This is a genomic window from Streptosporangium sp. OZ121 (assembly GCF_051918885.1).
GTDB lineage: Bacteria > Actinomycetota > Actinomycetes > Streptosporangiales > Streptosporangiaceae > Streptosporangium.
The window spans coordinates 114,697-172,367 of record NZ_JBPXMC010000012.1 but is presented as its reverse complement, the minus strand read 5'-3'; the positions used below and the strand labels follow the sequence as shown (position 1 = coordinate 172,367).

At 71.6% G+C, this 57,671-nt stretch carries 41 protein-coding genes, 1 tRNA gene and 2 pseudogenes (2 of these 44 only partly in view); 29 read left to right on the top strand and 15 right to left on the bottom strand.

The features are described 5' to 3' along the window. From ACTOQ1_RS22570 to ACTOQ1_RS22560, 3 genes are all read right to left on the bottom strand, one after another. Nucleotides 1–315: the start of a PQQ-dependent sugar dehydrogenase gene (locus ACTOQ1_RS22570; RefSeq protein WP_440069996.1), read on the bottom strand. The gene continues 1,371 nt to the left of window position 1, outside the view; only the first 315 of its 1,686 coding nucleotides appear in the window; its start codon is at nt 313–315; its stop codon lies beyond the left edge, outside the window. Between the two features lie 356 nt (nt 316–671). Next, a complete protein-coding gene (locus ACTOQ1_RS22565; RefSeq protein ID WP_440069994.1) occupies nt 672–2,495 on the bottom strand; it encodes an ABC transporter ATP-binding protein in 1,824 nt (607 codons plus the stop codon). A gap of 266 nt (nt 2,496–2,761) precedes the next feature. Continuing rightward, a complete protein-coding gene (locus tag ACTOQ1_RS22560) occupies nt 2,762–4,213 on the bottom strand; it encodes a sensor histidine kinase (protein ID WP_440069992.1) in 1,452 nt (483 codons plus the stop codon). 821 nt (nt 4,214–5,034) lie between these two features. Between ACTOQ1_RS22560 and ACTOQ1_RS22555 the strand changes: the two genes are divergently transcribed. From ACTOQ1_RS22555 to ACTOQ1_RS22495, 13 genes and pseudogenes are all read left to right on the top strand, one after another. Further along, a complete protein-coding gene (locus tag ACTOQ1_RS22555; RefSeq protein ID WP_440069990.1) occupies nt 5,035–7,185 on the top strand; it encodes a BTAD domain-containing putative transcriptional regulator in 2,151 nt (716 codons plus the stop codon). Between the two features lie 199 nt (nt 7,186–7,384). Continuing rightward, nucleotides 7,385–7,600, top strand: a pseudogene (locus ACTOQ1_RS22550) (AfsR/SARP family transcriptional regulator); the annotation flags it as partial. A gap of 54 nt (nt 7,601–7,654) precedes the next feature. Continuing rightward, the gene (locus ACTOQ1_RS22545; protein WP_440070052.1) at nt 7,655–8,212 is read left to right on the top strand and encodes an AfsR/SARP family transcriptional regulator; all 558 of its coding nucleotides are present in this window, start codon (nt 7,655–7,657) and stop codon (nt 8,210–8,212) included. 491 nt (nt 8,213–8,703) lie between these two features. Continuing rightward, a complete protein-coding gene (locus ACTOQ1_RS22540) occupies nt 8,704–8,841 on the top strand; it encodes a hypothetical protein (protein WP_440069989.1) in 138 nt (45 codons plus the stop codon). After that, nucleotides 8,841–9,362: a PaaI family thioesterase gene (locus ACTOQ1_RS22535; RefSeq protein ID WP_440069988.1), complete on the top strand. Its 522-nt coding sequence runs from the start codon at nt 8,841–8,843 to the stop codon at nt 9,360–9,362. The genes ACTOQ1_RS22540 and ACTOQ1_RS22535 overlap by 1 nt, the downstream gene beginning before the upstream one ends. Before the next feature lie 26 nt (nt 9,363–9,388). Continuing rightward, the gene (locus ACTOQ1_RS22530) at nt 9,389–10,792 is read left to right on the top strand and encodes an acyltransferase domain-containing protein (RefSeq protein ID WP_440069987.1); all 1,404 of its coding nucleotides are present in this window, start codon (nt 9,389–9,391) and stop codon (nt 10,790–10,792) included. Nucleotides 10,793–10,798: 6 nt separating this feature from the next. Beyond that, nucleotides 10,799–16,744: an SDR family oxidoreductase gene (locus ACTOQ1_RS22525; RefSeq protein WP_440069985.1), complete on the top strand. Its 5,946-nt coding sequence runs from the start codon at nt 10,799–10,801 to the stop codon at nt 16,742–16,744. Next, nucleotides 16,741–18,087 carry a cytochrome P450 gene (locus ACTOQ1_RS22520; protein WP_440069983.1) on the top strand — a complete coding sequence of 449 codons (1,347 nt, stop codon included), beginning with the start codon at nt 16,741–16,743 and terminating at the stop codon, nt 18,085–18,087. Before ACTOQ1_RS22525 ends, ACTOQ1_RS22520 begins: the two co-directional genes overlap by 4 nt. After that, the gene (locus tag ACTOQ1_RS22515) at nt 18,084–20,414 is read left to right on the top strand and encodes a KR domain-containing protein (protein WP_440069981.1); all 2,331 of its coding nucleotides are present in this window, start codon (nt 18,084–18,086) and stop codon (nt 20,412–20,414) included. The genes ACTOQ1_RS22520 and ACTOQ1_RS22515 overlap by 4 nt, the downstream gene beginning before the upstream one ends. 23 nt (nt 20,415–20,437) lie before the next feature. Then, nucleotides 20,438–21,670 carry a cytochrome P450 gene (locus tag ACTOQ1_RS22510; protein ID WP_440069979.1) on the top strand — a complete coding sequence of 411 codons (1,233 nt, stop codon included), beginning with the start codon at nt 20,438–20,440 and terminating at the stop codon, nt 21,668–21,670. A 38-nt stretch (nt 21,671–21,708) separates the two neighbouring features. After that, nucleotides 21,709–23,538, top strand: a complete 1,830-nt coding sequence (gene asnB, locus ACTOQ1_RS22505; protein WP_440069977.1) for an asparagine synthase (glutamine-hydrolyzing) — start codon at nt 21,709–21,711, stop codon at nt 23,536–23,538. A 741-nt stretch (nt 23,539–24,279) separates the two neighbouring features. After that, entirely contained in the window at nt 24,280–25,383 is a 1,104-nt protein-coding gene (locus ACTOQ1_RS22500; RefSeq protein ID WP_440069975.1) for an AfsR/SARP family transcriptional regulator, read from the top strand. Next, complete coding sequence (locus tag ACTOQ1_RS22495; protein ID WP_440069973.1) at nt 25,380–26,327, top strand: hypothetical protein; 948 nt, start codon at nt 25,380–25,382, stop codon at nt 26,325–26,327. Before ACTOQ1_RS22500 ends, ACTOQ1_RS22495 begins: the two co-directional genes overlap by 4 nt. 122 nt (nt 26,328–26,449) lie before the next feature. Here ACTOQ1_RS22495 and ACTOQ1_RS22490 read toward each other — a convergent pair whose 3' ends face one another. Further along, nucleotides 26,450–27,418 carry a GlxA family transcriptional regulator gene (locus ACTOQ1_RS22490; protein WP_440069971.1) on the bottom strand — a complete coding sequence of 323 codons (969 nt, stop codon included), beginning with the start codon at nt 27,416–27,418 and terminating at the stop codon, nt 26,450–26,452. A 166-nt stretch (nt 27,419–27,584) separates the two neighbouring features. On the opposite strand from ACTOQ1_RS22490, the pseudogene tnpA reads away from it, so the two are divergent. The 8 genes and pseudogenes from tnpA (at nt 27,585) to ACTOQ1_RS22450 (ending at nt 33,455) form a co-directional block, all read left to right on the top strand. Then, nucleotides 27,585–27,976 (top strand): annotated as a pseudogene (gene tnpA, locus ACTOQ1_RS22485) (IS200/IS605 family transposase). Continuing rightward, nucleotides 27,969–29,153, top strand: a complete 1,185-nt coding sequence (locus ACTOQ1_RS22480; RefSeq protein ID WP_440069969.1) for an RNA-guided endonuclease InsQ/TnpB family protein — start codon at nt 27,969–27,971, stop codon at nt 29,151–29,153. The pseudogene tnpA and the gene ACTOQ1_RS22480 overlap by 8 nt, the downstream one beginning before the upstream one ends. A 118-nt stretch (nt 29,154–29,271) precedes the next feature. Further along, entirely contained in the window at nt 29,272–29,436 is a 165-nt protein-coding gene (locus ACTOQ1_RS22475; RefSeq protein ID WP_440069967.1) for a hypothetical protein, read from the top strand. A 117-nt stretch (nt 29,437–29,553) separates the two neighbouring features. After that, complete coding sequence (locus tag ACTOQ1_RS22470) at nt 29,554–29,940, top strand: YciI family protein (protein WP_440069966.1); 387 nt, start codon at nt 29,554–29,556, stop codon at nt 29,938–29,940. Next, nucleotides 29,940–31,154: an RNA polymerase sigma factor gene (locus ACTOQ1_RS22465; protein WP_440069965.1), complete on the top strand. Its 1,215-nt coding sequence runs from the start codon at nt 29,940–29,942 to the stop codon at nt 31,152–31,154. The genes ACTOQ1_RS22470 and ACTOQ1_RS22465 overlap by 1 nt, the downstream gene beginning before the upstream one ends. 246 nt (nt 31,155–31,400) lie before the next feature. Beyond that, nucleotides 31,401–32,297 carry an alpha/beta fold hydrolase gene (locus ACTOQ1_RS22460; protein ID WP_440069963.1) on the top strand — a complete coding sequence of 299 codons (897 nt, stop codon included), beginning with the start codon at nt 31,401–31,403 and terminating at the stop codon, nt 32,295–32,297. A 103-nt stretch (nt 32,298–32,400) separates the two neighbouring features. Continuing rightward, the gene (locus ACTOQ1_RS22455) at nt 32,401–32,736 is read left to right on the top strand and encodes an ArsR/SmtB family transcription factor (RefSeq protein ID WP_362675777.1); all 336 of its coding nucleotides are present in this window, start codon (nt 32,401–32,403) and stop codon (nt 32,734–32,736) included. Then, nucleotides 32,736–33,455, top strand: coding sequence for a cation transporter (locus tag ACTOQ1_RS22450; RefSeq protein ID WP_440069961.1), 720 nt, complete (start codon nt 32,736–32,738; stop codon nt 33,453–33,455). The genes ACTOQ1_RS22455 and ACTOQ1_RS22450 overlap by 1 nt, the downstream gene beginning before the upstream one ends. A 60-nt stretch (nt 33,456–33,515) precedes the next feature. Here the strand turns inward: ACTOQ1_RS22450 and ACTOQ1_RS22445 are convergent, their stop codons facing one another. Beyond that, nucleotides 33,516–34,412: a LysR family transcriptional regulator gene (locus ACTOQ1_RS22445; RefSeq protein WP_440069959.1), complete on the bottom strand. Its 897-nt coding sequence runs from the start codon at nt 34,410–34,412 to the stop codon at nt 33,516–33,518. Nucleotides 34,413–34,429: 17 nt separating this feature from the next. Here ACTOQ1_RS22445 and ACTOQ1_RS22440 point away from each other — a divergent pair, with 17 nt between their 5' ends. After that, nucleotides 34,430–35,380: a dihydrodipicolinate synthase family protein gene (locus tag ACTOQ1_RS22440; RefSeq protein WP_440069958.1), complete on the top strand. Its 951-nt coding sequence runs from the start codon at nt 34,430–34,432 to the stop codon at nt 35,378–35,380. A 16-nt stretch (nt 35,381–35,396) separates the two neighbouring features. Here the strand turns inward: ACTOQ1_RS22440 and ACTOQ1_RS22435 are convergent, their stop codons facing one another. Together ACTOQ1_RS22435 and ACTOQ1_RS22430 are read right to left on the bottom strand one after the other, a co-directional pair. Beyond that, nucleotides 35,397–36,299, bottom strand: a complete 903-nt coding sequence (locus ACTOQ1_RS22435; RefSeq protein ID WP_440069956.1) for an SDR family oxidoreductase — start codon at nt 36,297–36,299, stop codon at nt 35,397–35,399. 134 nt (nt 36,300–36,433) lie between these two features. Further along, nucleotides 36,434–37,702 (bottom strand): MFS transporter, encoded by a 1,269-nt coding sequence (locus ACTOQ1_RS22430; RefSeq protein WP_440069954.1) that lies wholly within the window; start codon nt 37,700–37,702, stop codon nt 36,434–36,436. 79 nt (nt 37,703–37,781) lie between these two features. On the opposite strand from ACTOQ1_RS22430, the gene ACTOQ1_RS22425 reads away from it, so the two are divergent. Beyond that, nucleotides 37,782–38,681: a LysR family transcriptional regulator gene (locus tag ACTOQ1_RS22425; RefSeq protein WP_440069952.1), complete on the top strand. Its 900-nt coding sequence runs from the start codon at nt 37,782–37,784 to the stop codon at nt 38,679–38,681. A gap of 52 nt (nt 38,682–38,733) precedes the next feature. Here ACTOQ1_RS22425 and ACTOQ1_RS22420 read toward each other — a convergent pair whose 3' ends face one another. Continuing rightward, complete coding sequence (locus ACTOQ1_RS22420) at nt 38,734–39,942, bottom strand: erythromycin esterase family protein (RefSeq protein WP_440069951.1); 1,209 nt, start codon at nt 39,940–39,942, stop codon at nt 38,734–38,736. Between the two features lie 77 nt (nt 39,943–40,019). Here ACTOQ1_RS22420 and ACTOQ1_RS22415 point away from each other — a divergent pair, with 77 nt between their 5' ends. After that, nucleotides 40,020–40,712, top strand: a complete 693-nt coding sequence (locus ACTOQ1_RS22415) for a MerR family transcriptional regulator (protein WP_440069949.1) — start codon at nt 40,020–40,022, stop codon at nt 40,710–40,712. A gap of 160 nt (nt 40,713–40,872) precedes the next feature. Here ACTOQ1_RS22415 and ACTOQ1_RS22410 read toward each other — a convergent pair whose 3' ends face one another. From ACTOQ1_RS22410 to ACTOQ1_RS22395, 4 genes are all read right to left on the bottom strand, one after another. Next, nucleotides 40,873–41,994, bottom strand: a complete 1,122-nt coding sequence (locus ACTOQ1_RS22410) for a substrate-binding domain-containing protein (protein ID WP_440069948.1) — start codon at nt 41,992–41,994, stop codon at nt 40,873–40,875. Nucleotides 41,995–42,060: 66 nt separating this feature from the next. Beyond that, nucleotides 42,061–43,359 carry a multiple monosaccharide ABC transporter permease gene (gene mmsB, locus ACTOQ1_RS22405; protein WP_440069946.1) on the bottom strand — a complete coding sequence of 433 codons (1,299 nt, stop codon included), beginning with the start codon at nt 43,357–43,359 and terminating at the stop codon, nt 42,061–42,063. Beyond that, nucleotides 43,356–44,903 carry a multiple monosaccharide ABC transporter ATP-binding protein gene (gene mmsA / locus ACTOQ1_RS22400; protein ID WP_440069945.1) on the bottom strand — a complete coding sequence of 516 codons (1,548 nt, stop codon included), beginning with the start codon at nt 44,901–44,903 and terminating at the stop codon, nt 43,356–43,358. The genes mmsB and mmsA overlap by 4 nt, the downstream gene beginning before the upstream one ends. A 702-nt stretch (nt 44,904–45,605) precedes the next feature. Beyond that, nucleotides 45,606–46,619, bottom strand: a complete 1,014-nt coding sequence (locus ACTOQ1_RS22395) for a LacI family DNA-binding transcriptional regulator (RefSeq protein WP_440069944.1) — start codon at nt 46,617–46,619, stop codon at nt 45,606–45,608. A 537-nt stretch (nt 46,620–47,156) separates the two neighbouring features. Between ACTOQ1_RS22395 and ACTOQ1_RS22390 the strand changes: the two genes are divergently transcribed. Further along, nucleotides 47,157–52,862, top strand: a complete 5,706-nt coding sequence (locus tag ACTOQ1_RS22390) for a GH92 family glycosyl hydrolase (protein ID WP_440069943.1) — start codon at nt 47,157–47,159, stop codon at nt 52,860–52,862. Between the two features lie 122 nt (nt 52,863–52,984). Then, the gene (locus ACTOQ1_RS22385; RefSeq protein WP_440069941.1) at nt 52,985–53,959 is read left to right on the top strand and encodes an NAD(P)-dependent alcohol dehydrogenase; all 975 of its coding nucleotides are present in this window, start codon (nt 52,985–52,987) and stop codon (nt 53,957–53,959) included. Between the two features lie 68 nt (nt 53,960–54,027). Here the strand turns inward: ACTOQ1_RS22385 and ACTOQ1_RS22380 are convergent. After that, nucleotides 54,028–54,099: transfer RNA gene (locus tag ACTOQ1_RS22380), tRNA-Met, on the bottom strand. 249 nt (nt 54,100–54,348) lie between these two features. Here ACTOQ1_RS22380 and ACTOQ1_RS22375 point away from each other — a divergent pair. Further along, the gene (locus ACTOQ1_RS22375; protein ID WP_440069939.1) at nt 54,349–54,690 is read left to right on the top strand and encodes a hypothetical protein; all 342 of its coding nucleotides are present in this window, start codon (nt 54,349–54,351) and stop codon (nt 54,688–54,690) included. Nucleotides 54,691–54,783: 93 nt separating this feature from the next. On the opposite strand, the gene ACTOQ1_RS22370 is transcribed toward ACTOQ1_RS22375, so the two are convergent. Next, nucleotides 54,784–55,299, bottom strand: a complete 516-nt coding sequence (locus tag ACTOQ1_RS22370) for a BP74-related protein (RefSeq protein ID WP_440069937.1) — start codon at nt 55,297–55,299, stop codon at nt 54,784–54,786. A gap of 359 nt (nt 55,300–55,658) precedes the next feature. Between ACTOQ1_RS22370 and ACTOQ1_RS22365 the strand changes: the two genes are divergently transcribed. Together ACTOQ1_RS22365 and ACTOQ1_RS22360 are read left to right on the top strand one after the other, a co-directional pair. Beyond that, nucleotides 55,659–56,339: an HNH endonuclease family protein gene (locus tag ACTOQ1_RS22365; protein ID WP_440069936.1), complete on the top strand. Its 681-nt coding sequence runs from the start codon at nt 55,659–55,661 to the stop codon at nt 56,337–56,339. Next, nucleotides 56,336–56,602, top strand: a complete 267-nt coding sequence (locus ACTOQ1_RS22360; protein ID WP_440069934.1) for a hypothetical protein — start codon at nt 56,336–56,338, stop codon at nt 56,600–56,602. Before ACTOQ1_RS22365 ends, ACTOQ1_RS22360 begins: the two co-directional genes overlap by 4 nt. Nucleotides 56,603–56,722: 120 nt before the next feature. On the opposite strand, the gene ACTOQ1_RS22355 is transcribed toward ACTOQ1_RS22360, so the two are convergent. Continuing rightward, nucleotides 56,723–57,671: the 3' end of a hypothetical protein gene (locus tag ACTOQ1_RS22355; protein ID WP_440069932.1), read on the bottom strand. The gene runs 1,301 nt beyond the window's last position; the window shows 949 of its 2,250 coding nt (coding positions 1,302–2,250); its start codon lies beyond the right edge, outside the window; it ends in the stop codon at nt 56,723–56,725.

The window sequence follows — 57,671 nt, the reverse complement described above, 5'->3', positions numbered from 1 at the left end:
GTCCTGGGCGTAGGCGGGCGACACGGCGATGCCGAGCAGGCCGCTCTCACCCGAGGCGCTCACCCCGCTGACGGTGGCGACCGCGGCCGGCGTCTGGCCCGGCCGCACCCGCAGGATGCGTCCGGTGTTGCGTTCGGACACCAGCGCGCTGCCGTCCGGCAGGAACGCCAGGCCCCAGGGCACCTGAAGGCCGGTGACGGAGACCTGCGCCCGGGAGAAGTCGAAGCCGCCCACCACCTGGGCGCGGGCCTCGGGAGCGGTGACGAACAGCGCGAGCAGCGCCAGAATCAGGGCCGGGACGACGCGGGCGCGCATGATGGGCTCCTTGGGACTCCATGGCCGGATCATTGTGCGGGTGCCAGCACCGTAGGCACGCGGGTCGTGGAACCTCAAACACCGCGGTCGGCCCGCCCTGACGATCTGGGAGGACGACCCCGCGACGATGAAAATTTCATGGACCCGTCGAAAGTTGCGGATCGACGGATGCTCGGCTCCTCGGGGACAGGCGCGACAGGGGGTCCGCGCTTCCTCGGCGGCGGGCCGGGCCGCCGGCCTCTCGTGGATCGGCCCGCCCCGGGCGGCGCGGCCACCCGGCACGATGTCCCCGTTCGTGCCGAGGTGGCGGGCCGGTTCCGCGAGATCGCCGGGGGAGGACGGGGGGCGCCCGCGCGTCAGCGGCGGACGGCCTCGGAGGTGTCGTCCTCGAGCAGGAAGCCGCCGGACTGGTGGTGCCACAGGCGGGCGTACGGCCCCTGGGCCCGCAGGAGTTCGTGGTGATCGCCCTGTTCCACGATGCGGCCCTGGTCGAGCACCACCAGGCGGTCCATGCGGACGACGGTGCTCAGCCGGTGCGCGACCACGAGGGCGGTACGGTCACGCATCAGGCCCCACAGGGCCTCCTGGACGAGGGTCTCGCTTTCGGAGTCCAGCGCGCTCGTGGCCTCGTCCAGCAGCAGGATCGGCGCGTCGCGCAACATGGCGCGGGCGAGGGCGACGCGCTGCCGCTGGCCGCCGGAGAGCTTGACGCCGCGCTCCCCGACGAGGGTGTCGAAGCCGTCCGGCAGAGCCTCGGCGAACTCCGTGACGTGCGCCGCCCGCGCGACCCGGTGGATCTCGGCGTCGGTGGCGCCCGGCCGGGCGAAGGCGATGTTGTCGCGCAACGACCGGTGGAACAGGGCGGGCTCCTGGGGGACGTAGGCGATCAGGCTGCGCAGGTCGGCCTGGCGGAGCCTGGCGATGTCCTGGCCGCCGATCAGGATCCGGCCGCCGTCGATGTCCATGAGGCGCAGCAGCAGCCGGGTGAGGGTGCTCTTGCCGCCGCCGGACCGGCCGACCAGGCCCAGCTTGGTGCCGGTGGGGATGTGCAGGTCCAAGCCGTCGAACAGGGGCGGAGTGCCGGCGTGCGCGAACCTCACCCGCTCGAACCGGACGCCGGCGTCGGCGGGGCGCAGCGGTTGCGGGTCGTCCGGGTCGGTCACTCCCCGCGGCGTGAGGAGAAGCTCGGTGAACTGGGCGGACTCGGTGAGCACGCTCTCCATGCGACGGTAGATCTGGTTGAACTCGAACATGATGCCGATCGAGGTCGTGTAGTAGCTGAACGTCACCACGATCGCCTCCACGCCCAGGCCGCCGCGAAGGGTGACGGCGAGCAGCAGGCCGACGGTGCTGGTGAGGATCGACAGCGGTGCGATGACGGTGTCCACCCGGAGGTTGCCGTAGTCCCAGGAGCGGAGTGTGAGCCTGCGCTGCTCGGCGACCCGGGCCCGGTGCTGCGCGGCCTCGCGGCCCTCGGCGGCGAACGCGCGGACCGTCTCCATGTTGGCCAGCACGTCTGCGACGTGCCCGGACACCCGTACCTTGGCGGCCTCGCGCCGGTTCACCAGCCTCTGGCGGCGGCGGATGAGCGGGGCGACGAGGAGGACGGTGACGATGATGAGACCCAGGAGGACGACGACCAGCAGCGGGTGATACCGCCACAGCACCACCGAGGCGAACGCCAGTGGCACCACCTTGGCGATGATCGAGAACGTGAGCGTGTCCACGAAGCTCTCGAACCCGCCGGAGAAGCTCAGCACCCGTTTGGTCAGCGAGCCGGCGAAGTTGTCGTGAAAGAACGCGGCGTCCTTGGCCAGCAACTCGTCCATGCCCTTCACGCCGAGATGCTCGATGCCCCGGGCATCCGTACGGTTCAGGAAATGTATGCCCGCCCGCCACAGGATCTCGCCCGCGAGCAGCACCGCCCCGAAGCCGAGCACGTACGGAACGAGCACGGCGATGGTGGCGTCCCCGCCGTCGGCCAGCCGCCCCACGATCGCGCCCACCGCCAGCGGCGCGATATAGAACAGGCAGGTGTTTCCCAACGCCGGCAGGATCAGCGCGGGCGTGGCGACCCGCCACTGGCTCAGCAGCTCCCTGTTGTAATACCGCAGCGCCAGCAGAACGGCCGACCTGCGGGCGGGCGGTTTGTCTTCGGGGGAATCGAGTAATTCCGGCACGGCCATCCGCCCCTCTGCGCACCTATGGCTATGGCCATGGTGGCGCAGGGCGGGCGGGGGAGGCGAACGATTTTCTCGGGAGCGGGATGGGGCGAGGTGCGCGGTTCCCGGGTCGGGCTCCGGGAAACTCCCTGTCGAATCACGCCGGGTATCTCGCCGGTGGACCGATCATCGTCATTACCGGGTCTGAGGTCACTCGAAAAGCACGTTTCCTATAATATCGCCATTACCGGGACTAATGTCCCTCGAATAGTGCGCGTTTCCTGTCATATTGCTTCACGCGTACCTGGTGACGCGCTCCTCAACGACAGGTCAGGGTCTCCAGGTGAGGCGAGCGCGGCGCCCTCGTGAAGCGGGAGGCGGAGCACGAAACGCGCGCCGCGGGGGCTGTCCTCGATCCGCAGGGTGCCTCCGCTCGTCTCGGCGATCTGCCGGGCGATCGGCAGGCCCAGCCCGGTGCCTCCGGCGTCCTTGTTGCGGGCGGTGTCCAGCCGGGTGAACCGCTGGAACACCGACTCGCGCTTGTCCGGATCGATGCCCGGCCCGTCGTCGATCACTTCCAGCACCGCGGTGCCGTGCGGAAAGCGCCGGTCGTCGCACTCGTCGCCCGGCGCACGCCGCACCTTGATGATGATCTTGCTGTCGGCGTGCCGGTCGGCGTTGTCGATGAGGTTGGTGAGGAGGCGGCCCATCCGCAACCGGTCGCCGATCACCACCACGCCGGGCTCAAGGGAGAATTCACAGCTGTTTCTCATGTGGTGGCGCATCCGGCACTCCGCGGCGACGAGTTCGGCCAGGTCGATCTCCTCGCGGGCGCACGGACTCCCCGCGTCCAGCCGCGCGATGGTCAGCAGGTCGTGCACGATCGCCTGAAGGCGCTCCATGCTGCCCAGAACGGTGCGCCCGAGCTTGGTCACGCTGGTCTCCTGGGGTGCGCGCAGGGCGTCCTCCACCTCGGCGCGGATGGCGGCGATGGGGCTGCGCAGGTCATGGGAGGCGTCCGAGGCGAACTGGCGCTGCTGTTCCACCGCGTTCTGCAGGCGGCTCAGCGTGTGGTTGATGCTGACGGCCAGATCATGGATCTCGTCATCGCTGGACGGCACGGGTGCCCGGCGGCTGAGGGAGGTCTCGTTGATCTCGTCGAGTTCCGCCCGGATGGCGGTCACCGGCTTGAGGGACTCGGCGGCGATCCGGCGGCCGAGGCAGGTGATGGCCGCGGTGAGCACCACCGCGGCCCCGCCGACAAGCCCGGCCAGCCGCGGATCGACCCACCAGGGGACCACAGGGGTGGCGCAGTAGACGATCCAGTTCCCGCCCTCCCGATAGGCCCACTGGGCGACCACGATCTCGCATTGGCCGGGAGGAAAGACCCCGCCGCACACGACGGATTCGGCGGTGGTCCTGTTACCGGGGGTGAATGTCGCCATGCGCGGCTTGCCCTGCATCTTCGGGGTCGAGACGACGACCCGGTTCTGTGAGTCGACGACCTGGATGTGGCGGAACGGGTTTCGCGCAAGGGGATAGGCCACCTTGCCCCGCTCCACCTGCATGGCCACCCGGCCGCTATCCGCGACGATCTCCGCGGTGAGCGCCTCCGTGCTGAAACGGTGAATGGCGATCATGAGAACTGTGGCCACCAGTGTGCACAGCAGGGCCGCCGTTGCGGCGGTGAACAGGGTGATACGCGTTATAAGTGAGATGCGGTGTCTGACGCTCATGTTTCAATCCCCCAGACGGGGAGCACCTGATGGAGGGGGCCTCAGCGTCGCGGGTCTTGACGGGCCCGGGCTGTTTCGCGAGCGCTCGTCAGGCCGAGACCGAGACCGAGGCCGAGGCCGGTACCGGCGCGGTCGCGCCCGCGGGCGGCATCCGGCCGGCTGAGACGTCCGAAACGGATGGACGGTCGTGAGAGGTCGGCATCGGGAGTACAGCGTCATCACCTCTGTCCACGGCAAGACCGGCATGTTGCCCAGGTAAATCGGCATCCTTGGTAAGCGCCAATAAGTGGCGTCTTAAGTCGATTATCTGAAGAAATGGGAAAGTCGCGACAACGGGGAGTGCGGTTTGGTGCAAAACCTTAAATGGATCTCCCTGTGGCCTACCGTCCTCAGGAGGTCCGATTACTCTCCCCAAATGGACCGCGCCGGGGACGCCGGCCGGGCCACCGCGGTCGCCCGGTCGCCCGGCGGGCGCCGGGCCGCCCGACCTCGGCGACCTCGGTGATTTCGGCGACTTCGCCGGGGGCCGCACCGGCCCGCACCGGCCCGCGCCGGCCTGGAAGGCCCGGCACCGTCGATCCCGGCCCGGCCGGCTTCGACGGCCGGGGCCGCTCGCGGGTCCGCCCCCTCGGCGGGGAGAGATCAGGACGGAGTCAGGCCGGTGTCAGCGGCGTAGGGAAATATGAGGGCAAAGCGCACCAAAAGCAATCAGCAGGGGGTTGGTCACGACACCAGGTCCGCTCACGGCGAAGATCCATGTGGGGAACCGGGTCGTGGCCCTTTGTCTGGGGGAAGCGATGCGGTTTCACATGCTAGGCCCGTTGGAGGCCGTCGACGGCGATCAGCGGCTCGCGTTGGGAGGCATCAAGCAACGAGCGACTCTGGCGTTCCTGCTGTTTCACGCGAACAGAGCCGTGCCCGTCAGCCAGCTGATGGAGGCGCTGTGGTCGCTCGAGCCTCCGGTGACGGCGCGGAAGATCCTGCAGAACGCGGTGTGGAGCCTGCGCGGGGCACTCTGCTCGCGCGCCTGCGCCGACGAGTCCGTGGAGCTGCTGACCCAGCCGCCCGGATACATGCTCCGCGTGAACACCGACGAGATCGACCTCTACCTGTTCAACCGCTGGGTGTCGGAGGGGCGGGCCGAACTGGCCGCGGGCTCGGCCGCCGCGGCGGCCGTACGGCTGCGCGAGGCCCTCTCGCTGTGGCAGGGGTCCGTGCTGGCCGACCTGGTCGAGGCGGGCATCACCTGGCCCGAGATCACCTCCGCGCAGAACGCCAGGTTGGACGCGACGGAGGACTGCTTCGAGGCGGAGCTCGCCTGCGGCCGTCACCAGTCCGTGCTGGGCGCGCTGACGGCGATGGTCCGGACGGAACCTCTGCGCGAGCGCCTGTGCGGCCAGCTCATGCTGGCCCTGTACCGGTGCGGTCGCCAGGCCGACGCGCTGAACGTCTACAGCCGCGTGCGCTCCGCCCTCGTCGAGGACCTCGGGCTCGAGCCCTGCCGGGAACTGCAGGTGCTGCAGCAGGCCATCCTCGCCCAGGACGCCGGGCTGGATCTGCCCGGCACGCAACCGCAGGCGGAACCGATCACGCTGACCACGCTGGACACATCGCCCCCGGCTCCCCCTCCACCCCCACCCGCGGTGCCGGCGACCGAGTGCCGCCAGGTGAGCGTGCTGCTGGTCCGCGCCCAGCCCGAACTCGGTGACAGGCACCGGGTGCGCGAGGGCCTCACCGATTTGATCAAGAACGTCGTCGGCTCGATGGACGGGACCACGGTCGCCTCCATCGGATCGGTGACGCTGGCGCTGTTCGGGGCCACCGGCGACCGTGCGGTGGACGTCCGGCACGCGGTGCGCGCCGCCACGGCGATCCGCGGCGGTCTCGGCGCGGCTTCCGGTGCGGACGGCGGGAACGGCCCGTCCACACCACGGGTCACCGTCCAGGCGGCGGTGGCCACGGGGGAGGCGATCGTCCGCTACGACCCGAACGGAACCGGTGTCCTGCTCTCGGCCGACGGGCCTTTGCTGGACGAGTGCGACTCCCTGCTGTCCCTCGTCCCGCCCGGTGAGATCTGGGTGTGTGACGAGACCAGACGGGCCACCGCCGCGACGACGACCTACACGGCGGTCGGCGATTCGCCCGCGCGATGGCGGCTCGAAGCGGCGGATCCGCGCCACGTGGCGCCCGCGGCGCCCGTGACGCCCGTCGCCGATCACGAGCTCGAGCTGAGCGTCCTGCTCGGCCTGCTCGAACGGGTACGGCATCGCCGGGTGCCGCACGTCGTGACGTTGCTGGGCGAGGCCAACATCGGCAAGAGCCACCTGATCATGGAGTTCGAGCGCCGGGTCATGGGGCAGCCGGAGCGGACGCAGTTCCTGATCGGCCACGCGCCGCTTTTCGCCAGGAACAACGTGCTGGCCATCCAGGAGGCGATACTGGCGTCGGTCGACGGTCTCATGCGGGGGGATCCGGCGAGGACGGCGGGAGACAAGGCCGCCAGGGCGCTGTGGCACCTCGCGGCGGGCGAGCAGAAGTCCGGCAGGCTGCTCTCCCTGCTGGGCCCGCTCGTGGCAGCGGAGACGGAGCGGGAGCCACCCTGCGCCCTCGGCGACTCGCGGGCCGCCGCGCTGCGGTTCTTCGGGGAGATCGCCCGGAACTGCCCGCTGGTGATGATCGTGGAGGATCTGCACCGGGCCGACGACGTCGTGCTCGACTTCGTTCACGACCTCGCCGACCACATGAAGCCGGTGTCTCTGCTGGTGATCGCCACCGCTCGCCCCGACCTGTTCACCCGCCGCCCCGGATGGGGCGGCGGCAAGCGACGATTCACCACGATCACCATGGACCCCGCCGTGGAGTCCGCCTCGCCGCGGGCGGAGGAGTTCCTGCAGTTCGCGACGCGGAACGACGCGATCGATTCGCGAAGCTGGCTGCGCGGCAGCCTGCTGCGCAGCGCGCCGTACAGCTGAATCGCGGCCCGTACCCGGGGAGGACCACCACGCCCGGGGTCCGGGACGGCCCGGTCCCGATCGCGGTCTCCGGCGACCGGTGAGACGGCCGGCCGATTCCGAATTCGATGCTGTTGACAATCGCGACCAACCTGGCCTCCACTTACCAAGGAGCGAACCAGGTTGGAAAGGTCGGGGTTCAGGGTATAGGGGGAGTCGAATGAAGATTGCTGTGCTCGGCACGCTTTCGGCATGTGAGGCGGGGATATCCTTCATGCCGACGGCGGCAAAACCGCGCCAGGTTCTCGCCATGTTCGCCACACACGCCGATCGTGTCATTCCGGCCGCGACTCTGGTGAAAGAACTGTGGGGGGATACGCCTCCGCCGAGCTTTCAGACAACGCTGCAGACGTATATCGCCCACATCCGCAGCCGTGTCAGGGCCGCGCTGTCGCAGTCCGGCCAGCTTCACCGTCGCAGCCCCAAGGATGTGCTGATCACCCGGCCCGGGGGTTATCTGCTGGCCCCCATGGGCGGGTCGGTGGACATGTGGGAGTTCGAGCGCCAGGCCTTCGCCGGCTACCGGGCCATGGACTCCGGGGATCACGCGGTGGCCTCGCGGAAGCTGCGGTCGGCGCTCGCCCTGTGGAGGGGGCCGGCGCTCGCCGACATCGGCGTCGGTTCGATCCTGCGACTGGAGATCGAGCGGCTGGAGGAGGCCAGACTGTGCGCCCTGGTGCGCCGCATCGAGGCGGACCTGCATCTGGGCCGGCACCAGGAGGTGCTCAGCGAGCTCACCGTTCTCGTCCGGCAGTACCCGGACAACGAGAGCCTCTGCAGGCACTTCATGATCGCTTTGTACCGCTCGGGACGCTGCGGTGACGCGCTGGCGGCCTACCGCCAGCTGCGGACCACGCTCGTCCGCGAGCTCGGCATCGAGCCCTCCGCCACGGTGCGCGAGCTGCACCAGGCGATACTCGCCGGCCTGCCCGAGCTTGACGTCACGGAGGTCAAGGCCGCGAGGCCCGGACTGGCCCGCACCGGCTGACGCCGACGGCGTCCACCGGAAGGCGCGACGACACGGAAACACCCGGCCTGGCTCGCTCGCGGCTCGTCGGCGCCCCGGATCGCGTGGGAGGGCCGGCGGCCGGCATGGGAGGTTTCGCCGCCGCCGGGTTTGGATCCGGATCCTGACCGAGCCCGTCTCTGCGCGGTCTCATCCGCGCCGGGTTTTCTTCGCCGGTCGGCTCCCGCGAGCGTGCGCGAACGATGGTCACGATGTCCTCATCCCCTCCGTTCAGTCCGTCGTGGCGTGGTCACGGCGCCGGGGGCGGTGGCGCCCCCGAGCCGGTCACGCGCGGTGACTCCCGCCGCCCGATCTCAACGGAAGAACCTCGTGGATCGCGAGGTCACCGGCCCGAGTTGACGGGCGATGAATAGCCCGTGAATCACAAATGAGTGCCAGGTTATTGGCGGCCGATATTTTCGGAATCAGCCACACAGGTTGAACTCGGATCCAATCCATAGGAGAAGCGGAAAATGGATCTGCGATTTTCCGGAAAAACGGCGGTGGCCGGCGGAACCGGCCTCCAGGCCGCAGGCACCCCGATCGCCGAAGGTGTCACCTTCCTCGGCACCGGCCTGGAGGCCGGCCACGCGCTGAGGGAGAGCGGGTGATGAGCCGGGTGGCGGGCGGTCGCGAGCACGTCATCTCCTGGGAGGATCCCGACATCCTCGCCCGCGAAGGGCTGTCGATGAGCGGCCTGGACTGCATGAACGCGCTGATCGAGGGGAAACTGCCGCCGCCGCCCGCGTGCTCGATGATGAACTTCCGCCTCACGGAAGTGGCGGAGGGGCACGCGATCGGCGTCATGAAACCCGCCGAGTACCACTACAACCCGTTCGGCGGTGTGCACGGAGGCGTGCTCGTCACGTTGATGGACACGGTCATGGGCTGCGCGGTCCACACGATGCTGGCGGCCGGGGTGCTCTACTCGACGCTCGAGGTCAAGAGCAACTTCGTCCGTCAGGTGAGCGTGCACTCCGGGACGCTCCGGTGCCTCGCCTCGGTCATCCACCTGGGCGGCAGGACGGCCACCGCCGAATGCAGGGTCACCGACGCCTCCGGTGACCTGTGCGCGCACGCCACGACCACCTGCCTGATTCTGCGACCGCCGAACAGCGGCAACCAACGGTGAGAAACAACCAGGGGAGTTGAATCACGATGAAGGGTCGCGCGGCGAAATCGGCCGGGCTTTTCCCCGGACAGGGCGCCTTCGACGGCAGGGCACTGCTCGCCGCCGCGGAGCGCTATCCGGCCATCGGTGCCGTCTTCACCGAGATCGACACGGTGACCGCCCCGGAGGGCGGTCGCAAACTGTCGGAGATCGTCCTCGGCAGTGAACCGGCGACCATGGCGGGGCTGCTGGCCGATGACCACTGGGTCTCGCAACTGGCGGTCTACGGCATGGACGTGGCGGTCTTCCGCGCCCTGTCCGAGCTGGGCTGGCGGCCCGACACGCTGGCCGGCCACAGCCTGGGCGAGATCGCGGCGCTGACGTGCGCGGACGTCTACACGGTCGCCGACGGCGCCCGGGTGATCTGGCAGCGGGTGAGGGCGGTGGAGAGCCTCGACCTGCGCGGGGGCTACATGGCGGCGCTGTCCGCGGACCCCGCCCGCGCGCGCCTGCTCATCGACCTCATCGCCGACGAGTCGCTGGCGGTGGCGGCGGAGAACCATCCGGCGCAGAGTGTGGTGTCCGGGTCGGAGACGGCGATGGACCTCCTCCGGCAGGTCGCCGGTTCGCTGAACGTCTCGTTCGGCAGGCTGGACTCCGCGGTGCCGTTCCACTCCCCGCTCCTGCGGGGGGCGGTCGCCCCCTTCGCCGCCGCGGTCAGGAGGATCCCGGCGCGCGCACCGAGCCTGCCGGTCTACTCGGCGATCTCCGGACGCTACTACGGGCGGGACGAGGACCTGGGCGGCGTGCTGGCCGCCCACCTCGTGGAGCCGGTGCGCTTCGCCGACGCGGTGCGCGCCCTGCACGCCGACGGGGTGCGCACGTTCGTGGAGTGCGGCGCGCTCGGTGTACTCGGCAAGCTCGTCAGGCGCAACCTCGCGGAAACGGACCCCGTCGTGGTGCCCGGGGTGGGTGACGCGGACCAGTCGATCGACAGCGCCGCCGCGCGGCTGCGCGGCCTGGGCCTGCTGGGCGCGGCTCCGATCATGCCCGGCGGACTGCTGCCCGACGCGGACCCCGAGCGGCTCAGCGCGTTCTGGGCGGAGCGGGGCGGCGCCATCCTCGACCGGATCCGCCAGGAGTTCGCCCAGTACGGCCCGGCCGAGCCCGCCCCGCGGGCGGACTCGACGGCCGACCTCGGCGACGAGCTCCGCGAGCTGTACGCCGACGCCCTCGAGTACCCGGTGGAGGTGTTCACCGACGACGTCCTTCTCGAGGCCGAGCTCGGCATCGACTCCGTCAAGCAGGTGGAGCTCCTCGCCAGGGTCTCGGAAAGGTACGGCCTGCCCGCCAGGCCGGGAAACTTCCGGCTGGACGAGGTCGCCACCATGGGCAAGGTCATCGACTACGTGCGCTCCATGCTGGACGAGCACGCCACGGCCGGGCGTTGAGCGGCCATGTCCATGGGAGAGCTGAACGGCAAGGTGGCACTGGTCACCGGGGGCGCCAGGAACGTCGGCAAGGCCATCGTGACCGAGCTGGCCAGGCGTGGCGCGCACGTGATCGTGAACTACTTCCACGCCCGGGAGCAGGCCGAGGCGACGAGGGCGGAACTGACCGCCGCCGGTTACCCGGTGGATCTGATCAGAGCCTCCGTGGCCAGACCCGAGCAGGTCGAGCGCATGTTCGCCACGATCGGGGAACGTCACGGCGGCCTCGACATCCTGGTGAACAACGCGGCCTCCGGAGCACTGCTGCCGCTCGCCGAGGTGACGGCGGAGCACCTCGACAAGGGCTGGAACACCAACGTCAAGGGGGCGCTGGAGTGCGCCCGCCACGCGCTGCCGCTGATGGAACGGAGGGGCCGCGGATCGATCGTGAACGTCTCGGCCCTCGGCGGTGCCCAGTTCGTCATGGCCAACTACTTCGCCTGCGCGCCGGCCAAGGCGGCGATGGAGGCGCTGACCCGGTATCTGGCGGCGGAGTACGCCCCGCGCAACGTCCGCGTGAACACGGCCTCGGCCGCCATGCTGGTCAGCGAGGTGGCCGACCGGTTCCCCGACGCGGCGCGGATGCAGGAGGCCGTCAGGCGCGCGACGCCGATGGGCCGTCTCGGCACGCCCGAGGAGTTCGCCGAGGTCGTGGCCTTCCTGGCGGGTGAGCAGTCCCGCTGGATGACCGGCCAGGTCGTCCTGGCCGACGGCGGTCTGTCCCTCGGGACGAGCATGCTCGCCGCGCCGCCGGTGGAGCCGGTCGCAGAAGGCGAGCCGGGCGGTGCTGTGCGGGATGAGCCGGGCGGTGCTGTGCGGGATGAGCCGGGCGGTGTCGTGCGGGATGAGCCGGACGGCGTCGCCATCGTCGGCATGGGCCTGGTGGTGGCGGGCGCCAACAGCCCCGAGGAGTACTGGCGGCTCCGGCTCGACGGCGAGGAGCTGTTCGTGCCGGTGCCGGCCGACCGCTGGGCCAGCGAGGAGTTCCACTCCGACGATCTCGCGGCCGAGGACAAGTCGTACCAGGACCGCTGCGTCTTCATCACCGGCTTCCAGCCCGGCCCCGGGACTTTCGACGAGACCGGTGACGCCGAGGAGCACGAGCTCACCACGGCGTGGCTGCGTCACTCGATGGTGCAGGCGATGCGGGAGGTCACCACCCGGCCGGGCGACCGGTTCTCGTGCAGCATCGGCTACACCCCCGACGGCAACCAGCACCTGGAGGAGGCCGGAGTCCTGGCCGCGGTGGCCGCGAGGGCCGAGTGGCTGCTCGCGGACCTGGATCTGGCGGACGCGGCGCGTGAGAGCCTGCTCGAGGAACTCGACGGCACGCTCGCCGGACGCTACCGCCGGGGCGCCGGAGCGGACCCGTCGCGCTTCCTGCCGTACCAGGTGGGGCGGCTGGCCGTGGAAGGGGTGCTCCCGCCGGAGACCAGGTTGCAGATGGTGGACACGGCCTGCTCCTCCTCCCTCTACGCGGTGGACATCGAAGCCAAGACGCTGCTCGCCGACGACGCCGACGTGGCGGTGTGCGGGGGAGCCTTCGCGCTGGGGCCTCGTGGCACCGTGCTCTTCTCCAAGCTGCAGGGCCTTTCCAAGCGGGGAGAGGTGCGCGCGCTGGACGCCGACGCGGACGGCGTCATCTTCGCCGACGGCGCCGCCGTGGTCGTGCTGAAGCGCCTCAGCCGGGCCCGCGCGGACGGCGACCGGATTCACGGGATCATCAGGACGATCGGCACCTCCTCCGACGGCAAGGGCAAGGCGGTCTACGCGCCCAACCCCGACGGCCAGGCCCTCGCCATGGAACGGGCGCGACCGGACCGCGTGGACTGGATCATCGCGCACGCGACCGGCACCCCGGCCGGGGACATGGCCGAGTTCACCACGCTGCGCGGCTATCACGGCGACAAGACCTGCGCGGTCACCTCCAACAAGTCCCTGGTCGGGCACACGGGGTGGGCGGCCGGTCTGGTGTCGGTGATCGAGGGCGCGCTGGGCATGCGCCACGAGACGATCGCGCCGCAGTTCCGCTTCACCGCGCCACCCGAGGACTTCAGGATCGAGGAGTCCGGCCTGTACATCCCCACCGAGGCGCGGCGCTGGCCAGCGCGCCCCGGCCGCAGGCGCGCGCTGGCCGTCTCCGGATTCGGGTTCGGCGGCACCAACGCCCACCTGGTCGTCGACGAGCCGCCCCCCGCCGCCGCGAGAACGGTCCCCACCCCGCGCGTGGACCGCGATCGCATCGCGATCGTGGGCTGGGCGGCGCACCTGCCGGGACTGCCGGACCGGGACGCGGTGGCGGCCTGGCTGCGCGGTGACGGCGCGGGTCCCGACGCGAGCTTCGGCGACGTCTACCCCGTGCCGGGATTCGAGAAGGTGCGCCTGCCCCCGCGCACGGTGCGGACCATCGACCGCTGCCAGCTCATGATCCTCGAATGCGGCCACCAGCTCCAGGCGCAGCTGGGCGGAGCCTGGACGGACCTGTCCGAGCGCACCGCGGTGTTCGTCGGGCATCTCGGGCCCACCCGCGCGGGCATGCTCTACGCCAACCGGTGCTATCTCGACAGCATCGACCGCACCCTGTCGGCCAACCCCCGCCTGGTCTCCTCCGCGTTGCTCCCGGCGCTGGTCGACGGCCTGCGCGAGGACATGAGCCGGCTCATCCCGCCCGCCAACGAGGACTCCTTTCCGGGCATGATGCCCAACATCGTCTCCGCGCGCGTGGCGAACTACTTCGGCTTCCACGGCCCCAACCTGATGATCGACTCCGGTCTGGCCTCCGCGCTGTCCTCCTTCGACGTCGCCTGCCGCTACCTCCGCACGGGAGACGTCGATCTGGCGCTGGTCGGCGGCATCAACGGCAACAACCTCCCGGAACTGCTGCCCCTGCTGGCCCGCGAGTTCGCGGGCGCGGGGGAGCCGGTGGCGGCGGAAGGGGCCTTCCTGTTCGCGATCACCCGTGAGCGGGTGGCGGCCGAGGCGGGCCTGCCGGTCCTCGGCTGGATCGACACCTCTACCGGCGGGTCCACCGGGGACCGGGCAGGCGCCGCGACCGGCGGACCCACCGAGGAACGGGCGGACATCTCGACCAGCGGGCCCGTCGACGTCCGGGCGAATGCCCGCACCGACGTGGACTGCGGCGCGGGCGCGCCGGACAACGCCCGCTACCTCGGAGCCTCCGGGGGCATGGCGATCCTGCGCGCGCTGCACTCCGCCGACGCCGCCGCCGTGCGCATCGCCTGCTCCGGCGAGCCGGGGGCGCCCGCCGTCCACCTGACGCCCGCCGTACGGGACGCGGAATCTGCGCCCGCCGTACGGGACGCGGAACCCGTGCTCGCCGCCGGGTTCTCCGACCCGGAGCGGTACGCTCCCGGCGCCGCCGTCGAGGTGCGCCGGCACGTGCCGGCGCTGGTGGCGGCGCCCGCGCCCGTGACAGGGGAGTGCGAGCCCTTCCTTCCCGACGGCGTCCTGGTGCTCGTCGACCGGCCGGAACTCGCCGAGAGCCTCTCCCGCCTGCCCGCCGGCGCGCGCGTGGTGTCCTGCGCCCCGCTCACGGCGTCCCGGCCGGGGTGGCACCACCTCGCCGAGATCACCGCCGAGGCCGTCGACGCCGTCCTGGGCGAGCGGATCCCCTCGCACGTGCGGGTGCTGGCCGACCTGACGGCCTCCGCGCCGCCCGCCGAGTGCGTCGCCGCCGGCGCGCCCGGCCTGGAGGCGCTGCACGAGCTCACCTTCCTGGTGTTGCGCCGCTGCCCGGCGGCCTCCGTCACGACGGTGCTGCTCGGCGCGGTGCCCGGCGGCGTACCGCACCCCTACACCGGCCTGTTCTCCGGGCTGACGAAGGTCGCCCATCTGGAGTCGCCGGGCTCCGCCCGCTTCATGCTCGCCACCGGCACCCGGGACGTCCGCACGGCGGAGCGGGCGGCGGAGCGCGAGTCGGGCACGGAGCGCGCGCTGCCCGTGGTCTTCGACGTCGACGGGGAACGCCGCGTGTTCACCCTGGTCGAGCGGCCGGCCGAGGTGGGCGACGAGACCGCCGTCCGGCTCACCGAGGATTCGGTCGTCCTGGCGGTCGGCGGCGCCAGGGGGATCACCGCCGAGCTGATGAAGGCGCTCGCCGAGCGGTTCAGGCCGAGGCTCTACCTGGTGGGGAGCAACCCGATCGACAGCTACCCGCCCGAGGTGTTCGAGGCGAGCGAGGAGGAGTTCGCCGCGGGAAGGAAGGCCTACCTGCGCGCCCAGCTCGGCGCCCGCCCCGGCACGCCCGTCGGGGTGCTCAGCCGGGAGTACGACCGGATGGCCGACGCCCGAGCCGCGCGCGGCAACCTCGACGCCATGATCGAGCACTGCGGGCCGGACCGGGTGCGCTACCTGACCTGCGACGTGACCGACCCCGACGCGGTCCGCGCGGCCGTCGGCACCGTCCTGGCGGACGGCGGGCACATCGACCTGCTCGTCAACGCCGCCGGGCGCAACGGGTCGGCGCTGATGCCCGACAAGGACCTCGGCACCTTCAAGGCCGTCCGCGACCTGAAGCTGGTCTCGCACCGCAACCTCAAGCGCGCCCTCGCCGGGCGGCCGCCCGGCCTGTGGTGCAGCTTCGGCTCGCTCCTGGGCTTCTTCGGCCAGCGCGGCGAGGCCGACTACGCCTCGGGGAACGACCACCTGGCCGCCGCGGCCGCCTACGCGGCGGCAGCCGAGGGCGCCGCCGAGGTCACGCTGGCCTGGACGCTGTGGGGCGGCGTCGGCATGGGCGCCTCGCCCCTGGTGAGCGACTACTACGAGCGGCGCGGCTTCTACACGCCCATGACGGCGGCCGAGGGCGTCCACCACTTCGTCCGCGAGCTGCACACCGGCACGCCGGAGGCGCACGTCGTCTATCTGGGCGAGGCGGAGCGGCGCACGGTCGGGGAGTTCTACCCCGCGTTCTTCGCCGCACCGGAGAGCCCCTCTCCCTTCTACCTGCGCCGGCTCGTGGCGCGGGAGAGCGACGAGGTGACCTACGAGTGCCGGTTCGACCTGTCGGGCGACGGCTATCTGCGGCACCACGCCGTTCACGGGCACCCCACCCTGCCCGGCACGTTCATCACCGAGATCGCCGCGGAGGCCGCGCGGTCCCTGCGGCCCGGCCTGCGGGTCATCGGCTTCACCGACCTGCGCTTCGAGAGGTTCCTGCGGATCTTCGAGAACGTGGACCCCGTCCCCAAACGGATCCACGCCCGTGTCGCGCACGCGACCGGGGACCTCGTCACGGTCGACGTGCGGCTGGTCACCGACGTCGTCGCCCCCGGCGGGGTCGTCCTGAGCACCGGCAGCGTCCACTTCAGCGCGCGCGTCCTGCTGGCGGCGACCTTCGGCGTGACGCCGCGGATCACCCCGTGGGCACCCGACGCCGCGGAGGTGGCCGTTCCCGACCCGTACCACGTCCAGAACGCTCCCGTCCTGCTCACCGGGCCGTTCGTCACCACCGCCGACACCCGGCTGCACCCCAGGGGCAAGCGCGCCAGGTTCGCGCCGTCCCTCCGGCGGGACGACCCGGTGTGGTCTCGCTTCGCGATGCCGAGCCTGCTCCTGGACGGCATGGCCCGCATGGGCGTGCTGAACCTGATCGGCGGGCACCTGGTGCCGGTGGCCGCCCCCCTGTCCATCCGCCGCATCGACCTCTACCAGGAGGCCAACGACCTGTCGCTGGCCGGCTCGGGGCCGATCGAGCTCTACGCGACGCCTGCCGGGTTCGCCCTGGAGACGGACGGCCCGGTGGAGAACCGCTTCGTGGCCGCCAGACCCGACGGAAGGGTGGTGGCGCAGATCAAGGACATCACCGCCACCGTCCTCGGCTACCTGAGCGTGGACACCGGAGAGTTCCACACCCCCGACTCGGCCCTCGCGGCCATTGCAGGAGATGGACGATGACCGCACCTCCCGCGCCAGGGCCGGAAGGTCGCCACCTGATGGGCGCGCTCAGCAGCTTCAAGCGCGACTCGCTGAGCCTGATCACCGAACTGCAGGGGTACGGGGGCATCGCCCGCGTGCGGCTCGGCCCGTACCTGGTCCACCAGCTGACCGGGCCGGAGTTCATCAAGCACGTCCTGCAGGACAACACGGACAACTACCGGCGTGGCCGCTTCTACCAGGGCTTCAACCTCTTCATGGGCCGCGGCATGCTGACCACGGACGGCGCCGAGTGGAGGGCGCGCCGCGACGTCAGCCAGCCGTTCTTCCAGCGGGCCTGGCTGCACGGCGCGTCGGGCGTGATCACCTCGTGCGCGGAGGAGCTGATCGCCCGCTGGGAGGGGCCGGCCGAGCGCGGGGAGGAGATCGAGCTCGTCGACGAGATGATGTGGCTGGCGATGGGCGTGCTCAGCCGGATGCTCTTCGGCGTCGACCTGCGTGACAGGTACGCCGAGCTGGCGCCGGCGGTCCGCTTCTCGCTCAAGGCCATGATCCTCACCGGTGAGGTCAGCCAGATGCTGCCGCGGTGGGTGCCGACGAGGTACCGCCGTGACCTGAGGCGCCACCAGGCCGTGCTCAACGGGGTGATGGACGACGTGATCGCCCTGCACCGCGCCGGCGGCGGCGATCCGGACGACCTGGTCAGCGCGCTGCTCAAGGCCACCGACGCGGAGACGGGACGGCCGTGGCCGGACCGTCAGATCAGGGCCGAGCTCAAGACCCTGTTCATGGCCGGTCACGAGACGACGGGCTGCGCCCTGGCGTGGACCCTCTACTCCGTCGCCCAGCACGCCGACGTGCGCCGCAAGCTCGAGGCCGAGCTCGACTCGGTGCTCGGAGACCGGGCGCCGACGCCCGGCGACCTGCCCGACCTGCCGTACCTGCGCCAGGTGGTCGACGAGTCGCTGCGGCTGCACCCGCCGATCTGGGTGTTCCCGCGCGACGTGGTCGAGGACGACGTCATCGGCGGTCACCACATCCCCGCGGGGACGACCCTGCTCATCCCGCCCTACGCCGCCCATCGCGACCCCGGTGCCTGGGAGAACCCCGAGGCGTTCGACCCCGAGCGGTTCTGCCCGGCCGGCCGCGGCCCGGCCAGGTACACCTACCTTCCCTTCGGGGGCGGGGCGCGGCGCTGCGTCGGCTACTACATGGCGCTGCTGGAGATCCAGTTCACCGTCGCGATGCTCGTCCGCCGCTATCACCTGAGCCTCGTCCCCGCCCAGCAGGTGACGCCGGTCGGCCTGGTGTCCCTGAGACCGGCGCGCGGCATCCGCATGCGGCTCGTCAAGAGGGGTGCGTGAGGCTCGTGACGCGGACCACACCCGTCCACCGCTACGTCTGGGAACCGGCCCCCGCCCCGCCGCTTCCGCCGTGCGGGCCGCGGCACCTGGCGGACCGCCGGATCGCGGTCATCGGCGGCCTGGACGGCACGGCCGAGCGGGTCACGGCCGGGCTCGCCGGGTTCGGCGCGATCCCCTGGCAGCCGGGCGACCCCGGCGTGCCGGACGCCGTCGTGGACCTGACGCTGGCCGACCCGTTCGTCCCCACCGACGCGGCGAGCTGGGAGAAACCGCTCACCCGCACGCTGGCGGTGCTCCGGCACTGCTACGACGACTGGGCCGGGGAGAGCGACAGCCGCCGCCTGGGCTATCTGGCCGTGACCTACCAGGGCGGTCACATGGGGTACGGCGAGACGGCCGCCCACCAGCCGCTGGGCGGGATCTGGGCGGGCCTGGCCAAGACGCTCCACCGGGAGATCCCCAACGTCAACGCGCGGGTCGTCGACGTCGCCGACCCGAAGCAGCCCGATCTTCCGGACATCGTGGCCCGGGAGCTGTACCGGTGGGGGCTCTGCGAGGTCGGCTACGTCGACGGCGTACGCCACACGCTCGCGCCGCGCGTTCGCGAGGCGCCGCCCGCCACCACGGCACCGGGCCCGCGGGACGTCGTCCTGGTCTGCGGAGGCGGGGTCGGCATCGGCTACGCGCTGGCCACCGAGCTCGCCAGGCGGCACGGCTGCGAGGTCGTGGTCACCGGGCGCCGCGCCGCGCCCGAGGGAACGGAGGAGTGGCTGCGCCTCGATCCCGCGGGATTCGACGATCACCGTCACGACCTGATGCGCCGGGCCGCGCGCGACGGCACGCTCCGCGAGACCAGGAGGCGGCTGCACCGGCTGGCCCGGCTGCGGGAGCTGGCGCGGAACCTGCGGGCGGCCGCCGAGGAGGGGCTGCGCGTCAGGTACGAGGCCTGCGACCTCGGCGACCCCGCCGCGGTGTCCGCCCTGGTGGACTCGCTGGGCCCGCGGCTGACGGGCGTGGTGTACATCGCGGGCGTGGACCGCCCCGCCAGGCTGCCCGCCAAGACCGACGGGGACTTCCTCGCGGGCGTCTCGGTGAAGATCACCGGGTTCCTCCGCGTGTTCGACGCCGTCCGCGACCGTGACCTCGCCTTCTTCTGCAACGCCGGATCCCTCACGGGCCGGCTGGGCGGCATGGTGGGCGAGCTGGACTACGCGGCGGGCAACGAGGCGCTGGCGCGCCTGGGCCTGTGGGCCCGGCGGGCCGGTGGGTTCCGGGTGCTCACCACGTGCTGGCCCCTGTGGCAGCAACTGAGCGCCTCGACGAACGTGGACGCCGCGCTGCGGTACATGACGGCGCTGGATCCCGCCCAGGGACTGGACCTGTGGTGCCGCGAGCTGCTGTCCTCCTCCGGCGAGGTGACGTTCCTGGGGCGGCTCGGCAGGGAGCTGCGCCCCGTCCAGGCCGGCCAGTTCATGATCGAGCAACCGCTCCCCGGGTTCGATCTCGCCTACGCGAGGATCTTCCATCTCGGGCGGCCGACCGGCTACCGCCCGCCCGCGCGGCTGGTCGCGCGGCTGCGGCTGGACGGCGACGCGGTGCCCGCCCTCGGCGACTTCCTGGTCGACGGCAGGCCGGCGCTCCCGGTGAGCCTGCTGATGGAGAACGCGCTGCGCTCGGCGGAGTGGACGGTGCCCGAGCAGGGACCGGTGCTCGTCCCGTGCGAGCTGCGCGACGTCCGGATCGACCTGTCGGGTCTGGCGACGGACGGCGGCGAGCTGGTCCTGGACCGGGAGTGCGCCGGTGCGGAGACCGAGGGCCGCTGGAGCACCTCGGTGGTCTTCCGCAGGCCGGGCGACGGCACGGTGGTGGCGCGGATGCTCGTGGGATACGACCCGGCGGGGTACGACGCGCGGAGCGTGCCCGCCGTGCCCGTGACCGGCCACGCGACGGCCGTGGCGGCGGGGCCCGTGGAGGGCGGGCACCCGCGGGGCCTGGACTGGCGGGGCACGCTCATCGCGGCGGGCGGGTGGCGGCGCGATCGCGACGGCACGCTGAGCGCGGAGGTACCGCCCTGCCCGCCGGCCGACCTGTGGATCGCCGACCTGGTGCCGGGGAACAGGCTGCCCGTCGCCGCGGTGGAGAACATCGTCCGGGCCGTCGTGACGGGCCCGGGGCGGCGGTTGCGGATCGGCCGCGTCGCCCTGCACGCCGACGCCTCGTCGGCCGGCCTCGTCGTCGGCCTGCCCGGCGGGCGGGAGTGGCACGCCGTCGACAGTGGCACGGCGCGGGTGGTCCTGACACTGCGCGAACCGGAACTCGGCGCCTGACGGGGAGAGAGGGCACGATCCCGATGAAGATCACGATGGCGGACATCTACCGCCAGGAGCACATAGACGACCCGTACCCGCTGTACCGGCGGGTGCGCGAGGTCGACCCGGTCTACTGGGACGACGAGATGGGCGACGACGGGGCCTGGATGGTCACCGGCTACGCCGCCGCCCAGACCGCGCTCATGGACCCCCGGCTGTCGGCCAGGCGGCCGCACTGGGGCCGGGACCGGCTCCCCGCCGACCCGGAGCTCGCCTCGGCGCAGCGCGCGATCGACCAGCAGATCGTCGTCAGCGACGCGCCGGAGCACACCCGGCTGCGGCAGCACCTCACCCGGCCCTTCCTGCGGCGCCGCGTCGACGAGATGCGCGAGGACGTGGTCAGGCTCACCCACTACCTGCTGAAGGCGGCCGTGGCCGGTGAGTCGGGCGAGCTGGACGCGATGGACCGCTTCGCCTTCGCGCTCCCGGCCGTCAGCCTCGCCGGCGTGCTGGGCATCCCCGCCTTCGACGAGCGTTACCTGTCCTGGATGCTGAGCCTGGGGCTGCTCATCGACGACGGGCCGCTGAGCCGTACGCACCACGACAAACTGCTCGGTGGGGTCGTCGAATACCTCCGCTTCTTCGCCGGGCACGTCGCGGAACGGCCGGGGAAGGGAGCGGCGGGCAGGCGCCAGGACCTGCTGCAGACCCTGGCCGACCACTACACGGACGGCGGATTCGCCGACGCGGAGGAGCTGAACGGCAACCTCGCCTTCCTGCTCACCGCCGGCCAGATCAGCACGGCGCACCAGATCGGCAACACCCTGCTCCACCTGCTGCGCGACCCCGACGTGTACGACCGGCTGCGGGCGGATCCCGGCGCGGTGCCCGCGGCCACCGCCGAGTTCATGCGCTACGACGCCTCCATCCAGCTCACCAAGCGGCGGGTGCGCGAACCCTTCGAGCTCGGCGGCCACGAGATGGGCCCGGGGCAGGAGGTCTACGTCTGGATCGGGGCGGCCCATCGCGATCCGGCGCAGTTCGCCGACCCCGACCGGCTGGATCTGGACCGGACGGGGGTCAGGCACATCGCCTTCGGTCACGGCGCCCACTACTGCCTCGGGGCACGCCTGGGGCAGCTCGTCCACGACGTGGCCGTCCAGGCGTTCATCGAGCGCGTTCCCGCGCCCCGGCTGCGGACCGACAAGATCGAACGGTCGGTCATGCCGACCTTCCGCGGGCCGTACAAGCTTCCTGTCGGTTTCGGCCGGTAGGCGCCTGCCCCAACCGCTCACCAGAAGGAGGACCCGGTATGTGTGGCATAACCGGATGGGTGGATTTCGACCGTGACCTCACGAGGGAACGAGACCTGCTGCGCGCGATGACCGAGACCATGGCCTGCCGGGGGCCGGACGACGCGGGCGTGTGGGCCGACACCCACGCGGGCATCGGGCACCGCCGGCTCGCGGTCATCGACATCGAGGGCGGCGCCCAGCCCATGAAGGCCGAGCGGGACGGCCGTGTGGTGGCCGTCCTGACCTACTCGGGCGAGGTCTACAACTACCGCGAGCTGCGCGAGGAACTGAGGGCCAGGGGACACCGCTTCCACACGGCGAGCGACACCGAGGTGGTGCTCGCCGCCTACCTGGAGTGGGGTGAGAACTGCGCCGACCACCTCAACGGCATGTTCGCCTTCGGCGTGTGGGACGCGGAGCGCCAGGAGCTCGTGCTCGTCCGCGACCGCCTGGGGATCAAGCCGCTGTACTACCACCCCACCCCGGCGGGCGTGCTCTTCGGCTCGGAACCCAAAGCCCTGCTGGCCAACCCGCTCGTGCGGCGCGGCATGGACATCGACGGGCTGCGCGAGGTGCTGACCTTCACCAGGATTCCCGGCCGGACGGTCTACCAGGGCATGCTCGAGGTGCTCCCCGGCCAGGTGGTCAAGGTCGGCAGGAACGGCATGACCTCCAGGCGCTACTGGAGGCTGGAGGCACGCCCGCACACCGACGACCTCCAGACCACCGTGGAGACCGTGCGAGGGCTGCTGGAGGACATCGTCGAGCGCCAGCTCGTCTCCGACGTCCCGCTGTGCGTCCTGCTGTCGGGCGGTCTGGACTCCAGCGTGCTGACCGCTCTGGCGGCCGGCAAGCTCGGCGCCCGAGGGGAGCTCGTGCGCTCCTTCGCGGTCGACTTCGTCGGCCAGGGGGAGGGCTTCACGGCGGACGACATGCGCGGCACGCTCGACGCGCCGTTCGTGGCCGAGGTCGCCCGCCACGTCGGCTCCGAGCACACCGACATCGAACTGGACGCCGCGCGGCTCGCCGACCCGTCGGTACGGCGGGCCGTGCTGAACTCGCGCGACGTGCCGATCGGCCTGAGCGACATGGACGCCTCGCTGTACCTGCTGTTCAAGGCGATCAGCGCGCACTCCACGGTCGCGATCTCCGGGGAGTCGGCCGACGAGCTGTTCGGCGGATACATCTGGTTCCACGACCCGAACGTGATCAACGCCCCCATCTTCCCGTGGGCCGCGTACGGGTCCATGGACCACACCGCGCTGTTCGACCTCGGGCTGCTCCAGAAGCTCGACCTGCAGAACTATCTCGCGGATCGCTACCACGAGGCCCTCGCCGAGGTGCCCCGCCTGGAGGGCGAGACCGGCCTGGAGCGCCGGATGCGCGAGATCAGCCACCTTCACCTCTCCCGCTTCCTCCAGCTCATGCTGGACCGCAAGGACCGCACCAGCATGGCCTGCGGCCTGGAGGTGCGCGTCCCGTTCTGCGACCATCGCCTCGTCGAGTACGCCTTCAACGTCCCCTGGGCGATGAAGACGCACGACGGACGGGAGAAGAGCCTGCTGCGGGCCGCCACCGCGGACCTGCTGCCGCGGTCGGTCCTCGACCGCCGCAAGAGCCCGTACCCCTCCACCCAGAACCCCGCCTACGACCAGGCCGCCAACGAGGAGCTGGGCCGGGTGCTCGCCGACCCGGACTCGCCGCTGTATCCCCTGCTCGACAAGGAGAAGGCGCGGCTCAGGGCGGACGGCAAGGGCCCCGGCGGGCGCATGGAGCGCAACCTGCTGGACAACACGCTGCAGATGAACACCTGGCTCGACTCCTACGGCGTCACCCTGGACGTGTAGGCCGGCGGACCCGATGCCGGCGCGTCGGGCGGCGTCCGTGAACGGCCGCCCCCGACGGGTTCCCGGCCCTCGCCGGGTGCGCGTGCCGTACGGGGAGCGCCCCGCCGGACGGGAATCGCCCGGGGCGTCCGGTGCCTTCGTACCGGCGAATCGCGAGCGAGGTCAGATCAAACCGGCGAGGGCCGTGAAAGACGGGGAAACCCAATCACCCCGGCCGTGGACCGATCGTTAGGGAGGTAGGGGGGATTTTCGTGAACGAGCACGCCGAAACCCCTGATCCGTCGCCCGTGGCGAGAATGCGCCGGCTCGGGACGGGCCTGGGATTCGCCGGAGCCCCGCGCGCCGGCACCCAGCTCGGCCCAGGTTTTTCCAGGCCGAGGTCGAGTTTCTCGGAAATGCTCGTCGCCGGCCTCTCCCGGTGACGGAGGGTGGCCCTTCATCCGTATCCAGAAATCCCTTGCCGATGCCTGAAACGTGGAAAGGAAAATATGGAGAAAGTGATTTCCGGTGGCAAGTGATCGTCTCCGGAACCGGCATTTTCGTCGATATTTCGGAACGCCTTCCAGGGGCCTGCTCTTACGGGATGTCAGGTCGCGAGTAAGTTTTGGCCGGTAGGATGGCGCGTGTGCTCATCTCGTCGGGTGGGCGGGTGGTGACACGGGCCCGGTAAACGTGAGCAGGCGTCGGAGATCGCGGTATCCGTCCAGCTCACGCCGATTTACCTGGAGCGGGGCTGGAGGAATGGTCATCGATCGAAGTCTCGGCGTGCAATCCAGAGCCGTGGTGACTACCGTCTTCACTGCAAGGAACGACGAAGAATCCTTCGTGCCGACCGGCACGAAAACCAACGGGGAACGTCCGAACTCTTTCAGAGAGTGGCAAGAGATGCAGTTTCGCATTTTAGGCCCGGTAGAGATCTGTGACGACAAACGACATCGCCGCTTCGTCCCGCCGGGGCGGAAGCAGCGCGCATTGCTGGCGACGCTGGTCATCAGGGCGGGACACGTTCTGCCGGTGGACCGCCTCATCAACGAACTGTGGGGCGCGAACCCGCCGGCCACCGCGGTCAACTCGCTCCAGGCGACGATCGCCCGGCTCCGCCGCCTCATGGACGTGCCGAAGACGGGGGACGGCACCGACTGGGTGATCCTCACCCAGGATTCCGGATACGTGATGCGGCCGGGGCGGCAGGCCACCGACGTGGACCGGTTCACCGAGCTCGCCGACGAAGGCAGGGCCATCGTCGCGATGAACCCCGGCCGCGCCGTCGCCCTGCTGCGCCAGTCGCTGGCCCTGTGGCGCGGTCCCGCGCTCGAGGACGCCATCTGCGGCGACATCTGCGCCACCTTCGCGATCCAGCTCGAAGAGAAGCGGCTGGCCGTACTGGAGGCACTGTACGACGCTGGCCTGCGCACCGCCCGGCACGCCGAGATCATCGGTGAGCTGGAGGCGCTCGTCGGCGAGCACCCCTTCCGCGAGCGGTTCCACGACCTGCTGATGGTCGCGCTGTACCGCAGCGGCAGGCAGCCGGAGGCGCTGGCGGTCTACGAGAGGCTGCGCGCGCGACTGTCGCGTGAGCTCGGCCTGGAGCCCAGCCCGGCCCTGCAGCAGCGGGTGCAGGAGGTGCTGAACCGGACGGCGGAACTCGACGGTGCCGCGCGCCCCGGCCGGCGGACGACGCCGGCCGGCACCCCGGAGACGGACCTGATCGTTTCCGGGCTCTTCCGGGAGGTCGGACACCTCCGGCACCGGCTGGAGCTGCTCACCCGCGAGTACAACGCGCTCCACGACCGGTTCGACGCCCTGGTCGCGCCGCTCGCCAGGCCCAAGGCGGTGGGAGAGTGAAAGCCCTGCCCAGGCCGCGCGGCTACAAGTGGCTCGACCGGCACATCGACCGGCTGGACCCGGAGACCGACTACCACGAGATCGTGCGGCTGACGGCCGTCTTCCGGCTCAACGAGTTCCTGCTCAACATCGGGTACGTGGTCAACTTCATGGACGTGACCATGCCGACCCACGGCGGTGACGCGCTCATCTTCGGCGGCAAGGTCGTCCACCAGCCGCAGCGGCGCTTCGAGGACAGCGCGTACTTCCTGTGGACGTGGTACCTGTACCCGCCGGACAGCGAGCCGGTGAAACGGTCGATGGACCTGCTCAACCGGATCCACGGGGCGGTCGCGAAAGGGATACCGGGCGCGTTCGCCCACAACGAGGACTACGTGCAAGGCCTGTGCCTGCTGGCCGTCCTGCCCCATCGCCTGCAGCAGCTGTGCGGGCTGCCCGGATACCCCGAGCACGTTCAGGTCGCCTACCACAACTGGGCCCGGGCCCTGTCCGAGCACGTCACCGTCGAGGGCGGCGCGGCGGTCAGGGACTTTCCCGAGGACTTCTACCAGATGGTGAACTTCGCCGACGAGTACGACGCCCGCCAGTGGCCCAGAACCAGGAACGGCCACACGGCGAGCGACGCCTTCATCCGGCAGTTCTGCGAACGCTGGTTCCCCCGCCCCCTGCGGGGCGTGGGCCGCACCCTCATGCTCACCGTCATCCCCGAGAACATGCGCAGGGTCCAGCAGCTGGAGGACCCCCACCCGCTGGGGCAACTGCTGGTCAAACTCGGGATGCGCGCCATGTTCACCCTCCAGGGGCTGATGCCCGATCCCCGGACCCCCGTCTACCGCCGCAAGGTCAGCAGGTCCGACAGCCCGAGCATGCGGCAGCTCAAGGAGACGGGGGAGATGCCCAGCGGACCGCCGAAGCGGCGGCCGGCGGCGACGGGAGGTTCCTAGCGCTCGGAACAGGCGTCCACCCGCGGCCGGCGGGCGAGCCCTCCGCCCCCTCCGGTGCCGTACGGACCGCCGGAGGGGATCGACCGCGGTCGAGGCGGGCCCGCCCCCTGTCCCGGGATCCCTCAGCCGGAGCCCTTGGCCCGGGCCTGGCGGTAGCGGGCGGGGGAGACACCGAACTCGGTGACGAACGACTGCCGAAGGCTCTCGGTGGAGCCGAACCCGCAGCGGGTCGCGATGTCCGCCACCGAGAGCGACGACGAGACGAGGAGCCGCTCGGCCGCCTGCGTGCGCGCGTGCCTGATGAAGCGACCGGGCGTCTTGCCCAGGTGCTCCAGGCTGAGCCGGGTCAGGTGACGCTCACTCACGCTCAGCTGGGCGGCCAGCGTCGCGGGGCTCAGATCACCGTCGAGGTTGCTGACGACGTGGTCGACCACCTGCCGGATCAGCGGATGCTCCGGCGGCGGCGCGCCCACGAACATGCTGATCTGCGCCTGGTCGCCCGGCCGCTGCAGGTAGGTCACCAGGGCGCGCGCCACGATGCGGGCCAGGCGAGGGCCGTGGTCCTCCTCGACGAAGGCGAGCGTCAGGTCCAGGGCGCTGGTGACGCCGGCCGCGGTCGACACGCGCCCCTCGCGGATGTAGAGCGGTCCCGGGTCGACGGTGACGTTGGGGTGGTGGGCGGCGAGCGTTCCCGCGTACCTCCAGTGCGTGGTGGCGCGCCGCCCGTCCAGCAGCCCGGCGGCGGCCAGCAGGGTCGCGCCCGTGCACACCGACGCCACCCGCCGGCTGACCGCGGCCAGCCGGCGTATGTGTGCCAGGAGCACGGGATTGCCCGCGGCGGCCTCGTGGCCGACCCCGCCGGAGACGACCAGGGTGTCGAGCGGGCCGGTGACGCGTTCGAGGGCTTCCTGGCTCTCCAGCGTCAAACCCGAGTCGCAGGGCAACGACCTGCCGCCCGAGGTGGCGAGGCGTATCCGGTAGGGGGGAGCCGCCCCCAGCTGGTTGGCCATGTGGAGCGGCGTGGTCACCGAGGCGATGTCCAGCAACTCCGACTGCGGATACCCGATCACGACGGTCAGCCGCTCATCCATCAGTTCCTCCCGAGGGGACCGTCGACTTTAGGCGGCGGGGGAATCGGGAGCGGGAGGGCCGCCAAATCCCGACGTGCAGTGACCCGTCTGACGTACGCATCAGAGTTCTCCGTTCGTCGCCACAGCAGATGCGCGGCACTGTTATAACAATCGTGTGACTCCTCAGGTGCGCACCTCCCCCGGCGCGGCGTACGACCTCGGATACCACGTCGTGTGGTGCCCGAAGTACCGCCGCCCGGTTCTGGACGGTCGGGTGAAGACCCGCCTGGAAGAGGTGATCCACGCCAAGATCGACGAGCACGGCCGGCAGATCGTGGCGCTTGAGGTGATGCCCGACCATGTGCACCTGTTCGTCGAGCCGCACCCGAAGAACTCACCGTCGTATGTGGCCAACCAGTTCAAGGGCTTCACCTCCCCCCCCACCTGCGCTCCCAACTGCCCACGCTGTGGTCGCGGTCGTACTTCGTGACCACGGTTGGCGCGGTGTCCGCCGAGACGGTGCAGCGCTCCATCGAGACTCAGTACGAGCCCATCCCCAAGGGACAGGGCCGTGCGTAGGTCCTACAAGTTCCTGCTCCGTCCCACCGTCAAGCAGACGGTGGCGCTCACCGCATGCCTTGAGGACCACCGGCAGTTGTACAACGCCGCGCTGGAGCACCGCCGCACCGCCTACCGCACGGCAGGCGTGAACATCCGGTACGGCGACCAGTCGGCCGACCTCAAGCACATCCGCGCCGAGGACCCCGAAGGCCAGGGCCAGTGGTCGTTCTCCTGCCAGCAGGCCACACTGCGCCGCCTGGACAAAGCGTTCGCCGCGTTCTTCGCCCGCCTCAAGGCCGGGCGCACACCGGGCTTCCCACGTTTCAAGGGGCGCGGCTGGTTCGACACGGTGACCTGGCCGAAGGACGGCGACGGCTGCCGGGGGGACTCCCAGCCCGAGCACCCCACCGTGACGTTCGTCCGCCTTCAAGGCATCGGCCACGTCCGCGTCCACCGGCACCGGCCGGTCAAGGGCCGGGCGAAGACGATCAGTGTCAAGCGGGAGGGCTCGCGTTGGTACCTCGTGCTGTCGTGCGACGACGTGCCCGCCCAGACCCTGCCCCCGGCGGGCGCGGTCGTCGGCCTGGACATGGGCGTCGCCTCGCTGGTCATCACCAGCGACGGCGAGCACCTGGCCAACCCGCGTCACCTGACCGCGTCCGCCGAGCTGCTGGCCGCCGCCCAGCAAGACCTGGCTCGTAAGAAGCGCGGGTCCAAGCGGCGAGGTAAAGCGGTGGCGCGGGTCGCCGCCCTGCATGCCAAGGTCCGGCGGCAGCGCCTGGACGGCGCGCACAAAGCCACGCTCAGGCTGGTCCGCGACTACGACGTCATCGTGCACGAGGACCTGCGGATCGCGAACATGACCCGCTCGGCGTCCGGCACGCTCGAAGCGCCCGGCACCAACGTGGCACAGAAATCCGGCCTCAACCGGAGCATCCTGGACGCGGGTTGGGGGGTGTTCTTGACGATCCTGTCGCACAAGGCTGAAAGCGCCGGTCGAGAGCTGGTCGCGGTGAACCCCGCCAACACCTCCCGCACGTGCGCCCGATGTGGGCACTGCGCGCAGGAGAACCGCGTCACCCAAGCCGAGTTCGCCTGTACGGCGTGCGGGCACACCGCGCATGCCGACGTGAACGCGGCGATCAACATCTTGAGGGCAGGGCTTGCCCTTCGCGACGCTGCGGAAGCGGCCTAGCGAGAAGCCGCTCCCTTCAGGGAGCGGAGGAGTCACGATGCCCATCCCGTCGGGGAGCCGACACGGATCCCAAGTTTACCGGCGTGGCTGATTTCGCCGATCGGAGGTGGCGTCGCAGGTGCCCGGGTCGCAGCGCGACGTCGGCGTCCCGGGCGCGGTCCTGCTGCGCATGGCCGCCGAAGACCCGTCGTGCGCGGGCATCCTGGCCGACAGCGCCACTAAGCTGATCAGCATCATCATCAGCAGGGCGTCCGCGTCGGCCATCGCTCAGGGGCCGGTCTGACGGGATCGGCCGCGTCGCGGCGAGAGATTTCTCCGGGGCCGTGTCGATCGGCGGGCCGCTCGTTCGACGTGTGGGGGCGAGGGCCGAGAGGCGGCCCCGCCGGACGAGGAGAACGCGATGCCGAAATACCTGCTGATCATGCGGGGCACCGATGAGACGAACGCGGCCATGATGGCTGACATCGACGAGATGATGGCCACGACCCGCCGGTTCATCGAGGACATGATGAAGGCCGAGGTCCTCGTCGCGGCCGAAGGGCTGGACGATCCGGGCCAGGGCGTCGTGGTCGACTTCAGCGGTGAGGCGCCGGTGGTCACGGACGGGCCGTACGGCGAGACCAGGGAACTGTTCGGCGGCTACTTCCTGCTCGATGTCGCCACGAAACAGGAGGCGGTCGAGTGGGCCAAGCGGGTCCCGGCGGTCCGCGGGTCCAAGATCGAGGTCCGGCGGGTGGCCGAGGCCGACGAGGTCCCGCAGGGCAGCGAGAGCAACGACCAGATCTGATGGGTACGGCCGACGTCGAGGCCGTCTGGCGGATCGAGTCGGCCCGGATCGTCGCCGCGCTGACGCGGTTCACCGGCGATTTCGGGCTGGCCGAGGACGCGGCCCAGGAGGCGGTGGCCGAGGCGCTGGTGTCGTGGCCGCGTGCCTCTCCGGCCAATCCGGCCGGCTGGCTGATGGCCACGGCCCGGCGGCGGGCGATCGACGCGATCCGCCGCCGGACCGCCCTCCGGGACCGATACGCCCTGCTGGCGGCCGACCCCGCGGTCGACCAGGAAATCGACCCCGACAGGGTCGACGACGACGTCCTGGCGTTGATGTTCGTCAGCTGCCACCCGGTGCTCTCCCGCGAGGCCCGGGTGGCGCTGACCTTGCGCGTGGTCGGCGGCCTGTCCAGCGAGGAGATCGCCCGCGCCTTCCTGGTACCCGTGCCGACCGTGCAGGCCCGCATCACCCGGGGCAAGAAGACGATCGCGGCGGCCGGGGTGCCGTTCGAGCTGCCGCCGGCCGGCGAGCGCCGGGAACGGCTGGGCGGCGTGCTCAGCGTCCTCTACGTGATCTTCACAGAGGGGTCGACGGCCACGTCGGGCGACCGGCTGCTGCGCCCCGACGTCGCGTACGAGGCGATCCGGCTGGCCCGCACGCTGGTCGCGCTGCAGCCGGACGAGCCGGAGTCGCACGGCCTGCTCGCGTTGTGCGAGCTGACGGCCGCGCGCTTTCCGGCCCGGACCGGCCCGGACGGCACGCCGGTCCTGCTCGAGGACCAGGACCGGCGGCTGTGGGACCTCTCGGCGATCCGCCGGGGGCTGGCCGCGCTGGCCAGGGCATCGACCCGCGGCCTCGGCCCCTACGGCCTGCAGGCCGCGATCGCCGCCGCCCACGCGTCGGCGCCCTCGGCCGAGGCGACCGACTGGGACCGGATCGTGCTGCTCTACGAGGCGCTCGGCCGGGTCGCGCCCTCGCCGGTGGTCGAGCTCAACCGGGCCGTTGCCGTGGCCATGGCCTCGGGTCCGGCGCGGGCCCTGGCCATCGTGGACGAGCTGATCGCCTCGGACCGGCTCCCCGGTTCGCATCTAGTTCCGACCGTACGCGGGGAACTGCTGGCCCGCCTCGGCCGGCGACCGGAGGCGCGCGCCGAGCTGGAGCTGGCCGCCCGGCTGTGCGCCAACCGGCGCGAACGTTCGGTGCTGCTGCGCAAGGCGGCCGCGCTGGACTGACTTTCCCGGCGCGGCCGGCCCGGATTCGGCTGGTGGCTGACGGCCTCGATGGTCTCCCGCTCGCGGTCTCCGGACACGGTGACCGATGACCGGTGACCGCGATGTTCCGCATGCTCTCGCGTACTCCACGTGCCGTAGAGGGTCCGGATCCTCGTCCCGGCGCCGTACGGGCGAAATCCCTCCCCGCAGGACGAGTAAGAGATCGATTTCTCGGTAGGTTCACGCCGTGGCGAACGTCACGGGTCGATGATCGTCGAGCTCTACCCGGGAGGCACCGAGGCGATGTTCGAAGGCTTCGAGGCAGGACCGATCCAGGTCGAGGACGCCTCCATCCACGTCCGCCACGGCGGGCAGGGACCGCCGGTGCTGTTGCTGCACGGTCATCCCCGCACCTCCGCGACATGGCATCGCGTCGCGCCTCGGCTGGTCGAGCGCGGCTTCACCGTCGTCTGCCCCGACCTGCGGGGATACGGCCGCTCGCGCGGCCCGGCGCCCACCGCCGACCACTCCGGGCACTCCAAGCGCGCCGTCGCGAACGACATGGTGGCGGTGATGCGCTCTCTGGGGCACGCCCGGTTCGCTCTCGCCGGACACGACCGGGGAGGCGCCGTGGCGTTCCGCCTCGCTCTGGACCACCACGACGCGGTGTCCCGCGTGGCGTTCATCGACTGCCTGCCCATCAGCGAGCACCTGTCCCGCATCACCGCGAAGTTCGCGACGCGGTGGTGGCACTGGTTCTTCTTCGCGCAGCCGGACGTCCCGGAACGCGTCATCAACGCCGACCCCGGCAGCTGGTACCGCGGCGACCCGGAGAGCATGGGCCGGGAGAACCACGACGAGTTCCGCGCGGCCACCGGGAATCCCGACGTGGTGCGGGCCATGCTGGAGGACTACCGGGCCGGTCTCACCGTCGACCTGCGTCACGAGGAGGCCGACCGGGCCGCCGGCGTGCGGCTGCGGTGCCCCGTTCTGGCCCTGTGGTCCCTGCGCGACGACCTCGAAGATCTGTACGGCGACCCGCTGCGAATCTGGCGGAACTGGGCCGGAGACCTGCGTGGCCACGGGATCGACTCCGGCCACCACGTGGCCGAGGAGGCCCCGGACGCGCTCGCCGCGGCCTTGGGCGACTTCTTCGGCGGCTGATCCGAAACGGGACAGGCCGGCCGCTCGCCCGAGGCGACACCGTCATCCCGCCCCTGGGTTATACAGGACTTCCTGAATTCAGGATTCTGTGTACTCTGAGGACATGCTGACGATCGCTTCCGAGATCGAGGTGCTCGCACGGTTCGGCCGGGCGCTGGCCGACCCGATCCGCTGCCGGATCCTGCTCGCGTTGCGCGAGGCTCCGGCCCACCCCGCCGACCTTGCGGAGCGGCTGGGCGTCTCCCGCACCCGGCTGTCCAACCACCTGGCCTGCCTGCGCGACTGCGGCCTGGTGGTCGCCGTGCCGGTCGGCCGCCGTACCCGTTACGAGCTGGCCGACGTGCGGCTCGGGCACGCGCTGGACGACCTGCGCACCGCGGTGGTCGCCGTCGCCGCCGACGGCACCTGCCCGGACGCGAGCGAGAAGGGCTGCTGCTGATGGTCACCGCCGCGCTCGGCCCCGGCCCGGCCCGTCGCGCCCTGCTGACCCGGCGGATCCGGCTGCTGGTGGCCGCGACCATCACCTACAACGTGATCGAGGCGGTCGTGGCCATCGCGGCCGGGACCGTCGCCTCCTCGGCCGCGCTGATCGGGTTCGGGCTGGACTCCGTCGTCGAGGTCGCCTCGGCCGCCGCGGTCGCCTGGCAGTTCAGCGCCGCCGACCCCGAGCGGCGGGAGAGGAGCGCGCTGCGCGTGATCGCGGTCTCCTTCTTCGCGCTGGCCGCCTACGTCGGCTTCGACGCCGTACGCGCCCTGCTCGGCGAAGGCGAAGCCGAGCACTCCACCCCCGGTCTCGTCCTCGCCGCCCTGTCACTGCTGATCATGCCGTTCCTGTCCTACGCGCAGCGGCGCGCGGGCCGCGAGCTCGGCTCCGCCTCCGCGGTGGCCGACTCCAAGCAGACCCTGCTGTGCACCTACCTGTCGGCGGTGCTGCTGGTCGGCCTGGTGCTCAACAGCGCCTTCGGCTGGTCCTGGGCCGACCCGATCGCCGCCCTGGTCATCGCCGCGGTGGCGGTCAGGGAAGGCCGCCAGGCCTGGCGCGGCGACGCCTGCTGCGCCCCCGCCCCGCCGGCCGCCGGCCTCACCACCTCCACCGGCCCCACCGGCCCGGCCGCGAAAGCCTGCCCTGACGGCTGCTGTCCCGCCCCGCCGGAGTAGCACGCCGCCGGCGAGGTGACCGATCGCGTTCCCCGCCGGTGACGCCGGCCACCGGGATGCTCACCGGCCGAGGTAGGCCTCGGTGGATGCGCGGAGGGCGGTGACGCACGCGGCCACGGCCGGATCGGCGGCCGAGCCCTTCCGGTAGGTGACGCGGGTTCGCCGGCGGGTGGCGAGCGGGACGAGGCGCACCCCGGCCGGCGGCCGCGCCGTGGCGAGCTGCGGTACGAGCGAGACGCCCTGGCCGGCCGCCACCAGCGCGAGCACCGCGGCGAAGTCGTCGGCGTGGTGCCGCACCAGCGGGCTGAAGCCGGCGGTGCGGCAGACCTGCAGCGCGACGGCGTGGCAGGCGGTGCCGGGGCTGCCCACGATCCAGGCGGCGTGCCGGGCGTCGCCGACCGGGTCGGCGCCGGGGTCCGTGCCGGCGGAGGGCATGGCGAGGAACACCGTCTCCTCCAGCAGCGGCACCGCGTCGAGCGTGGGGCCGGGCTCGACCGGCATGATGTCGTAGTCGTTCACCAGGGCCACGTCCAGCCGCCGTTCGCGCAGCGCCTCGGGCATGGCGACCGGGTCGAGCTCGGTCACCATCAGCTCGAGGGCGGGGTGATCGAGGCCCAGCGTGACCAGCGCGGCCGGCAGAAGGGTGCGTACGGCGGTGGGGAACGCGCCGATGCGCAGCGGACCGGCCGGCTCGCCGCGGGCCGCGGCCAGTGCGGCGCCGGCGCCTTCGAGGGCGGCCAGGACGGTCTCGGCGTGCCGCACGAGGACGGCACCGGCCGGGGTCAGGACGACCCGGCGTCCGGTCCGCTCCAGCAGCGGAACTCCCGCCTCGCGTTCCAGCGCGGCCAGCTGCTGGGAGACGGCCGAAGGCGTGTACGTGTGCGACCTGGCCACGGCGGCGATCGTGCCCAGCCGCGCCAGATCGCACAGCAGGCGCAGTCGGCGGACGTCGAGCATCAGCTCAGCTTACGGGTATGCGTAGAAAGCTGAACTGGACCTTGCCTGTCCGGGCGGCGCACCCTGGACGCATGACGCTCACCGGCCTGTACGTGCCCTTGATCACCCCGTTCGACGACGCCGGAGCCGTGGCTCTCGACGCGCTGGAGGCCCTCGCGCACCGGATCCTGGACGCCGGGGCGACCGGTGTGGTCGCGCTGGGCACCACCGCGGAGCCGTCCGCGCTCAGCGGCCCGGAGCAGCGGGCCGTGGTGGACCTCGCCGCCCGGGTCTGCGCGGAACGCGGCGCGCACCTCCTGGTGGGCGCCGCCACCCCGCAGGCGCTGGACGCGCTGCGGGACCGGCCGGAGGCGGTGGCGGCGCTGAGCCTGGTCCCGCCGTTCACGCGCCCGGGCGAGGCCGGGGTGCTTGCCCACTTCCGCCATCTCGCCGAGGTCAGCCCGGTACCGCTCGTCATCTATCACGTCCCGTACCGGACCGGGCAGCGCCTGTCGGCGGACGCGGTGCGACGGCTGGCCGCCCTGCCCGGTGTGGTGGGCGTCAAGTACGCGGTCGGCGGGATCGACGAGGACACCGTCGCGCTCATGGCCGATCTCCCGGACGGCTTCGCGGTGCTGGGGGGCGACGACCTGTTCGTCTCGCCCCTGCTCGCACTCGGCGCACACGGCGCGATCATGGCCTCGGCGCACGTGGCCACCGCGCGGTTCGTGGAGCTGGTCGAGGCGTGGCGGGCCGGCGACGTGGCCCGGGCGCGACCTCTCGGGCACCGCCTCTCGGCCCTGTCCGGAGCGCTGTTCACCGAGCCCAACCCCGCCGCGATCAAGGCGGTCCTGCACGCCCGCGGCGTCATCCCCACCGCCGCGGTCCGGCTGCCGCTCCTGCCGGCCCGGCCGGAGACCGCGCGAACCGCGCTGCGCCACGCCGACGCCCCGCACCACGCCGAGGCCCCGCACCACGTCCCGGCCTGACCGGCGGGCCGCGATCTCAGCCGTCGCCGGCCGCGGTGAACGCCGGGGCGTGGTCACGGGCGAAGCCGGCGATGTCACGCGGGGGACGGCCGAGAAGCCCGGCGAGCGTGTCGGTGGTGAAGTCTCCCCAGCCGGAGACATACGCTCGCGCGTACTCCTCGAGCATGTCGGCGATCCATTCCGGGACGCCGTGGCCGAGCAGCGTCTTGCGCCTGGCGTCGTCGCCGACCGGCAGGTACGTGACGGGCCTGCCGAGAGCGAGCCCCAGCTCGCCGGCGACCTCGTCGAACGTGAGCGAGCGCGGGCCGGTGAGGGTGTACGTCTCGCCGTGGTGGCGGTCGGGGCCGTCGAGAAGCACGCGGGCGGCGCACTCGGCGATGTCGCGTACGTCGATCATGCCGATTCGCGCCGAGGCCATGTTCAACGAGAACGTGCCGGTGGCGGCGATGTCGCCCGCCTCGTTCAGCAGGTTCTGCATGAACCAGTGGGGACGCAGGATCGTCCAGCGCATGCCGCACCGTTCGATCTCCCGGTCCGACAGCGCGTGCAGCCTGCCGCTGCGGTTCGGCGCGTCGTGTGCCGCGCCGACGACGGACAGGCGCACGACACGCTCCACGCCGGCCTGGCGCGCGGCCCACACGGCGTTCATGGCGTTCTCCGGGGCGCGCGGACCGTTCGGGGTGAGCAGCCACAGGTCCTGCACGCCCTCGAAGGCGGGCGGGAGCGACCGGGCGTCGTCGAGGTCACCGGCGAAGACCTCGGCGACCTCGGCGACCTCGGCGCCCCGCTCGCGCGAGCCGCCCGCCGCGGACTCGTCGCGGACGAGAGCACGAAGGTTCACCTCGGCCCCCCGCAGCGCGTTCATCAGCGCGGTGGACACGGTTCCGGTGGCTCCGGTGATCAGTACGGTGCGCGACACGCTCGTTCTCCTTTGTCGGTGGTGATGGGGATGCGGACCAGGCCGCGTACCGCGGCGGTCACCCGGCCGGCGCGTGGCCTCCCGCGCCTTCCGCCGTCGCGGACACGGTGACGCGCCTGGTCCGGTTGTCCGGATCAGCCGGCCGAAGTGGCCGGTGCGGCCGGTGCCGGGGCGTCGCCGTGGTGGACCGGGGACTCCGGGGACCCGCCCGCCGCCCGGCCGACGGTGACGCGCTCCAGGATCCAGAGCACGACGGTCCCGGCAGAGAGGGTGGCGCCCAGGACGCACACGCCGGTCCAGCCGCCGTGCGCCCAGACCGCCGATGTCAGCGCGGAGCCCACCGCGCCACCGAGGAACAGGGAGGTCATGAAGGCGGAGTTGATCCGGTTACGAGCCTCGGGCCGGATCGCGTAGAGGACGTTCTGGCTGCTGTTGAGCACCGCCTGGTGCGCCAGATCCAGCACGATCACGCCGGCGAGCAGCCAGACCAGCGAGTGCGCCCCCGCCGCGATCGCCGGCCAGGACGCCACCAGCAGGACCGTCCCGGCGCCGGTCACGAGCTGGACGCGCCCGCGGTCGGCCAGCCGCCCCGCCACCGTGGCGGTCAGCGCACCCGCGACACCGGCCAGGCCGAACAGGCCGACGGCCGACTCCGACCAGCCGTACGGTGACCGCACCAGCAGGAAGGTCAGCGCCGTCCACAGCACGCTGAACGAGGCGAGGCTCGACGCGCCGATACCCGCCCGCCACCGCAGCAGCGGCTCGTGGCGGAACATCGCGACCGTCGAGCGCAGCAGCCCGACGTAGGACAGGCGCCCGCCGTCCTCGCCGAGCCGGGGCAGGAAGACGCGCAGCGACACCGCCATCAGCGCCATCAGCGCCGCGTTCACCCAGTAGACCGTCCGCCAGCCGCCCAGCTCGGACAACGCTCCGGACGCGGTCCGCGCCAGCAACAGGCCGAGCATCAGCCCGGTCATCACCGTGCCGACCACCCGGCCGCGCTCGGCCGGATCCGCCAGCGTCGCCGCGAACGGCACCACCACCTGCGCTCCGACCGAGGTCAGCGCGGTCAGGGCCGTACCGGCCAGGAGCACCGTGCCGTTGGCCGCGGTGGCCGACACCAGCAGGAACACCGCGGTCGCCGCGTAGAGCGACACCGCCAGCCGCCGCCGCTCCACCAGGTCGCCGAGCGGCACCAGCAGGACCAGCCCCAGCGCGTACCCGCCCTGCGCGGCCGTCACCACCAGCGCCGCCGCCGACGGCCCGACCCCCAGCTCCCGGCCGATCAGGTCGAGCAGCGGCTGCGCGAAGTAGTTTCCCGCGACCGCCAGCCCGGTCGCCACCGACATGAGCAGCAGCAGCCCGTGCGACAGGCCGCCGCCCGTGCGAGGTCTCGTCGTCATGCGCCCAGCTTGGGCAACGAACGATCGATGAGTCCAACACATGTTTGTCATCGGATCGATCGTGCACCACGATTGATTCGTGGAACTCCAGCAGATGCGCTATGTCGTCGCCGTCGCGGAGACGAGCAACTTCACCCGCGCCGCCGAGCGGTGCCTGGTCGTCCAGTCCGCGCTGAGTCACCAGATCGCCCGCCTGGAACGCGAGCTGGGTGCCAAGCTGTTCGAGCGCACCAGCCGCCGCGTCCGGCTGACCCCCGCCGGTGAGGCGTTCCTGCCCGCCGCCCGCCAGGCTCTCGACGCCGCCGAACGGGCCCGCGCCGAGGTGGCGGCCGCCGCCGGCGAGATCCGGGGCCGGCTCGCCATCGGCGCCATTCCCACCGTCGCGGCGGTCGACCTCCCGACCGTGCTGAAGCATTTCCACCTGCGCCACCGGCAGGTGCGGATCACCCTGCGCTCGGGCGCGAGCGAGGAACTGGTCGAGCGGGTGCGGCAGGGCAGCCTGGACGCCGCTTTCCTAGGGCTGCCGGTGGGCGCACGCCCCAGCGGCGTCCGCGGCCGCGAGCTGGCGCGCGGCGACCTCGTCGCCGTGGTGGCGCCCGGCCACCCGCTGGCGGGCAGGGAACGCGTGGACCTGCGCCGGCTGTCGGACGAACCGTTCGTCGACTTCCCCCCGGGCACCGCCGCGCGGGCCCAGACGGACGAGGCGTTCGCGGCGGCCGGGGTCCGGCGCGAGGTCGCCTTCGAAGTGATGAACATGGACTTCATGGCCCGCCTGATCCGGCAGGACCTGGGCATCGGGCTGCTGCCCGCCGCCTTCGCACCCGAACTTCCCGATCTGCCCGTCCTGCGACTTCGCGACGCCCCCGCCCGCATGGAGCACCTCGTCTGGAGCCGCTTCCCGCCGTCCCCCGCCGCCGCGGCGTTCCTGGCCGCCCTCGGCATCCCGGCGGCGGAATCCTCGGGATCGCCGGACTTGTGACCGCGGGTGCCCGGTTCCGATCCTGCCCGGCGACCGGTCGGCGGTGGGCGGCTCAGATCTCCCTGACGAAGATGACGGCGTCGGTCTGGCCGGTGGTGGCCGGGTCGAGGGGAAAGTAGGTGTGGTCGGCCGGGACGCGGGGCGCCGGCTCGCGGTCGAGGGCCGCGGCGAGAAGGCCGGGATCGACGACGGCGCGGTCGTGGGGGAGGGACGAAAGGAGCCCTTCGAGGGTGTCGGGAGGGGGGACGTCGGAGCCGCGGGTGCCGAAGGCGGTGGCGGCGAAGGCGTACCGGTCGCCGAGGCGTGTGTCCACGATCGCCCCGGCGCTCCACCACTCCAGCGTCCGGCCCGCCAGGGGGCCCCAGCCCTCCGGCAGCAGCCAGCGGCTCCTGTCCCTCTGCAGGTGACGGTTGTGGGCGAAGGCGAGGGTGGGGCCGCGACGGGACTCGAAGCCGACGATGGCGTCGAGGTTGTCGGCCATCATCGCGTCGCGCAGGCGCATGAGCGAGCCGACGCGGTCGGGCGAGGTGTCGGCCACGCCGGCGTGGTAGCGCAGGAGCCCGGCGGCGGTGCGGGCGTACAGGTCGGCGCGCCACCAGGCGCCGGGGGAGGTGGCGGCCGTCAGGTGGGGGGCGTGCGCGGTGAGCAGCGCGCGCAGGTCGTCGGTGATCAGGCGCAGTTCCCCGGCCTCGGGGGTGCGGCCGACGGACTGGGCGGGATCCGTCCACAGGGCGGCCGGGTTGGTCCAGCGCTCCTCGGGGCCGAGCAGCTCGTCGAGGCTCTCGCGGCTCCAGGCCAGGTCGAGGTGGGCGGCGAGGTAGTCGTGCAGCGCGGTCAGGGCCGTGCGGGGACCGGCGGGCCCGGTCATCTCCAGAGGGCCGTCGAAGCCGTAGAAGCGGAGCCGCTCGTGCGGGGGACGCCGCTCGTTGTAGGCGCGCATCCAGCGCAGGAGCTCGCGGTTGGCGGGTGAGGCGCCGGAGCCGTGGCTGAGGCCGCGGCTCACCGCGTCGTCGAGGGTCCCTGTGCCGTCGGTGACGTACGCGTCGGCGGCCAGGGCCATCAGGCAGTCGCTCTCGATGGTGATCGAGCGGTAGCCCTCGTGCTCGACGAGGTGGCGGAAGATCTCGTTGCGCAGCTCGGGGAAGGCTTCGACGCCGTGGGTGGGCTCGCCGAGGCCGAGCAGGCGGGTGGCGGGGGACAGGAGCGCGGTGAGGGCGGCGCCGGTGAAGGGACGGGCGGCGTCCCGGATCGAGATCGTCACGTATTCGACTGTATCGTTGAACCTTCTGTGTAAACTTTGGCGGTATTCACGGCTGCTGAAGAGGAAGAACCTTCAAAATGCGGTTGCGGCCCATCGACCTGGCGCGCGAGCACGGCCTGTCCACGCAGGCGGTGCGCAACTACGAGGAGGCGGGGATCCTGCCGCCGGCCGAGCGCTCGGCGCACGGCTACCGCGCCTACGCTCCGCGCCACGCGGCGGCGTTGCGGACGTTCCTGGCGCTGATCCCCGCGCACGGCCACGCGACCGCGGGAGCGATCATGCGGGCCGTGAACGACGGCGCGGTCGAGGAGGCGCTGCGGCTGATCGACGAGAGCCACGCGCAGCTGGCCGACGACCGGCGCACGCTGGAGGCCGTGGAACGGGCGCTGCGCGACCTGGCGCCGCCGCGCGAGCCGGAACCGGAGGCGGGGGCGACGTTCATCGGGCCGCTGGCGCGCAGGCTCGGCATCCGGCCCGCGACACTGCGCAAATGGGAGCGGGCCGGGCTGATCGCGCCCCGGCGCGACCCGCACACCGGCTACCGCGTCTACACCTCCGCCGACGTGCGCGACGTGCTGCTGGCCCACCAGCTGCGGCGCGGCGGGTACGGGCTGGAGCCGATCGCGCTGGTGCTGGAGCGGGTGCGGGCGGCGGGCGGGCCGGAGCCGCTGCAGGCGACGCTGCGGGAGTGGCACGACCGGCTGACGGCGCGGGGCCTGGCGATGCTGGCGGGCGCGGCCGCGCTCGACACCTGCCTGGGGACGCCGTAGCGCCCGGCCGGTCCGGCCGCGTTCGGCACCTGCCCGGGGCCGTCATGGCGCCTGGCCGGTCCGGCCGCGTCCGGCCCTCGGCCGCCCGGAAACGACCGTGGGCCCCCGGTCGTGAAGATTCCGGGGACCCACGGGTGTGGCTGACTTCAGCCGGGCGACGCTACTTCGTGAGCGGGGCCAGCTTGGGGTCGTTGGCGTACGCCTCCACGACGTTCTCCTTGGTCACGATCAGCGGCTCGAGCAGGTACGACGGGACGACCTTCACCCCGTTGTCGTACGACTTGGTGTCGTTGACCTGGGGGGCCTTGCCGGCCTGCAGGTCCTTGGCCATCTGGATGGTCTGCTTGACCAGCTCGCGGGTGTCCTTGTTGATCGTCGAGTACTGCTCGCCGGCCACGATCGACTTGACCGACTCGACCTCGGAGTCCTGGCCGGTCACCACGGGCAGGTCCTTGCCGGCACCCTTGACCGAGGTGATGATGGCGCGGGCCAGCGTGTCGTTGGGGGAGAGCACCCCGTCCAGGGTCTTGCTGCTGTAGGTGGAGGTCAGCAGCGAGTCCATGCGACGCTGGGCGTTCTCGGCCTTCCAGCCGTCGGTGGCGGTCTGCTTGACGTCGGTCTGGCCGGAGCCGACCACCACGCTGCCGTCGTCGATCTTCGGCTTCAGCACGTCCATCGCGCCGTCGAAGAAGACCGCCGAGTTGTTGTCGTCCGACGAGCCGGAGAACAGCTCGATGGTGTAGGGGCCGTCGGCCTTCTTCGCCTTCATGCCGTCCAGCAGGGCCTGGCCCTGGAGCTGGCCGACCTTGAAGTTGTCGTAGGCGATGTAGTAGTCGACCGCGTCGGTGTTCTTGATGAGCCGGTCGTAGGCGATGACGGTCGCGCCGGCCGCCTTGGCGGCCTCCACCTGGGTGCTCAGCTGCGCGGCGTCGGTCGCGCCGATGACGATGACCTTGGCGCCCTTGGTGACCATGGCCGAGATCTGCGCCTGCTGGTCGGCGACGGTGGTGGAGGAGCCGGCGTACTGGACGTCGGACTTGAAGCCGGCCTCCTTCAGGCCGTCGGTGAACAGGCCACCGGCCAGGACCCAGTTCTCCGAGGTCTTCGACGGCAGCGCGACGCCGATCAGCGAGTCGGCGGGGAAGCCCTTCGCGGCCTCGCTGGAGCCTGCGGAGGCGCCCGTACCGCCGGCGGGGGTCTGCGAACGCTCGGAGGCGCAGGCGGTGAGGGACAGAAGCGCGATGGCCCCGGCCGCCACGCCCCTGACGAGGATATTGCGCATTTTCAGAGGTGCCCTTCTTCAAAGGATGACGGGGCGGAGGTCTCCCGCCCCGCCGACGGTGGCCGGTTAGCCGGCCACCGGACTCTTGCCGTGTTCCTGGTCCGCCTCGGCGCCGGACGCCGGGCCGGTCGGTGTCTCCCGGCGGAACGGGCGCGTCAGCGATCCGAGGACCGAGAAGCGCCCCTGCTTCTTGTTGTAGACGTCGAGCGCGACGGCGAGCAGCAGGACCAGGCCCTTGATGATCTGCACCCGGTCGGAGCCCACGCCCATCAGCTGCAGGCCGTTGTTGAGCACGGCCATGACGAGGCCGCCGACGATGGATCCGCTGATCGTGCCCAGGCCGCCGGAGACCGCCGCGCCGCCGATGAAGACGGCGGCGATCGCGTCCAGCTCCCAGCCGATGCCGTCCTGCGGCCCTGAGGCGGCCGAACGGGCAACGAAGATCATGCCGGCCAGAGCCGCCAGGACCGACATGTTCATCATCACCAGGAAGTTGACCCGCCTGAGCTTGACTCCGGACAGCTCGGCGGCCCTGGCGTTGCCGCCGACCGCGTAGATGTGCCGGCCGCCCGCCGTGTTGCGGGTGATGAACGCGTAGATCACGACCAGGACGCCGAGGATGATCCCGGAGATCGGGAAGCTGGTCCCGATCCGCCCGCCGGCGAACTGCAGGGTCGCGAAAACCACCACGACGACCGGGACGGCGACCCGGATCGCCGAGATCCACATCGGGGCGACGTCGGCCGCCATCTCCCGCCGGGTCTGGCGGGCCCTCCACTCCCGGACCGCGATCGCCACGCAGACGACCAGGCCGAGCAGGAGCGTGAGGTTGTTGTACCCGGTGTCCGGGCCGACCTCCGGCAGGAAGCCGGCACCGATGACCCTGAACCCCTCGGGCACCGGGATGGTGTCGGCGTTGCCGATGTACTGGTTGCCGCCCCGGAACAACATCATGCTGGCCAGGGTGACGATGAAGGCCGGCACCCCGACGTAGGCCACCCAGAAGCCCTGCCAGGTGCCGATGAGGACACCGACCGCCAGGCCGATCAGGATGGCGAGGAACCACGGCACCGAGTAGTCCTGCATGACCTTCGCGACCACGATGCCGACGAACGCGGCGATCGAGCCGACGGAGAGGTCGATGTGCCCGGCGACGATGACCATCAGCATCCCGATGGCCAGGATCAGGATGTACGAGTACTGGCTCACCAGCGAGATGAGGTTGCCGGAGTTCAGCGTCAGGCCGTCGGTCAGGACCTGGAACAGCAGGACGATCGCCACCAGCGTGAAGATCATCCCGAACTGCCGGGCGTTGGAGGTCGTCCCTCCGAACAGGGACTTCTGGAGTTCTTTCACACGGCTCATGGTCGGCGTGCCTTCTTCGCTGAGGTCATCTGCTTCATCAGGAGTTCGGGGTCGGCGTCTCGCCGGTCGATGTCGCCGGTGATGGTCCCCTCGAACACCGTGTAGATCCGGTCACAGAGGCCGATCAGCTCGGGGAGCTCCGAGGAGATGACGATGACGCCCTTCCCCTGGTCGGCGAGTCGCTGGATGATGCCGTAGATCTCGTACTTGGCGCCCACGTCGATGCCCCGGGTCGGCTCGTCGAGGATGAGCAGGTCGGGATCGGTGAACATCCACTTCGCCAGCACCACCTTCTGCTGGTTGCCGCCGGAGAGCTTGGTGACCCCCTCGTCGACGGTGGGGGCCTTGACCCGCAGGCTCGTCCGGTAGCCCTCGGCCGCCCGATGCTCCCGCACCGGGTCGACCACGCCGCGGGTGGAGACCTTGGACAGCTTGGCCGACACCATCGAGGTCTTGATGTCGTCGAGCAGGTTCAGGCCGATCGACTTGCGGTCCTCGCTGACGTACGCCAGGCCGTGCGCGATGGCGTCCGACACCGACTTCAACACGATCTCCCGGCCGTCCTTGAAGATCTTCCCGGAGACGTAGGTGCCGTACGAGCGTCCGAAGACGCTCATCGCCAGCTCGGTGCGCCCGGCGCCCATCAGGCCGGCGAACCCGACGATCTCGCCGCGGCGCACGGTGAAGCTGGAGTTCTTGACCACCAGGCGCTCGGCGGAGATCGGGTGCCGGACCGTCCAGTCGCGTACCTCGAAGAAGACCTCGCCGATCTCGGGAGTGTGGTCGGGGAAGCGGCTGTGCAGCTCCCTGCCGACCATGCCCCGGACGATCCGGTCCTCGTCGACGCCGTCCGCCTTGACGTCGAGGGTCTCGATCGTCCGGCCGTCCCGCAGGATGGTGATGCTGTCGGCGATCTGCGCGATCTCGTTGAGCTTGTGGGAGATGATGATCGAGGTGATGCCCCGCTGCCTGAAGTCGCGGAGGAGGTTCAGCAGGTGCTGGGAGTCGGCCTCGTTCAGGGCGGCGGTGGGCTCGTCGAGGATGAGGAGCTTCACGTCCTTGGCGAACGCCTTCGCGATCTCCACGAGCTGCTGCTTGCCCACGCCGATGTCCTTGATCAGCGTGTCCGGGTCCTCTTCCAGGCCGACCCGGGCCATCAGCTCCAGGGCCTGGCGGTTGGCGGTCTTCCAGTTGATCACGCCGCCGCGGCCCGGTTCGTTGCCGAGGAAGATGTTCTCGGTGATGGACATGCCGGGCACCAGGGCGAGCTCCTGGTGGATGATCACGATGCCGGAGTTCTCGCTGGCCCGGATGTCGGAGAACCGGCTCTCCGTGCCCTGGTAGAGGATCTCGCCGGAGTAGGTGCCGTACGGATGGACCCCGCTGAGCACCTTCATCAGGGTGGACTTGCCGGCGCCGTTCTCCCCGGCGATCGCGTGGATCTCGCCGGCCCGCACCACCAGGTTGACGTCGGAGAGCGCCTTGACCCCGGGGAACTCCTTGGTGATCGAACGCATCTCCAGCAGGACGGGTGCGTCGCTCATGACCGGCCCGCCCGGGTCCGGGCCCGTGCCGGGCACGGCCTCGGAACGGCGACGTCGCCGTCTCTGGGCCGGCAGCGGGATCCCCGCGCGTCCGGCTGCAGGGGACCGCGCCAGGTCACCACCGACATGGTTACCTCCGGGAGGTTCGTCATCAGTTCGTTTGCCGTGCTGTGGCCTGAACCACATCGTGCGGACAGGGGCTTTCCGCAGAATATAAATTAATTCGTTCTTCGCATGACTCGCCGGTGAGCGGTGGCGTGTGCCGCCGCCCGGGTCGTACGCGGTCACGTGCCGCGGTCGACCGCCGTCAGGGCGCGGGCCCGGCCGTCCCGTCGTGAGAGCCGGTGACGAGGTCCGCCGGGGGCGTCCGCCGCGGGTGCGGCCGTGCCCGAGCGCGGCTCCCGGCTAGACACGACGCCGTGGGAGGCAGAAGTCAATGATCATAACGATTCCGGTTCTCTCTGATCGGCCGTGACATCGTTGTCAGGCAGGCAGCGGGTAGAGACTCCACCCGCGTTACGGGCGTGTCAATCGACGCCCTCCCAATGTGGCCATTTTGTAACGTATTGTGACGCTAAGGGACTTTTGCCGCACATGATCCTTTGAGCGGTCCCCGGTCCGGCGGGCGCGACGCGTGCCGAGCCGCGGGCGACCGGCCGTGCCGGCGCGGTCGCTCCTCGCGGTCACCCGGCCGGGCGCGGCTCAGCGCGGCGGGAGGCCCCGCTCGACCAGCTCGGTGGGAAGCACCACGGTGCGCGGCCACGACCGGTCTCCCCCGATCCGCCGGAACAGCAGCTCGGCGGCGGTCCTGGCCAGCTCGCGGGTGTCGTAGGCGATCACCGTCAGCGGGTGCGGCACCAGGCTGGACATGTCGAAGTCGTCGAACCCGAGCACCGCGGCGTCGCTGCCGCGCCGGTGCAGCTCCTCGATCACGCCGAGGGTGATCCGGTTGTTCAGGCTGAAGAAGGCGGTCGGCGGATCCGGCCGGTCGAGCAGCTCGGAGACGACCCGGGCGGCCGCCGCCGGATCGCGGACGCCGTCACGGACCAGCCGGGTGTCGTACGGCGCGCCGGCCGGGGCCAGCGCGTCCTGCGCGCCGTCGAGCCGCTCGCGCATCGTGTAGACGCCGATCGAGTCGAGCAGGATGGCGATCCGGCGGTGGCCCGCCTCGACGAGCCGGCGCACCCCGGCCCGCGCGCCCCCGCGGTTGTCGAGCAGCACCGTGTCGGCGAGCAGCCCGCCGGCCGGCCGGTCGAGGAAGACCACCGGGGTGCCGAGCTCGACCTCGGCGCGCATGAACGAGTGGTCGTCGCCGGCCGGCACCACGAGCAGCCCGTCGACGCGGCGGGCGCACAGGTCCCGCAGCAGTTGCCGCTCGCGTGCCGGATCCTCCTCGGAACTGGCGATGATGAGCATCGTGCCGTGTTGCCGGGCGACCTCGGCGGCGGCTCCCGCGATCGTCGCGTAGAACGGGTTGGCGATCTCCTCGATCAGCAGCCCGACCGTGGCGGTCGCCTGCCCCGAGCGCAGCGAGCTGGCCAGGTGGTTGCGGCGGAAGCCCAGCTCGGCCACGGCGGCGAGCACCCGCTCGACCAGCTCGGGCTGGACGTGCGGCGCGTTGTTCACGACCCGCGAGACGGTCTTCAGGCTCACTCCGGCCCGGGTCGCCACGTCCACCATGGTTGGCCGCCTCGTACGGCCGCCGTCACTGGTCATGCCACGAACCATACCGACACGCCGTCCGCCGTGGTGACAACGTTGTCCTACCCGCGGCCCTGGTCACCGCCGGGACGACCCCGCGCGAGGCCGGGCGCGACCGGCGACCACGTACGTCGGTCATGGTGTCGCCCCGCCCGGCCGGCCCCGCGGGGCGGCCCGGGAGAACGCACGGTTTCCGGGAGGTTACCCGATCAGCTCTTGACAACGTTGTCTCACAAGGGAAACGCTGGGCCGCGATCCACACCCGGGTGCGCCCCTCCTCGCACCCAACGTCCCCTCACGCCCCTTTCATGTCCCCATGGAGCTTCCCGCATGGTCTGAGACCCATGTCCCGGCACCGATGACGGCACCGGCCCCGACGCCCGTGACGGCGTGCGGCGGGCCGTCCCGCGTGCCCGGCGGGCGCACCCGCGCTCCGCCGCGGCCGATCGGCCGCGACGGCCGCGGCGGTTGCGGCGGCTGTGGCGGCTGTGGGTCTCGCCCCCGGCGTTCGACGCTCTCGACACCCCCCCAACGAGTCAAAAGGCACCCGCCATGTCGCATCCCCCCTTCGCCCGCATCCTGTCCCTGCGGCGGTTCGCCGCGACCGCGGCACTGCTGCTGCCGGTGTGGCTGCTCGTCGCCACACCCCCGGCGAGCGCCGCGGCGCCTCCCGGCGACTTCGGCTCCTCGTTCGAGGCGGCCGACCCGCAACCCGCGGCGAGCACCGTCGAGGCCGGTGCGAACGGCGAGCCGATCCAGGCGAACCTGAGCGGATCGAGCCCGGCCGGACTGCCCGGCAGCCTGCTCGGCCAGGTCGCCGCGGTGTCCGCGAGCGCAGAGAACCCGCCGAACGAGACCGCCGCGACCCTCAAGGACGGCAGCCCGTCGACCAAGTGGCTGGCGTTCGCCCGGACCGGCTGGGTGACCTACAAGCTGGCCAAGCCCGCGGTGGTGGTGCGCTACTCGCTCACCTCCGCGGACGACGCGCCGGGCCGCGACCCCAGGGACTTCACCGTGCAGGGGTCGAACGACGGCAGCACGTGGACCGACCTGGACAGGCGGACGGGGCAGAGCTTCGGCGGGCGGTTCGCCACCAACGTCTACGACGTCACCAACACGACCGCCTACGACCACTACCGGCTGGACGTCACCGCGAACTCCGGTGACTCGATCATCCAGCTCGCCGACTGGAACATCAGCGACGGCTCGGACGTCAGGCCGCCGGTCACCCCGATGGTCAGCGTCGTCGGCAGCGGTCCGGTCAGCGGCCACACCATGAAGCCGCGGGCCGGATTCACCGGGACGGCCTCGCTGCGCTACGCGGGCGGCGCCGAGGCGGCCGGCCGCTCGTACGCGACCAACAGGCTGTTCGACGTCGACATCCCGGTCGGGCCGAAGACCCGGCTGTCCTACAAGGTCTTCCCCGAGTTCACCGGTCAGGACGCCCGGTACCCGTCCACCCACGTCGCCGTCGACCTGCACTTCACCGACGGCAGCTACCTGAGCGGCCGCTCGCCCGTCGACCAGCACGGCTACCCGCTCACGGCCTCGGGGCAGGGCGCGTCGAAGGTGCTCTACGCCGACCAGTGGAACGCGGTGCGGTCCGAGATCGGGGCGGTCGCGAACGGCAAGACGATCGACCGGATCCTGCTCGCCTACGACGACCCCCAGGCGACCGCCTCGACCCGTTTCCAGGGCTGGCTCGACGACGTCACCCTGACGGGCGTTCCGGCGACGATCGACGGCTCCCGCCTGACAAATTACGTCGACACCCGGCGCGGGACCAACTCGACGGGCGGGTTCTCGCGCGGCAACAACCTGCCGATCACCGCGGTGCCGAACGGCTTCAACTTCTTCACGCCGGTCACCAACGCCGCGTCCAACTCGTGGGAGTACGACTACCAGCGGGGCAACAACGCGGCCAACCTGCCCATGCTGGAGGGGCTCGCGATCTCGCACGAGCCCAGCCCGTGGATGGGCGACCGCAACCAGATGTCGATCATGCCGGTACCGGCCGGCGGGCCGCTCACCGGGGCTCCCAGCGGCCGGGCGCTCGCCTTCAGCCACGACGACGAGATCGCGCGGCCGGACCTCTACCGGGTCACGCTGCAGAACGGCCTGGTCGCGGACATGACCGCCACCGACCACGGCGGGATCATGCGGTTCACCTTCCCGTCCGGGCAGGCCACCGGCAGCCTCGTCTTCCACAACGGCACGTTCACCATCGGCACGGACGGCACGTTCACCGGCTGGGTCGACAACGGCAGCGGCCTGTCGGCCGGGCGCAGCCGGATGTTCGTGTCCGGCACCTTCGACCGGGCGCCCGCGGCGTCCTCCGCCACGTCCGCCACCTTCGACACCTCCGCCGGGCGGCAGGTGACGCTGCGCATCGCGACGTCGTTCCTCTCCCTCGACCAGGCGCGCCGCAATCTCGACATGGAGGTCGCCGGCAGGAGCTTCGACCAGATCCACGCCGCCGCCACCGCGGCGTGGAAGGACCGGCTCGGCCGGGTCGAGGTGCGGGGCGCGACCGAGACGCAGCTGGTGACGCTCTACTCGAACCTGTACCGGCTGAACCTGTACCCGAACTCGCAGTCGGAGAACACCGGCACCGCCGCCGCCCCGCGCTGGCAGTACGCGAGCCCGGTGTCGGCGCCGACCGGCACGTCGACCGCCACCCAGACCGGCGCGAAGATCGTCGACGGGCAGATCTACGTCAACAACGGGTTCTGGGACACCTACCGCACCGTATGGCCCGCGTACTCGCTGCTGTACCCGGACGTCGCGGCCAGGATCGCCGACGGGTTCGTCCAGCAGTACCGCGACGGCGGGTGGGTCGCCCGCTGGTCCTCACCCGGCTACGCCGACCTGATGACCGGCACCAGCGCGAACGTCTCGCTGGCCCAGGCCTACCTCAACGGCGTCAAGCTGCCCGACCCGCTCGGCGCGTACGACTCGGCGGTCAAGGACGCGACCGTCGCGTCCGGGCGCGGCGAGGTCGGCCGCAAGGGCATCGAGGCCTCGCTGTTCCTCGGCTACACGCCGACCTCCACCGGCGAGTCGGTGTCGTGGGCGCTGGAGGGCTTCATCAACGACTACGGCCTGGGCAACATGGGCGCGGCCCTGGCCAAGGACCCGGCCACCCCGAAGGCGCGGCGCGACCGGCTCAAGGAGGAGTCGCAGTACTTCCTGCAGCGGGCCCGCAACTACGTCAACCTCTTCGACCCGAGCACGAAGTTCTTCCGGGGCCGCGACGCCGCCGGCAACTTCCTCGCCGCCGACCCGCTGGACTGGGGCGGCGTCTACACCGAGACCAACGGGTGGAACTTCGCCTTCACCGCGCAGCAGGACGGCCAGGGACTGGCCAACCTGCACGGCGGGCGGGCGGCGCTGCGGCAGAGGCTCGACCAGTTCTTCGCCACCCCGGAGAACGCCGACAGGCCCGGCGGGTACGGCGGCACGATCCACGAGATGCTCGAGGCGCGCGCGGTGCGGATGGGCCAGCTCGGCATGAGCAACCAGCCGTCACACCACATCCCGTACATGTACAACTATGTCGGGGCACCGGCGAAGACTCAGGCGATCGTGCGGGAGATCCTGCGGCGCCTCTACGTCGGCGGCGAGATCGGCCAGGGCTACCTGGGCGACGAGGACAACGGCGAGATGTCGGCGTGGCACGTCCTCAGCTCGCTGGGCCTCTACCCGCTGCAGGCCGGCTCCTCCAACTGGGCCATCGGCTCGCCGCAGTTCACCCGGATGACCGTCCACCGCAAGAACGGCGACATCGTCGTCAACGCGCCGGACAACAGCGCGAAGAACGTCTACGTGCAGAGCGTGAAGGTCAACGGCAAGACGCAGCGAGAGGTGTCCATCGACGCCTCCCAGCTCGCCCGCGGCGGCACGATCGACTTCCGGATGGGCCCGAACCCGTCGTCCTGGGGCACCGGTGAGAACGACGCCCCACCGTCCCTGACCAGGGGCGGAGCGGCACCCAAGCCGTTGCAGGACACCACGGGGCCCGGCCTCGGCACCGCGACCGCGAGCGGCGGGCAGGACGCGTCGAAGCTGTTCGACGACTCGTCGACCACGCAGATGACCTTCACCTCCGGCACGCCGCAGATCGGCTGGACCTTCCGCGGCGGCAGGCAGGCACCGGTGTACTACACCCTCACCTCCGGGGCGAGCACGGGCGCCCCGGCGGCCTCGGGGAACTCCGGGGCCTCCGGGGAACGGAAGGGGGCCCCGGCCTCCGGGGACCCGGTCTCCGGGGCGACCACGGGCGACCCGGCGGACTGGCGGCTGCAGGGCTCCAACGACGGGATCACCTGGACCACGGTCGACTCCCGCAAGGACGAGGTGTTCTCCTGGCGCAACCACACCCGGCCGTTCAAGATCGACCGCCCGGGGCGGTTCGCGCAGTTCCGCCTGGCCGTGACGAAGGCCGTCGGGGGCGCGCGGACGAACCTCGCCGAGATCGAACTGCTCGCCGGCGGCGACGTCCAGCTCGGTGGCGGCGACGTCACGGTCACCCCCGCGAGCGGCGTGCACGCCACGTCCGGCGTCGAGGCGTCGGTGGCACTCGCCTCCGTCACCGGAGGCACCGCGAGCGGCTACCGGGCCACCGTCGACTGGGGCGACGGCTCACCGGTCACCGAGGGCACCCTGGCCCTGAGCTCGCGGAGCGTGTACGAGGTCAGCGGCTCGCACACCTACGCCAAGCCGGGCCACTACCAGGCGAGCGTCACGGTGACCGACGGCACCGGCCAGGGCTCGGGAACGGTCGGCGTCGAGGTGGCCTACGCGCCGGAGGCCGGTCTCGCCGCGGCGTTCGACACCGTCTGCGTCGGCGACGAGGGCGTCCTCGCGGCGAACTGCGACGCCAAGTCGTGGGCGTACTCGCGGGCGGCCCTCGAGGCGGCCGGCGTGACCCAGGGCAAACGGCACGAGGTGCCCGGAACGGCACTGCGCTTCACGCTGCCGGCGGTCCAGGCCGGGCAGCCGGACAACGCGACCGGCAACGGCAAGAAGATCGTGCTCAACCTGCCGGACGACGCGAGGAGCATCTCGTTCATCGGCGCCGGCACGCAGGGCGACCAGAGCACCACCGGCACGGCCACCTTCGACGACGGTGGCACGGCCGACATCCCGATCCAGATGAGCGACTGGACGCTGGGCGGCAACCCCGGCGGCACGCCGTCCTACGGCAACATCGTCGTCGCCAAGACCGCGTACCGGCTGCTCGGCACGAGCCGGGACAGCGCGCAGCCGTTCCTGTTCGCCACCGCGCCCTACCGGATCCCGGACGGCAGGAAGCTCGTGTCGGTGACCCTGCCTGCGCAGACCGGCGAGCCGGGCTCGGCGGGCAGGATCCACGTGTTCGCCGTCGCCGACGACGGCACGCCGGGCGCCGCACTGGTGAGCACCGCCGCCAAGGACCAGAAGGCCGTCGCCGGGCAGGCCCTGTCGGCCGACCTCGGTTCGGTGACCGGTGGCGTCACCGGCTCGGCGGGCTACCGCGCCCGCGTCCAGTGGGGCGACGGCACGGTTCCCGCCGACGCCACGGTCGGCCCGTCCGGCGCGATGAGCGGGCAGCACACGTACGAGCGTGAGGGCACCTACACGGTGCACGTCACCGCGTGGGACACGCTGTCGAGCGTCACCACGACGTTCACCGTGACCGTGACGCGGGCCGGGGCGCAGCCGTCGATCTCGGTGTCGGCGTCCGCCCCCGTCACCGCCGGCGACCCGGTCACCGTCAAGGGCAGCGGGTTCGCCGCGGGCGAGCGGGTGACCGTCAGGCTCGGAGCGGGCCCGGCGGACGGCGCGACGGTCGTGGCCTCGGCGAAGGGAGAGGTCCAGGCGTCGATAACGGCCTCCGGCGACGCGCTGCCCGGCCGGTACGCCGTCACCGCCGTCGGCGCGTCCTCGGACACGGCGGCGACGGCGACCGTCCAGGTGACCGAGGAGCCGGGGGCGCGCACGTACCGGCCGGACGTGCTGCTGTCGGCCACCTCCGGGCCGCGCGGCACGGCGATCGTCGTCGACGGTTCCGGGTTCGCGCCGAACGAGGCGGTCACGATCGGCTTCGGCGACGGCCTCGCCTCCGCCACCGTGCGCGCGAACGGCGACGGTGTCGTCTCCGGCGAGACCGTCAGCGTGCCGGGGACGGCGAAGCCGGGTTCGACCGGCATCACGCTGGCCGGCGCCGGGTCGAAGACCCGGGTCGAGCTGACCTTCACGGTCACCGGCCAGAACTGAGACACCGAGGCCGCCGGTGGGCGGGCCGTGCCCACGGCCCGCCCACCGGCGGCCGACCGGCGATGGCGGACGGTGAGTGAGAGATTTCCACCAGATCCCCACATGATCGGTACAATTCAGTTATGAAGGCTGCGGTCCGCACCAGATATGGCCCACCGGAAGTGGTTCGTTTCGAGGAGGCGGAGAAGCCGGCGGTTAAGGACGGCGAGCTCCTCGTCAAGGTCCACGCGACGACGGTCAATCGCACGGACTGCGGGTTACGCGCGGCGAAGCCCTTCATCTGGAGATTCTTCACCGGGCTCGTCAGGCCGAAGGTGAGAATTCTCGGAACCGAGTTCGCGGGAGAAGTCGAGGCGGTGGGCGCCGGCGTCACCTCCTTCAAAGTCGGCGACAGGGTGTTCGGATACAACGACACCTCGTTCGGGGCCCACGCCCAGTACATGTCGATCCCCCAGGACGGCGCGCTCGCGATCATTCCGGAGGGGCTGACCTACGCGGAGGCCGCTCCCAGCACCGAGGGCTCGCACTACGCCCTCACGCTCATCAGGACGGCGAGGATCCGCAGCGGGCAGGACGTCCTCGTCTACGGGGCGACCGGGGCGATCGGCTCGGCGGCGGTCCAGCTCCTGAAGGGGCTCGGCGCCGGCGTGACCGCGGTCTGCGACACCAGGAACGTCGAGCTGGTCAGGGGGCTGGGGGCCGACAGGGTCGTCGACTACACGGCCGAGGACTTCACGAAGGACGAGCGGGAGTACGACGCCGTCATCGACGCGGTCGGCAAGAGCTCGTTCGGCCGGTGCAGGCGGCTGCTGAAACCGCGCGGGATCTATCTCGCGTCGGACCTGGGCACCCTGTCGCAGAATCTGGTCCTGGCGCTCGTCACCCCGCTGTTCGGCGGCAGGAAGGTCATGTTTCCCGTCCCGAAACAGGACGACCGGGAGATGGCGCGCTATTTCAAAGGACTGATCGAGTCCGGCGAATTCACACCGGTCATCGACCGGAAATATCCGCTGGAAGAGATCGTCGAGGCGTATCGGTACGTCGAGACGGGCCAGAAAACGGGAAATGTTGTGATCGTCGTCGAGCATTCCAGCTAGAGCAGAAAGGCGCTCGATCGTCCCGGGCCATTGAACACGCGGGAGCGGCGGCCACCACGTGTCGAGAGTATCGGGAGCAGGATTCGAACCTGCGACCTACGGATTATGAGCCCGCCGAGCTACCACTGCTCCATCCCGACCTGATGAAACGAGATTACCGGCCGGCTCCGGCGGCCTCATCCCATTTTCCGGGGCGGCCGGGACCGGCGGCGTGAACGGGGCCGGGCCGGAAGCGGCCGGGCGGAGAGCTCCCCCCGGCGCGGGAAAGACGGGCCGGGCCCGCGTCGCCGTACAGGCGGACGGTTTGCCGCACCTTTCGCGGGGCAGGCGGCCGGAGCTGGGAAATGTCGTTTCCGCTCACCGCCGGCGGCGAGGAAGGTGCGATCCCGATGAACGTGCACACACTGTCGGTCGCGTTCAGCTGGGCCCTTTTGGCGGCCGCCTGCGTGATGGCCGCGCACGCCGTTCACGTGCTGATGACGGGCCGGGCTCCGCGCGCGCTCTCCGGACCTGGCCGGATCCTGCGGGTGAGGCCGTACGCGTGGTCGATGCTGTTCTTCGCGTTCTTCGCCGTCTCGACGGCCTCGCCTCGGCTGCTGGGCTGGACGGACCAGCTGTCGCTCACCGCCTTCACCCTGCTCGCGCTCGCCTTCGTGGTGGTGGCTCTCACGCTGATGGCGAGGGCGAAGAAGGTGCTGGTCCCCACGACCTCGCGCGACCGGGAGATGTGACGGCGCCTCGCCAGGCCCCTTGCCGGGCTCCTCGGCGGGACGGGTCCCGCGACGGGACGTACGCGACCGGCCGCGGGAACCGGCGGGCGAGAATCAGGGGGCGGGAACCTCGGCGACGAGCCTGGAACTCCAGGGGCAGAAGAAGCAGCCGGGCAGGAAGGCGCCGCACGCCTCGTCGAGGTGGTCCTCGACGTAGGAGAGCGTCGCGTCGCAGACCTCGATGGCCATCTCGAAGAAGTCGATCGTGTTCGGGTCGAGGTGGAAGCCGTAGGCGGGGTTGTACGGGGCCGGCTTCTTGACGATCCGGCCCATGACGTGCGTCCTCGTGGTCTCCTGGCCGCTGATGATCCGCCGGGCGTGCTCGATCTTCCCGGGGTCGGTGAGCTTGATGACGAGCGGCTCGGGGGAGCCGGCGGTCGTCATCGTGAAGTAGGCCGGCTCGGTCTCGGCGGCAGGCGAGGGCGCACCGGTCTCGGCGGGGCCGGCCTGGACGGAAAGGGGCGTCGCGCAGGCGCGCGGTGCGGGCGCGGCCTGAGCGGGCGCGGCCATCATGGTGGCGAGCATCGCCACGGCAGCCAGACAGCCGGTCCTGGTGAAGAAGCGTCGCACGGGTTCCTCCTGGGCCCTGCGGGCCGTGACCGCCACGGCTCCAAGGCTCTTCTAGGACTCCTCTCCTGCCGATCACCCGGTCCCACACCGTGCTTGATCAATAAATCTCCGCCCCTTGCCGGGACTTTCCCCGCCGTCGCCGGCCCCGTTGACCTGGTGATCCACCGATCCTCGGCGCGAGCTCGTGACATCGGGGGCAGGAGGCGGAAAGCCGCACGGCCGCACCCGGCCGTCGTCCGCGGCGGCTCCGGCCGGCCGGCCCCGCGGGGAGGGAATGTTCTCTCACAGATCCGCCACTCTCCGTGGCGACGACGGCGTTTCTCGTCACTCGCGGCGATCACTGCTGGTAGTGGTGGCACATGCCGACACGACAATGGCGCCACACGGCCGCCGCTCTCGCAGCCCTGCCCGCCCTCCTCGCCACCCTCGCCGGGCCGGCGGCCGCCGCGGTCAGGCTGCCCGAGCCGTCAGTCCCGCCGATCGCCCGCGCCGAGCTGAACCTGCTGACCGTCGCGGAGCCGCGGTCGACGGCCGGCTACAGCCGGGACCGCTTCCCGCACTGGAGCACGCGCGCCGCGGCCTGTGACGCCCGCGAGACCGTGCTGGCGCGCGACGGCCAGAACGTGCAGCGCGACGACGCCTGCCGGGCGGTGTCGGGCTCCTGGTACTCGGCCTACGACGGGCGCACCCTCAGCTCGGCCGACGACGTCGATGTCAGCCACATCGTGCCCCTGGCCAACGCCTGGCGCTCCGGCGCCGACACCTGGACCGACGCCGAGCGCGAGAGTTTCGCCAACGATCTGGAGCGGCCGCAACTGCTCGCCGTCTCCGCCGCGTCGAACAGGAGCAGGGGCGACCAGGGGCCCGAGTCGTGGAAGCCGCCGCTCGCCGCCTCCCGCTGCATGTACGCCCGCGCCTGGGCGGATGTGAAGTACCACTACCGCCTGACCGTCACCGCCGAGGAGAAGGCCGCCCTCGCCGAGATGCTCGACACCTGCCGGCCCCAGCCGGCCGGCGAGGACCGTAAGCGAGCGACGTGACCGGCCGCGAACACTACGACAACCAGGTGCTCGCCGGGCCCGGCGGGGTGATGACCGACGAGGCGGGGGTCATCACCGGCGATCTGGTCGTACGTACCGAGGTCCACGACGACCAGGCCCACGTCGCGGTGCAGTACCTCGGCGCGGAGGAGTGGTACACCCTGACCGGCAGCCCCGCCCCGCTGGCCGGTCACACCGGCGAGGAGGTGCACGAGGCGGTGCTGGCCGCCATCCAGGCGGGCCTGCCCGGCGGGCTCGGCTGATTCGGTCCCGGCCGGTCCGGCGGCACCGTCCACGCGCCGGGCCGGGCCGGGGAACAGCGCTGGGAACAGCGCCGGGGAGGCAGGGCTGTGGAGACAAGGCTGTGGAGACAGGGCCGGGGCTCACGCCGGTCTGGCGAGCCGGGCGAAGGAGAGCACGACGACCGTCGACAGCAGCCAGCCCAGCAGGCCGGCCACGTTCAGCAGCGCCGAGGTCAGCGCCCCCGCCCGGCTGCGCGTCTCGGGGTACCACGTCGCGCGCTGGCCCAGCGAGATGAGCGGCACGACGGTGTCCACCGTGTAGAACAGCGGGTCGAAGCAGCGCACCTGCCCGTCCCCGCACGGCCCGGGACGGGCGCCGCGCCCCGCCGCGGTCGCCGTGCCGTCGGCCGGCGCCGCCACGTCGTCCACGGTGACCAGCCTGCCGTCCACCGCGTAGACGTTGCCTCGCGGATCGGTGGCCCGCAGGGTCTCCTGGACCGCCGGGCTCAGCATCATGACGCCCACCAGGGCGAGCAGGGCGCCCAGCAGCCACAGCACCCGGCCGGGCCGGTAGCCGTAGCCGACGGTGAGCCCGTAGAGCAGGTCGCGGGCGTTCCTGACCAGCCGGTGCGGCGACCGGCCCTCCGGCGACGGCGCCCGCCTGGCCTGCCGGCGCTGCTCGATGAGCAGCCGTTCGGCCTCCGCGGCGTGGCCGTGCTGGCGGAACACCCTGGCCGCCTGCTCGTACGGACCGGCGTCGAAGGGGACCATCCCGCGCAGCCAGTCGCGACGGGCCCGCCAGTCCCAGGCGCCGTCGAAGCGGTCGTAGACGAATCCCGAGATCATCGAGTTCCGCGGCCACCCGGCCGGGTCGTCGGCGAGCAGCGTGGTGGACGCGCCGGTCAGGTCCACCAGCGGCGGGACCTCGGCCCAGCGCAGGCGCATGCCGCCGCGCGCCGTGGCCGACACAGCCTCGATCCCTCCGGCGAAGGTGCCGCGCTCGCAGTCGATCCGCCCCTCCACCGCGCACCGGTTCAGCAGCACCCGGCCCTCGGCGGTGAAGCCCTCCTTGAGCAGGATCGATCCCCGC

Bases quoted from the DNA above. Each gene is read 5' to 3' on its own strand.
- ACTOQ1_RS22440 (WP_440069958.1), top strand. From the start codon at position 34,430: ATGCGTAGAAAGCTGAACTGGACCTTGCCTGTCCGGGCGGCGCACCCT.
- ACTOQ1_RS22470 (WP_440069966.1), top strand. From the start codon at position 29,554: ATGCCGAAATACCTGCTGATCATGCGGGGCACCGATGAGACGAACGCG.
- ACTOQ1_RS22375 (WP_440069939.1), top strand. From the start codon at position 54,349: ATGAACGTGCACACACTGTCGGTCGCGTTCAGCTGGGCCCTTTTGGCG.
- ACTOQ1_RS22365 (WP_440069936.1), top strand. From the start codon at position 55,659: ATGCCGACACGACAATGGCGCCACACGGCCGCCGCTCTCGCAGCCCTG.
- ACTOQ1_RS22500 (WP_440069975.1), top strand. From the start codon at position 24,280: ATGGTCATCGATCGAAGTCTCGGCGTGCAATCCAGAGCCGTGGTGACT.
- mmsA (WP_440069945.1), bottom strand. From the start codon at position 44,903: ATGAGCGACGCACCCGTCCTGCTGGAGATGCGTTCGATCACCAAGGAG.
- ACTOQ1_RS22430 (WP_440069954.1), bottom strand. From the start codon at position 37,702: ATGACGACGAGACCTCGCACGGGCGGCGGCCTGTCGCACGGGCTGCTG.
- ACTOQ1_RS22465 (WP_440069965.1), top strand. From the start codon at position 29,940: ATGGGTACGGCCGACGTCGAGGCCGTCTGGCGGATCGAGTCGGCCCGG.
- ACTOQ1_RS22450 (WP_440069961.1), top strand. From the start codon at position 32,736: ATGGTCACCGCCGCGCTCGGCCCCGGCCCGGCCCGTCGCGCCCTGCTG.
- ACTOQ1_RS22540 (WP_440069989.1), top strand. From the start codon at position 8,704: ATGGATCTGCGATTTTCCGGAAAAACGGCGGTGGCCGGCGGAACCGGC.
- ACTOQ1_RS22490 (WP_440069971.1), bottom strand. From the start codon at position 27,418: ATGGATGAGCGGCTGACCGTCGTGATCGGGTATCCGCAGTCGGAGTTG.
- mmsB (WP_440069946.1), bottom strand. From the start codon at position 43,359: ATGAGCCGTGTGAAAGAACTCCAGAAGTCCCTGTTCGGAGGGACGACC.
- asnB (WP_440069977.1), top strand. From the start codon at position 21,709: ATGTGTGGCATAACCGGATGGGTGGATTTCGACCGTGACCTCACGAGG.
- ACTOQ1_RS22535 (WP_440069988.1), top strand. From the start codon at position 8,841: ATGAGCCGGGTGGCGGGCGGTCGCGAGCACGTCATCTCCTGGGAGGAT.
- ACTOQ1_RS22385 (WP_440069941.1), top strand. From the start codon at position 52,985: ATGAAGGCTGCGGTCCGCACCAGATATGGCCCACCGGAAGTGGTTCGT.
- ACTOQ1_RS22415 (WP_440069949.1), top strand. From the start codon at position 40,020: ATGCGGTTGCGGCCCATCGACCTGGCGCGCGAGCACGGCCTGTCCACG.
- ACTOQ1_RS22395 (WP_440069944.1), bottom strand. From the start codon at position 46,619: ATGACCAGTGACGGCGGCCGTACGAGGCGGCCAACCATGGTGGACGTG.
- ACTOQ1_RS22510 (WP_440069979.1), top strand. From the start codon at position 20,438: ATGAAGATCACGATGGCGGACATCTACCGCCAGGAGCACATAGACGAC.
- ACTOQ1_RS22460 (WP_440069963.1), top strand. From the start codon at position 31,401: ATGATCGTCGAGCTCTACCCGGGAGGCACCGAGGCGATGTTCGAAGGC.
- ACTOQ1_RS22410 (WP_440069948.1), bottom strand. From the start codon at position 41,994: ATGCGCAATATCCTCGTCAGGGGCGTGGCGGCCGGGGCCATCGCGCTT.
- ACTOQ1_RS22390 (WP_440069943.1), top strand. From the start codon at position 47,157: ATGTCGCATCCCCCCTTCGCCCGCATCCTGTCCCTGCGGCGGTTCGCC.
- ACTOQ1_RS22445 (WP_440069959.1), bottom strand. From the start codon at position 34,412: ATGCTCGACGTCCGCCGACTGCGCCTGCTGTGCGATCTGGCGCGGCTG.
- ACTOQ1_RS22525 (WP_440069985.1), top strand. From the start codon at position 10,799: ATGTCCATGGGAGAGCTGAACGGCAAGGTGGCACTGGTCACCGGGGGC.
- ACTOQ1_RS22560 (WP_440069992.1), bottom strand. From the start codon at position 4,213: ATGAGCGTCAGACACCGCATCTCACTTATAACGCGTATCACCCTGTTC.
- ACTOQ1_RS22520 (WP_440069983.1), top strand. From the start codon at position 16,741: ATGACCGCACCTCCCGCGCCAGGGCCGGAAGGTCGCCACCTGATGGGC.
- ACTOQ1_RS22530 (WP_440069987.1), top strand. From the start codon at position 9,389: ATGAAGGGTCGCGCGGCGAAATCGGCCGGGCTTTTCCCCGGACAGGGC.
- ACTOQ1_RS22455 (WP_362675777.1), top strand. From the start codon at position 32,401: ATGCTGACGATCGCTTCCGAGATCGAGGTGCTCGCACGGTTCGGCCGG.